Here is a 55,714-nt window from a genome sequence, read left to right as displayed (position 1 = left end):
GCCACTTGAACCCGTACACGACCGCACCGATGACGTAGGCCAGACCGCCGGCCAGCACGAGCACAGTCATCGGCACGCTCGCTGCGAAGAGCTGGGGCAGGATGCCGAGTGCCGCGCAGCCGAGCGCCAGGTACAGCGGCACGTACAGCCACCGCGGGGCGTTGATCCAGAACACGCGGAAGGCGATGCCGAGCAGCGCGCCGCCCCACATCACCCAGAGCACCACGACCATGAGCGTGTGTGGCAGAGCACAGACCGCGACGGGCGTGTACGTCCCCGCGATGAGCAGGAAGATGTTCGTGTGGTCGATGCGCTTGAGCACCCGCTTGACCGTCGGCCCCCACGGGAAGCGGTGGTACGTCGCCGAGACGCCGAACATCACGAGTGACGTCGCCATGAAGACCGCCGAACCGGCCTTCGCAGCGGGGGTGGCGGCGAGCGTGACGAGCACGATGCCCATCGCCAGCGCGAACGGGAACGTGCCGAGGTGGATCCAGCCGCGCCAGGCCGGGCGCTCGTCAACGGAGGTCGCGGCTTCTTCCGAGAACGGGACGTGGGACAGGGTCTGGGCGTCCCGGTCGTGCTGCATGCTCCGACGATATGGCCGCCGGGCGCGGCTCCGCTGGGAGTCCGCACCGAGGCTCGGTGCACTACGCTCGTCGCGTGACGGGCAGGCTGGGATGGGCGGGACGCGGGATCCTCTACCGCGCGTACCAGCAGCGCATCCGCAAGGAGATCGAGAACGCCCCGAAGCCCAAGCACGTCGCGATGATCGTGGACGGCAACCGGCGGTGGGCCAAGCAGCTCGGGCTCGAGACCGCCGCCCACGGACACCGTGCCGGCGCGGCGAAGATCCCCGAGTTCCTGGGCTGGTGCGACGACCTCGGCGTGCAGGTGGTCACGCTCTACCTGCTGTCCGCCGACAACCTCAAGGGGCGTGGCGGCGACGAGCTCGAACAGCTCCTCGACATCATCGCCACCCTGGCCGACCGGCTCTCGCACCACCGCTCGTGGCGGGTGCAGCACGTCGGGTCGAACGACGGGCTGCCACCTGCGCTGGTGACCGCGCTCGCCGATGCCGAGTCCCGCAGCGCCGACCACGCCGGGCTGCACATCAACCTGGCGGTCGGGTACGGCGGGCGGCGCGAGATCGCCGACGCCATGCGCAGCATCGTCCGTGCCCACGGCGAGGGCGGCGGCACGCTCGACACCCTGGCCGAGGTGCTGACCCCCGAGCTCATCGGCGACCACCTGTACACGCAGGGGCAGCCCGACCCGGACCTGATGATCCGGACCTCGGGCGAGCAGCGCCTGTCGGACTTCATGCTGTGGCAGAGCGCGCACAGCGAGTTCTACTTCGTCGAGGCGTTCTACCCGGACCTGCGCGAGGTCGACTTCCTGCGCGCGGTCCGCGACTTCGGGCTGCGGTCACGCCGGTTCGGCGGCTGAGTGCGTGCATCGGCCCACTGGTCGATGCGTCCGATCCGTCCCAGTAGACTCTCAGGGTTCTGTTCCGCTGAAAGGTGCACCCTGTGACCACGATCGACGAGTACGCCGCGGGCTTCTCCGAAGACCCCGGCTACCTCGACCACGCGGCGTTCGGACCGGTCCAGACCGCCGTGCTCGAGGAACAGCGCGTGCTCGGCACCATCCAGGCGCACATGCGCTTCGGCGCGATGGACACCCTCGACGAGCAGGACGCCCGCGTCCGCGCCGTCGCCGCACGGCTGGTCGGGCGACGCGAGGACCAGGTCGTCTCGCAGACCGCCACCACGCCGGGACTGCTGCACACCGCCTTCGGACTCACGGGCGGGGTGCTCGTCGCCGCGGACGACTACCCCTCGATGCCGCTCGCGCTCGCCAGCGCCGCGTCGGCCACCGGCGGCCGCGTCCGCCCCGTCGTCATCGAGTCCGGTGCCGGCTGGGTCACCCCGTCGCTCGTCCGGTCGCGCCTGCAGGACGGCGATGACGTCGCCGCTGTCGCCGTGTCGCTGGTCGACTGGCGCACCGGCTACCTGACGGACCTGGCCGCGATGCGCGATGTCATCGGCGACCGCCTGCTCATCGTCGACGCCATCCAGGGGTTCGGGGTCACCGACGCCGCGTACGAGGCCGCGGACGTCGTCGCCACCGGCGGACAGAAGTGGCTGCACGCCGGCTGGGGCACGGGCTTCGTCGCGTTCAGCGACCGCGCGCTGGACCGGCTGCGCCCCGCACTGTCCGGGCCGCACGGCACGAGCGGGTGGCCCGCCGAGGTGCCGTCGGTCAAACCGGGTGCCGCCGGGTTCACGATGACGCGGATCGACCCCGTCGCCCAGGCGCGCATGGCGGTCGCCCTCGAACGCCTGACCGCCGTCGGGGTCGCCGCCGTGCAGGAGCGGGTGTCCGACCGTGTCGAGCGGGTGTTCGCGATCGCGGACGAGTTCGGGCTCGAGGTCGAGTCCAGCCGCGACCCGGCCGAGCGCGCGGGCATCGTGGTGCTCCGACCGGCCGCGGGCAAGCTCACGGCGCTGTCGGCCGCGCTGCACAACCACGGGGTCACGACGAGCACCCGGTCGGGCAACGTCCGCGTGTCGGTGTTCGCGTCGACCACCGACGAGACGCTCGACATGTTCCGCGACGCCTGCATCTCGTACGCCACGTCCGCCTGACGCCGCGCCGCGCCGGCGCGCCGGCGCGTCCGGCGCGGCACCGAGTCTCGGCCAGGCGGACAGTTTCGCGCCGCCGGATGCCGCATTGTGTCCGCCGGGCCGAGACTCGGCGAGGCGGGTTGGTGCGGGTTGGTGCGGGGCGGACGGGAGGCGCGTGGCGGGCCCGCCACGAGCCTCCAGGCCGACAGACGCTCAGGTCCCGTTCACGCGACCGTAACCGAGGGAACCGCGTGTCGCTTCCCGCCGGTCGGTGGGTCGACGTAGCTTGACCACATCGGGCACCGCGCCCGATCGAAGCGGCCACAGTCGGTGCTTCGGGACCCGCTCCGTGGCCGTGTCGAGGACAAGGACCGGGCCCGTCGCGGCCCGGGGATGGAGTGGTCGTGACCTCTCAGAACGTCTCCCACGGAACCTCGTCAGCAGCGTCGACCTCGGCTTCGGCCGCGCGGTCGACGGACACCGCCCAGCGCACGTACGTGCTGGACACCTCGGTGCTGCTGAGCGATCCGCGGGCCCTGTTCCGCTTCGACGAACACGCGGTCGTGCTGCCCGTCGTGGTCGTCAGTGAACTCGAGTCCAAGCGCAACGACCCCGAGATCGGGTACTTCGCCCGGCAGGCCCTCCGCATCCTCGACGAGCTCCGGATCGAGCACGAACGGCTCGACTTCCCGGTCGCGGTCGGCGACGGCGGGTCGCTGCGCGTCGAGCTCAACCACTCCAACCAGTCCGTCCTGCCGTCCGGGCTGCAGCTCGGCGACAACGACTCCCGCATCCTGGCCGTCGCGATGAACCTGGCGAACGACGGGCTCGACGTGGTCGTCGTGTCGAAGGACCTCCCGCTGCGCGTCAAGGCCGCCTCGGTCGGGCTGGCCGCCGAGGAGTACCGCGCCGAACTCGCCGTCGACTCCGGGTACACGGGCATCACCGACCTGCAGGTGTCGGGCGAGCAGATGTCCGACCTGTACGAGCGCGAGGAGATCGCGTCCTCGCAGCTGGCCGGTGTCCCCGTCAACACCGGGGTCGTCATCCACTCCGAACGCGGGTCGGCGCTCGGCCGCGTGCACACCGCCGGCTCGGTGTCCCTGGTGCGCGGCGACCGCGAGGTCTTCGGCCTGCGCGGCCGGTCCGCCGAGCAGCGCCTGGCGATCGACGCGCTGCTCGACCCGGAGATCGGCATCGTGTCCCTGGGCGGCAGCGCCGGCACGGGCAAGTCGGCGCTCGCCCTGTGCGCGGGGCTCGAAGCGGTCCTGGAACGTCAGCAGCACAAGAAGATCATGGTGTTCCGCCCGCTGTACGCGGTCGGGGGCCAGGAGCTCGGCTTCCTGCCGGGTGATGCCAGCGAGAAGATGAACCCGTGGGCGCAGGCCGTCTACGACACCCTCGGCGCGCTGGTGTCGGACAACGTGCTGGACGAGGTCGTCGAGCGCGGCATGCTCGAGGTCCTGCCGCTCACCCACATCCGCGGTCGTTCGCTGCACGACGCGTTCGTGATCGTCGACGAGGCGCAGTCGCTCGAGCGCAACGTCCTGCTGACCATGCTGTCCCGCATCGGGCAGAACTCGCGCGTGGTGCTCACCCACGACGTCGCACAGCGCGACAACCTGCGGGTCGGCCGGCACGACGGGGTCGCCTCGGTGATCGAGCGGCTGAAGGGCCACCCGCTGTTCGCGCACGTCACGCTGACGCGGTCGGAGCGCTCGGCGATCGCTGCGCTGGTGACCGAGATGCTGGACTCGCCCGACCTGGTGTAGTCAGCGGGGGCCCATCGCTCGGCCGTCCTCCTTGCGAAAGCGACAGATCTCCGCGGACAGTCCGCGGAGATCTGTCGCTTTCGTGTGTGGGTCGGAGGTGGGCGTCAGTTCGGGTGCGTCATGCTCAGGACGTCGAGGGCCTGGTCGAGCTGCTGCTCGGTGACCTCGCCACGCTCGACGTGCCCGAGCGCCACGACAGCCTCGCGCACGGTGATGCCCTGGGCGACGGCGTACTTGGCGACCTTGGCGGCGGCCTCGTACCCGATCACACGGTTGAGCGGCGTCACGATCGACGGCGACGACTCCGCGAAGCCGCGCGCCCGCTCGAGGTTCGCCTGCAACCCGTCGATCGTCTTGTCGGCGAGCACCCGCGAGCTGTTCGCCAGCAGACGGATGGACTCGAGCAGGGCGGTGCCCATGACCGGGATCGCGACGTTGAGCTCGAAGGCGCCGGACGCACCGGCCCACGACACGGTGGCGTCGTTGCCGATGACCCGCGCAGCGACCATCAGGGTGGCCTCGGGGATCACCGGGTTGACCTTGCCGGGCATGATCGACGAGCCGGGCTGCAGGTCCGGGATGTGCAGTTCGCCCAGGCCGGTGTTCGGGCCGGAGCCCATCCAGCGCAGGTCGTTGTTGATCTTGGTCAGACTGACGGCGAGCACCTTGAGCGCCCCGGAGACCTCGACCAGGGCGTCGCGTGCGCCCTGGGCCTCGAAGTGGTCGAGCGCTTCGGTGATCGGCAGGTCGGTGTCGCTGGCGAGCTGGGCGATGACCTGCTGCGGGAAGCCCTTGGGTGTGTTGATCCCGGTGCCGACGGCGGTGCCGCCCAGCGGGACCTCGGCGACGCGGGGGAGTGTCGCCTCGACCCGCTCGATGCCCAGGCGGATCTGGCGCGCGTAGCCGCCGAACTCCTGCCCGAGGGTGACCGGGGTGGCGTCCATCAGGTGGGTGCGACCGGACTTGACGGCGTCGGCCCACAGTGTCGCCTTGGCCTCGAGCGACTCGGCCAGGTGCGCGAGCGAGGGCACCAGGGAGCGGATCAGGGCTTCGGTGACGGCGACGTGCACCGAGGTCGGGAAGACGTCGTTCGAGGACTGCGACGCGTTCACGTGGTCGTTCGGGTGCACCGGGCTGCCCGCGACCTCGGACGCCAGGGTCGCCAGGACCTCGTTCATGTTCATGTTCGACGAGGTGCCGCTGCCGGTCTGGTACACGTCGACGGGGAACTGGTCGTGGTGCTGACCGGCGATGATCGTGTCGGCTGCCTGCTGGATCGCGTCGGCCACGCTGTCGTCGATGATCCCGAGCTGGCCGTTGACGATGGCCGCCGCGCGCTTGATCCGCGCGAGGGCGACGATCTGCGCCGACTCGAGTCCGGTGCCGGAGATCGGGAAGTTCTCGACGGCGCGCTGGGTCTGCGCGCGGTACAACGCCGAGGCCGGCACGCGGACCTCGCCCATCGTGTCGTGTTCGATCCGGTACTCGGTCGTCGCGGGGTGCGCGGTGGTGTCGGTCACGTCGTCGTGGTCCTTCCTGGTGGTGCGCCGGTCGCGGTCGCGGCCGGGTGGTCGTCGTGGCGTGGTGGTGTGCCGTCTGCCCTCGGGCGTCCGGCGCCGGTGGTCGGCGCCGGCCGTCGGTCCCTGGGCTCAGGCGTCGCCGACGACGGTGTCGATCGAGACCTGGCCCGTGGTCAGGTCGTAGGTCGCGCCGACGACGGCCAATCTACCCTCGGCGATGGCGTCGGACACGGCGCCGGAGCGCTCGAGCACGGCACGCAGGGTCGCTTCGAGGTGGGCAGCGCCGATCGCCTCTTGCGGGATGTCGGGGTCCGTCGCGCGGACGCGTTCGACGCTCGGGGCGATGGCGTCGACCAGGGCCTGCAGGTGGGGTGCCGGCACCGGCTCGCCGGAGCGGGCGGCGGCGACGGCACCGCACTTGGTGTGCCGCAGCACCACGACGAGCGGGGTGCCGAGCGCGACGACCGCGAACTCGATGGAGCCGAGCACGACGTCGTCGACGATCTGGCCGGCGTTCCGGATGGCGAACACGTCGCCGATGCCGGCGTCGAACACGTGCTCGAACGGCACGCGGGAGTCGGAGCACCCGAGCACGGTGGCGAACGGTGCCTGCGAACCGGCGAGCTCGCTGCGGCGCTCGGGGTCGATGCGGCCGGTCCGGCGCTTGTCGGCGGCGAAGCGGGCGTTGCCGTCGACGAGCAGGCGGAGGGCGTCGGCGGGGGTGGACGCGGCGCGGTCGGTCATGGGATCGGCTCCTCGGGTGCTGCTTCGGGTGTCAGGGCGTTCGGGTGGTGCTGCGTTCCTGTCGTGCAGGAGGCTCGGGGTCGGTCAGCCGAGTTGTCGCGTCAGGGCGGTGGCGACGGTCCGGAACGACCGGTCGTCGGCGGTGCCCGCGAGCACGATCGTGTTGCGTCCGAACGTCGTCACGAGCGAGTACGCCTGGTTGCCGGCGTCCTTGCCCTGGTCGCGACGGTCGTACACGGTCCACTTCGTGCCGGCGATGGTGCGGCTGCCGGTGGCGGCGTGCTGGTCGAGCTGGTTCGCGACCCAGGTCGGGTTGGCGTCGATGCCCTGCTGCAGCCCGATGAACTGCTTGTCGGGGGTCAGCAGCCCGACGGTCCAGACGTCGACTCCGTCGGCCGCTCGGTCCTTGAAGTCGGCGCGGTTCGACGAGTACGTGTCGGGCAGGTCGGGGACGGCGAGCGTGACCCCCGGCACGGCTGCCTGGGCGGCGACCTGGCGGTAGTCGACGTCCTGGTCCACAGTGCCGTTGGGTCGGGCCACGACGGCGACCAGGAACACGACGATGCCGAGCGACGCGATGAGTGCCAGGACCAGGTTGAACGCCGTCTGGTGCTGACGACGGGCCCGTCGCGCGGTGTCCTTGCGCGCCCAGGTCTCTTCGGCCGTCTCGGGGCGACCGAGCTCGGCGACGACCGGGCGGCCGGTCTCGGGGTCGGTCATGCGCGTGCGCTCCCGCGGTCGGACGCATCGGCGGCTTCAGATCCGGCGCGGGCGGCGTCGAGCCGGGCACGGGCGCCGACCAGCCACTCTTCGCAGCGGGCCGCCAGGGCTTCGCCGCGTTCCCACAGGGTCAGCGACCGCTCGAGCGTGGCGGAGCCCTGCTCGAGCTCGGCGACGACGCGGACGAGTTCGTCGCGAGCCGCTTCGTAGCTCAGGGCGCTGACGTCGGCGGGCTCGGACGGTGCGGGCTCGGACGGCGCGGGCTGCTGCTGGGATGACACGCTCCGATCCTACCGAGCACCCACCGACCCGCTGCCGTGCGCCGTGCGCCTGTGGAGAACGCGGTTCAGCCTTCGCCGTCGGGCCCCGGGCCCTCGGGCGCGAGCGTGCCGGTCGCGGTGCCCGCACCGAGCGTGACGCGGACGTCCGCGGCAGCGCCCAGGTCCGACGCCGCCCGCACGACCGATCCGTCGGCGGTCTGCACGATCGCGTACCCACGGCGCAGGGTGTCCCGCGGTGAGAGCGCGCGGAGCCGTCCGGTCAGGTGTCCGACCTCGGCGTGTGACCGTTCGAGCCGGCGGTCCAGCAGTTCCCGGGCGCGGGAGAGGTCGCGGGCCACTTCTTCGGCGCGGGTGTCGACGAGCCAGGCGGTGGACGCCAGCGCCGGACGTGACCGCAGTGCGGCGATCCGGTCGGCCTCGACCGACAGCGTGTGCGAGAGCCGGAGTCCCAGTCGAGCCCGGGCCTGACGGACGTTGGCGAGTTCCTCGGCCACGTCGGGCACCACGCGTTTGGCGGCGTCGGTCGGGGTCGACGCACGCAGGTCGGCGACCTCGTCGAGGATCGGGCGGTCGGCCTCGTGCCCGATGGCGGACACGATCGGCGTGCTCGCCGCGGCGGCAGCCCGGACGAGTCCTTCGTCGCTGAACCCGAGCAGGTTCTGGAAGTCGCCACCGCCACGGGCGATGATGATGACGTCGACGGTCGGGTCGGCGTCGAGTTCGAGGATCGCCGCCGTGACCTCGGCCACGGCGCGCTCACCCTGCACTGCGGCGTGCACGGTGCGGAACTCGACCTGCGGCCAGCGCAGCTGTGCGTTCCGCGTGACGTCCTTCTCGGCGTCGGAGTCCTTGCCCGTGATCAGGCCGATGCGGTGCGGCAGGAACGGCAGACGCTGCTTGCGCGCCGGGTCGAACAGGCCTTCTGCTGCCAGGGTGCGACGCAGCCGTTCGAGTCGTTCGAGCAGGTCGCCCAGTCCGACGTGCTTCATCTCGACGACCTGCATCGTCAGCGAGCCGCCCTTGACCCAGTAGTTCGGCTTGACGGCCGCGACGACGCGCGCGCCCTGCTTCAGGTCGGCGGGCACCCGGGAACGCACGCTCGACCAGATCGAGAAGGACACCGTGGCGTCGACCTCGAGGTCCTTGAGCTTGCCGTAGACGTTGCCGCCGGCGACGTTCCACTGCGTGATCTCGCCTTCGATCCACGCGGTGCCGAGTCGGTCGATCCAGTCCCGCATCTTGGCGCCGAGCAGCGCGACGGGCCACGGGTCGTCTGCCGTCGGGGGTCCCTGTTCGATCGCCATGTGCTCCTCCTGGTGGTGCGGTCCCATGCTGCCGGACACCGCTGACGTCCACCGGCCGTCAGCGCCCAGGCCGTGTCGGTGCCGCTCACCTATCATCGGGGACGTGACGATCACGAACGGCCACACGGTCCCTCTCGCACCGCCGCGCAGCCCTGCGCCGCGTGGGCGGCTGCGGAACGAGCCGGTCGCGGGGCCGAAGAAGGTCCTGCTCGCCGCTCCCCGTGGCTACTGCGCCGGTGTCGACCGCGCCGTCATCGCCGTCGAGAAGGCGCTCGAGCAGTACGGCGAGCCCGTCTACGTCCGCAAGCAGATCGTCCACAACGTGCACGTCGTCTCGACACTCGAGCAGCGCGGTGCCGTCTTCGTCGACGACGTCGCCGAGGTCCCGCGCGGCTCGCACGTCGTCTTCAGCGCGCACGGCGTCTCACCCGCGGTCGTCGCCGGCGCGGCCGAACGCGAGCTGCAGGCGATCGACGCCACCTGCCCGCTGGTCACGAAGGTGCACCGCGAGGCCACCCGGTTCGCCAAGGCCGACCGCACCATCATCCTGATCGGGCACACCGGCCACGAAGAGGTCGAGGGCACGATGGGCCACGCGCCCGACCAGACGATCCTGGTCAACGGTCCGGCCGACGTCGCCGCGCTGCAGGTCGCCGACCCGGACAACCTGGTCTGGTTGTCGCAGACCACGCTGAGCGTCGACGAGACCATGGAGACCGTCCGGCTGCTGCGCGAGAAGTTCCCGACGATCCAGGACCCGCCCTCTGACGACATCTGCTACGCCACGCAGAACCGCCAGGTCGCGATCAAGAAGGTCGCTCCGCAGGCGGACCTGGTGATCGTGGTCGGCTCGGCCAACTCGTCGAACAGCGTCCGCCTGGTCGAGGTCGCGCTCGAGCACGGTGCCCGTGCGGCGCACCGCGTCGACTACGCCGAAGAGATCCAGCAGGGCTGGCTCGACGGGGTCGGCACGGTCGGGGTCACCAGTGGCGCCTCCGTGCCCGAGGAACTCGTCCACGAGGTGCTCGAGCAGCTCGCCGACGCCGGCTACGGCAGCGTCGAGGAAGTGGTGACGGCGCACGAGGACCTGATGTTCTCACTGCCCAAGGAACTCCGGACCGACGCTGACGGCAACCCGACGCGGGCGCTCGGCGGGCGTCGGGCATGAGCGACGACGACTGGTCGGCCGTCCCGTTGCGTGACGCGGGCGTGGTTCCGCACGACGCCACCGCCCAGGAGGCCCGGCACAGCTCCGTCCCGTCGGCATCGGCTCCGGCAGCGGGTCCGGTCCAGGGCCGTCCCGCACCGCAGTACGGCGAGTACGCCCCGGCGGGCTGGGTGAACCCCGTGCTCGCCGAGCAGGAGCGCTCGGATCGCGCCGCAGCGACCGCAGGCCAGGGTCGCTCCGCCGCGTCGACCACGCGCTCCGCGTCGGGCCCCCGCCCCGCTCCGGCCGCCGCCAAGCGCCTGGGTGCATCGCCCGGCGACCTGTTCCTGACGCTGATGCTGCTGGGCCTCGGGCTGTGGACGGTCGTCCGGTACTTCCGCACCGGCCTCGTGGCCACCGACGTCCGACGTGCGATCGAGCAGCAGTCCACGACGCTGTCCGACCCCTCGGCGCTGACGACCGCGGCGAACGTCAACCTGGTCGGTGCGATCGCGATCCTGGTGCTGACCCTGGTGTGGAGCGTCGCACGACTCCGAGCCGGCAAGCGGTCGGCCTGGGTCCCGGTGCTCGGCGGTGTCCTGGCCACGGTCTTCAGCACGGTCGTGTTCATGATCGTCCTGTTGCACGACCCGGCCTTCGCGGCCTGGTGGGCGCAGCGCACCGGCTGACGGTCTCCGGCGCCGTCGACCGACCGTTCGCGGTCAGCTGCCGAGCACGGCCCGCATCCGTTCGGCCGAGCGATCCAGGTGGACGCCGAAGGGCGCGTCCGTCTCGTCGGCCGACCAGGCCGTCAGTGCGGTCTGGAAGAGCTCGACGGTCATGCCGGCCAGTACCTCGGCGGTGAGCGGTTCCTCGCCCCGCCCGAGGAACCCGTCGCGGACGGCCACGCGCAGGTCGGCCTGTTTCCGCAGGTCGCGCTCGAGCAGCGCCGGTTCGCCGTCGATGATGCGCCGTGCCGCCCGGATCTCGGTGCGTCGCGGCTCGAAGCGGTGCTCGGCCAGGTCGTGCAGTCCGCGCAGCACGACCGTGAACGGCTCGAGGTCCCGCGGCGCCGCCTCCAGCATCCGGGTCGCGATCGCCGGGATCTCGTCGTCACCGAAGAAGACCTCGCGCTTGTCGCTGAAGTGCCGGAAGAACGTGCGGCGGGTCAACCCGGCGCGGTCGACGATGTCCGGCACGGTGGTCGCGGCGAAGCCCCGTTCGGCGAAGAGCTCCATCGCCGCCGCTCGCAGTCGTTCACGGGAGTCCGGTGCCCATCGCGCCATGGCTCCAGCATAGGGGTGATGGCACTCCGTGTCATCAGGGGCTACAGTGACGACACCACGTGTCATCACCCGGAGAGGTCCACCATGCCCGAGAACACCGCCGCCGTGCTCGGTGCACCGCGGACCCCGCTCGTCGTCGCGTCCGCACCGATGCCCGAGCCCCGCGCCGACGAGGTCGTCGTGCGCGTCCGAGCGGTCGCGATCAACCCGGTCGACTGGATCATCCAGGGGACCGGATCCGTCACCTACCGGTGGTTGCCGACCCCGGCGGTCCTCGGCTCGGACGTCGCGGGCGAGGTCGTCGCGGTCGGCTCCGGCGTCACGCGGTTCGCCGTCGGTGACCGGGTGTTCGGGCTGGCGACGGGCACGGACCGGGGACGGGACCCGCGACACGAGGGGGCCTTCCAGCAGTACACCGCGCTCCTCGAACGGCTGACGGCGCCGACTCCCGAGGGGATGTCCCACGAACAGGCGGCCGTCGTGCCGCTCGCCGCCTCGACCGCGGCGTGCGCGCTCTTCCAGCCGGGGCACCTCGGCCTGCCGATGCCGGGCCGGACATCGCAGGTGGACGGAGCGGATGACCGGGGCGTGGTGGTCGTGTGGGGCGGCTCGACGAGTGTCGGGATGAACGCGGTCCAGCTGGCGCGCGCTGCCGGGTACGACGTCGTCAGCACCGCGTCACCGCGGAACGCCGCCACGGTCCGCGCACTCGGCGCCGACGTGGTCGTCGACCACCACGATCCGGACGCCGTCGCGCAGCTCGTCCAGGGCATCGCCGGACGCCGTGTCCTGGGAGCAGTGGCGATCGGCACCGGGTCCGCCGATGCCTGCCTGCGGGTGCTCCGTCGGACCGGCGGCGACGTGCTGGCGATGGCGAGCACGCCGGTGTCGCTCGACGGGCTCGCCGGACGTCGTCGGCTGTTCCCGGCGATGGTCCCCGTGTTCACCCGCATCGGTCTCACCATGGCGGGCTTCACGGTCCGCGCCCGTCGAGCCGGCGTGCGCACCGGGTTCATCTGGGGGAGCAGCCTGCGCGACGACGAGGTCGGACACCGGCTGTGGGCCGAGACGCTTCCGCAGGGCCTGGCCGACGGCACCCTGCTGCCGGTCCCCGCGCCCGTCGTCGCCGGCACCGGGCTCGACGCCGTGCAGGGCGCGCTCGACCGCCAGCGCGCGGGGGTGTCGGCGCAGAAGGTCGTCGTGACGCTCTGACGGGCAGCCCGCTCAGCCCGCTCGGCCCGCTCAGTCCGCCAGGAAGGCCGCGACTGCGCCGTGCAGCGCGGCCAGGTCCTCGACGTGCACGAGTTCGCGGACCGAGTGCATCGACAGCAGCCCCACGCCGATGTCGAGGGTCGGGATGCCGAGTCGGGTCGCCGCGATCGGGCCGATGGTCGAGCCGCCCGCGATCGTGTTCACGTTGACGAACGGCTGGTACGACACGCCGGCCGCGGCGCAGGCGGCAGCGAATACCGCCTCGCCCTTGGCCTCGGTCATGTAGCGCTGGTTCGCGCTGATCTTCAGCAGCGGACCGCCGCCCGGGCGGGGCCGGTTGGTCGGGTCGTGCTTGTCCGAGTAGTTCGGGTGCACCAGGTGACCGGCGTCGCTCGACAGCAGCCACGACGCACGGAACGCCCGCGCGGCTTCGGAGCGGGTGGCGGCGAGGCCCTCCTGCACGCGGCCGAGGACGTCCGGCAGGAACGGGCCACCCGCGCCCGACGGCGTCGCGGAGCCCACCTCTTCGTGGTCGAACGCCGCGAACACCGGGATGTGGTCGCCGTCGGCGGGTGCCTCGACGATGCCGCGGAGCCCCGCGTGCACGCTCGTCAGGTTGTCCATCCGGCCGGACGCCAGGAACGAGCCGTCGATGCCGACCCGCGCGGGTGCCTGGGTGTCGGCGAGGAACAGGTCCCACGACACCGCCGTCTCCCCGACCCGGGCGCGCAGCCAGGCCAGCGCGTCGACGCCGCTGGCCTCGGAGCCGTCCGTGCCGACCACGGGGAGCGTGTGGCGCTGACGGTCGATCTCGTTGCCGGTGTTGACGCCGCGGTCCAGGTGGATCGCCAGGTTGGGGATGCGCGCCACGGCATCGGTGTCGAGCAGGGTGACCGTGCCGTCGGCGTGCACGACCCGTCCGGCGATGCGCAGGTCGCGGTCGAACCACGTCGACAGGATCGGTCCGCCGTAGACCTCGACGTTGAGCTGCTCCCATCCGCCGACCCGGACGACCGGGTTCGGCTTCAGGCGGAACCCGGGGGAGTCGGTGTGCGCGCCGAGGATCCGGAACGGCGTGGTCGCGGTCGCTCCGGCGGGCAGCCGCCACGCGATGACCGCACCGTCGCGGACCACCACGTAGGCGCCGGGCTCGGTCGGCCAGGCGTCCTGTTCGTCGAGCTCGGCGAAGCCGGCCGCGACGAGTCGGTCGCGGGCTACGGCCGCGGCGTGGAACGCCGTCGGCGACTCGGTGACGAAGTGGGCGAACTCGGAGGCGATAGCGTCGGCGGTCACCCGACCATCGTGGCACGGGCCCGGGGTGACCAGACGCAGAACGGGGCGCGTCCGTCGGACGCGCCCCGTTCCTCCTGTCCGATCTGGACGTGCCTGGGCTAGCTCTTGCTGTTGCCGGCCGAGCCGAGGACCGTCGCGGCCTGTCCCACGCGGGCGGCCATCGCCGTCTCGGCGACCTTGCCCCAGGCGCGCGGGTCGTACTGCTTCTTGTTGCCGACCTCGCCGTCGAGCTTCAGGACGCCCTCGTAGTTGCTGAACATCGACCCGGCGATCGAGCGCGTGAACGCGTACTGCGTGTCCGTGTCGATGTTCATCTTGATGACGCCGTTGCGGACCGCCTCGTGGATCTCGTCGTCGGTCGAGCCGGAGCCGCCGTGGAAGACCAGGTCGAGCGGGTTCTCGCCGGTGCCGTGCTTGGCGGCGACCGCTGCCTGGATCTCACCGAGCAGTTCCGGTCGCAGCTTGACGTTGCCGGGCTTGTAGACGCCGTGCACGTTGCCGAAGGTCAGCGCGGCGATCCAGCGGCCCTTGTCACCCAGACCGAGTGCGTCGACGACCCGCTCGACGTCGTTCGGGGTCGTGTACAGGGCGTCGTTCGTGCCCTCGTGCTCGACACCGTCCTCTTCGCCGCCGACGACGCCGATCTCGACCTCGAGGATGGCGTTGATGTTGCGGGTCTTCTCGATCATGGTGCGGGCGATCTCGATGTTCTCGTCGAGTGGCACGGCCGAGCCGTCCCACATGTGCGACTGGAAGATCGGGTTGCGGCCGTGGCGGACCTCTTCTTCGCTGGCCGCGATGAGCGGGAGCACGAAGCCGTCCAGGGCGTCCTTGGGGCAGTGGTCGGTGTGCAGGGCCACCGTGATCGGGTAGTTCTTCGCGACCTCGTGGGCGAAGGCCGCCATCGCGAGCGCACCGGCAGCGCGGTTCTTCACGGTCTGGCCGGCGAAGTAGTCGGCGCCACCCGTGGTGACCTGGATGATGCCGTCCGAGCCGGCTTCGGTCAGGCCCTGCAGGACGGCGTTGATGGTCTGTGACGAGGACACGTTGACCGCGGGGTAGGCGAACTTGCCGGCCTTCGCGCGGTCGATCATCTCGGCGTACTGTTCCGGCGTTGCGATGGGCACGTGGATCTCCTTCGACTCGGTGGCGTCCGCTCCGATCGTAGTCAGACCCACTGGAGGAGCGGTGCGGGTGCTGCGCCTGCATCGCGTCCGGCGCGTGGTCGCGCCGAGCGCCCGTGCACATCCGTGCGCGGAGGCCGGCCGGCAGGCCGTGGCTGAGTAGGCTGGCAGGCGTGACTCCCACGACTGAAACCGGCTCCTTGTTCCTCCAGCCCGACCGCAACCTGGCACTCGAACTCGTGCGTGCGACCGAGGCGGCGGCGATCCGGGCGCAGCCGTGGGTGGGTCGTGGTGAGAAGAACCTGGCCGACGGTGCCGCGGTCGACGCGATGCGCAAGTTCCTCGGCACGGTGAACTTCGACGGCGTCGTCGTGATCGGTGAGGGCGAGAAGGACAACGCCCCGATGCTGTACAACGGCGAGCACGTCGGCAACGGTCACGGCCCCGCGTGCGACATCGCGGTCGACCCGATCGACGGCACCTCGCTCACCGCCGCCGGCCGCCAGAACGCCATCTCCGTGATGGCCGTGTCGGACCGCGGCTCGATGTACGACCCGAGCGCCGTGTTCTACATGGACAAGATCGCCGCCGGACCCGAGGGGCGCGGGGTCCTCGACCTCGAGAAGCCCATCGGCGAGAACATCCGCGCACTCGCTGCGGCGAAGGGCAAGGACCTCGAGGACATGGTCGTCGCCGTGCTCGACCGCCCCCGTCACGACGAACTCATCCGCGCCATCCGCGCCACGGGTGCCGGCACGCGGCTGCTGCTCGACGGCGACGTCGCCGGTGGCATCGCCGCCGCGTTGCCCGGGTCGAACATCGACATGTGCGTCGGTGTCGGTGGCACCCCCGAGGGCATCATCACCGCGTGCGCGATCAAGGCGCTCGGTGGCGTGCTGCTCGGCAAGCTCCAGCCGAAGGACGACGAGGAGCGCGAGAAGGCCGTCGCCGCGGGACACGACCTGGACAAGGTCCTCGACCAGGACGACCTGGTGACGGGCGACAACACGTTCTTCGTCGCGACCGGTGTCACCGACGGCGTGCTCGTCGACGGCGTCCGTCGCTCGCGCGGCGTGATCCACACCGACTCGCTGGTGCTGCGGTCGCGCTCGAACACCATCCGCCGCATCCAGGCGGACCACCGCGCCGAGAAGTGGTTCTGATCCACCGCGTGTGATCCGAGTCGCACCCCCGCACGACCATCGCGCCCCGTTCCCACGGGGCGCGATGTCCGTCCGGGGGCGCGATGCGCTGATGACGGTCACCGGGGCCGCGGGGGCCATCGCTCAGTCGTCGTCGAGCGCCCCGACGAGCTCGGGCGACGTCAGCAGCCGTGGCTCGTCCTCGATCGAGGTCGGCTCGGCGATGACCTTGGACTCGTCGAGCAGCGAGAGACGCCGGGCACTCGGCAGCACCTGCCGCTCGAGCGACCCCACGAACCGGTTGTAGTCGACGACACTGCCCCGGATCGAGCGTCCGAGCTTGTCGACGTGCCCGGCCATCGTCGACAGTCGCCCGTACAGCTCGCGCGACACCCGGAAGAGCTCACGCGCCTCGGCGGTGACGACGTCCTGCTGCCACGAGAACGCCACCGTCTTCAGCACCGACCACAGCGTGACCGGCGACGCGAGTGCGACCCGCTTGCGGAACGCGTGGTCGAGCAGCCCGGGGTCGGCGGCCAGGGCGCTGGCGATCAGGGACTCGGACGGGATGAACGCGATCGTCAGCTCGGGGGAGGCGTCGTACCCGGACCAGTACTCGCGCGCTGCCAGGGCATCGACGTGCGCCCGGAGCGCCTTGACGTGCTGTGCGATCAGGGCGTCACGACGTGCTCCCTCGGCGCCGGTGGCCGTCGCGGGGATCTCTGCCGCCTGCAGGTAGGCACTGAAGGGCACCTTGGCGTCGACCGCGATGCTCTTGCCGCCGGGCAGGTGCACGATCATGTCCGGTCGCGCGGCACCCGCCGAGGTGGTGGTGGAGGACTGCACGTCGAAGTCGACCCGTTCCAGCAGGCCGGCGGCTTCCACCACGTTGCGCAGCTGGGTCTCGCCCCACACCCCGCGGGTGTTGTTCGACGACAGGGCACTCGCCAGGGTCTCCGCGGTGGCACGCAGGCGTTCCTCGGACTCGGCGGCCGAGCGCAGCTGGGTGGAGATCGCCCCGTACTGCTCGCTGCGGGCGCGTTCGAGCTCGGCGATCTTCGCGCGCATGACGTCGAGCGTGTCGGCGACCGGGCTGAGCGCGGTGAGCACCTTCGACTCGTCCTGGGCCCGGGCGGACTCGGCACCGTGCATGCGCTGCACCAGGTGCTCGAGCTCGGCGGCCCGGCGTTCGAGTGAGTCCACCTGACGCCGGTACTGGGTGTCCTGCGCGTCGAGGCGGTCCTCGGCGTCGTGGCGGACCTCGTCCAGGCGCACCCGCAGGGCATCGGCGGTCGCGGTGGCCGAGGCAGCACCGGCACCGGCGCGGGCGCGTGCGACCGCGGCGCCCGCCAGGGCGCCCACGAGCAGACCGAGCAGCAGGCCGATGAGCAGGGCGGTGAAGTCCATGCCCAGACCTTCCCAGGTCCCACCGACAGCGGCGTGGCGGAGCCGGGCGAGCCTCCAGACCGGCCCGTGCCAGCCATGTAATGACATTAGGCCAAGTGCGGTGTACAGTCGTGACCGTCCGCCGATGAAGCCGCACGGAAGGTCCCCTCGCGTCGCATGACGAACGACACCCCCCACGCCTACGACGTGATCACCATGGGACGCGTGAGCGTCGATGTCTACCCGCAACAGACGGGCCCGCTCGAGGACGTCGAGACGTTCTCGAAGTCCGTGGGCGGCAGCGCCACCAACGTCGCCATCGCCGCCGCGCGGCACGGAGCCGACGCCGCGGTCATCACCCGCACGGGCAACGACCCGTTCGGCCGGTACATCGCCCGCACCCTGCCGGAGTTCGGCGTCGCCAACACGTTCATCGAGACCGTCGACGGACTGAACACGCCCGTGGCGTTCTGTGAGATCTTCCCGCCGGACGACTTCCCGCTGTACTTCTACCGGGCGCCCAAGGCCCCGGACCTGATGATCACGACGAAGTCCCTGCCGCTGCACGAGATCGAGCGCGCGCGGGTGTTCTGGATCACGGTGACCGGGCTGAGCGAGGAGCCGAGCCGCAGCGCGCACCACGCCGCATTGCGGGCGCGGAGCGAAGCGACGCTTGCCCGAGGGATGTACACGGTGCTCGACCTGGACTACCGACCGATGTTCTGGTCGACGCCCGAGGCCGCGACGCGCGAGGTCGCCGTCGCCCTCGAGCACGCCACCGTCGCCGTCGGCAACCGCGAGGAGTGCGAGGTCGCGGTGGGCGAGACCGACCCCGTCCGCGCGGCCGACGCACTGCTCGAGCGTGGCGTCGAGATCGCGATCGTGAAGCAGGGCCCCAAGGGCGTGCTCGCGAAGACCCGCGACGAGTTCGTCGAGCTCCGCCCCCACCACATCGACGTCGTCAACGGGCTGGGGTCCGGTGACGGCTTCGGCGGTGCGCTGGTGCACGGGCTGCTGCAGGGCTGGCGCCTCGAGCGCACCCTGGCCTTCGCGAACGCCGCCGGCGCCATCGTGGCGACGCGCTTCGAGTGCTCCACGGCCATGCCGACGAGCGACGAGATCGAGCGGTTCCTGCAGGAGAACCCGACGGAGGAGGCCATCCGTGCCTGAGATCAGCCCTGCCGACTTCGCCCGGCTGCGCGACGTCCGCGCCGGTTCGCCGGAACGCGTCGCCCAGACCCTCGCCGCCCGCACCCGGCGGCCGCTGCTCGGCGACGACGGCAAGCTCTTCATCGTCGCCGCCGACCACCCTGCACGTGGTGCGCTCGCCGTCCGCGACGACGCCTCGGCGATGGCGGACCGCTACGACCTGCTCGAACGGCTCGTCGTCGCCGTCAGCCGCCCCGGGGTCGACGGGGTGCTCGGCACGCCCGACGTCCTGGAGGACCTGGCGTTGCTCGGCGCGCTCGACGGCAAGGTCGTCGTCGGCTCGATGAACCGCGGCGGGCTGCGGGGCGCGACGTTCGAGATGGACGACCGCTACACCGCCTACTCCGCCGCCGCGATCAAGCAGGCGGGGCTCGACTTCGCCAAGCTGCTGGTGCGCGTGAACCTGTCGGACGCGGGCACGGCACCGACGCTCGAGGCCACGGCCCGTGCGGTCTCCGAGGCCGCGGCCCACCAGCTGCCGATCATGCTCGAGCCGTTCATGTCGGACTGGCGTGACGGCAAGGTGGTCAACGACCTGACCGCGGACGCCGTGATCACCTCGATGGCGATCGCCGCGGGCCTCGGCGAGACCAGTGCCTACAGCTGGCTCAAGATCCCCGTGGTCGACGACATGGAGCGGGTGATGGCGGCGACGACCCTGCCGACGCTGCTGCTCGGTGGCGACCCGTCGTCCCGCCCGCTCGAGACGTACGCCCGGTGGGCGGACGCACTCGCCCTGCCGGGCGTGCGCGGTCTCGTCGTCGGACGGACCCTGCTCTACCCGCCGGACGGCGACGTGGCTGCTGCCGTCGACGTGGCCGCCGGGCTCGTCCACAGCGGTTCTGCCGACAGCGGTTCCGCCCACAGCCTGGAGGCCCGGGTCGGGTCGTCCACAGGAGCGCACGACCCAGCCGCGCGGCTCGCCGGCATCAGCACCATGGACTCGTCCATCCCGGAAGGAACCACCGCATGACGATCACCGACCAGGCCACCACCACCATCGGGCACTGGATCGACGGCGCGAACGTCGCGTCGACCTCCGGCTCGACCGCCCCCGTCTACGACCCGGCGCTCGGCGTTGCGACCAAGCAGGTCGCCCTGGCGAACCAGGACGAGATCCAGGCGGCGATCGCCAGCGCCAAGGCCGCGTTCCCGGCGTGGAGCGAACGCTCGCTCGCCAAGCGTCAGCAGATCCTCTTCGCCTTCCGCGAGATCCTGAACCGCGACAAGGCCGAGCTCGCCGAGATCATCACGAGCGAGCACGGCAAGGTGATCGACGACGCACTGGGTGAGATCGCCCGCGGGCAAGAGGTCGTCGAGCTCGCGACGAGCATCCCGCAGCTGCTCAAGGGCGAGTTCAGCGACCAGGTGTCCACCGGCATCGACGTCTACTCGATCCGCCAGCCGCTCGGTGTCGTGGGCATCATCAGCCCGTTCAACTTCCCGGCCATGGTGCCGCTGTGGTTCCTGCCGATCGCCATCGCCGCGGGCAACACCGTCGTGCTGAAGCCGAGCGAGAAGGATCCGAGCGCCGCGCTCTGGCTGGCGGCCAAGTTCAGCGAGGCCGGGCTGCCCGACGGGGTCTTCAACGTCCTGAACGGCGACAAGGCCGCGGTCGACGGGCTGCTGACCAGCCCGGACGTCGAGTCCATCTCGTTCGTCGGCTCGACCCCGATCGCGCAGTACGTCTACGAGACCGGCACCAAGCACGGCAAGCGCGTGCAGGCCCTGGGCGGGGCGAAGAACCACATGCTGGTGCTGCCCGACGCCGACCTGGACCTGGTGGCGGACAACGCCGTCAACGCGGGCTTCGGCTCAGCGGGCGAGCGCTGCATGGCGATCTCGGTCGTCGTCGCGGTCGAACCCGTCGCCGACGAGCTCATCCAGAAGATCGCCGAGCGTGCGGCCACGCTGCGCATCGGTGACGGACGCCGCGGCTGCGACATGGGCCCGCTCGTCACGAAGCAGCACCGCGACAAGGTCGCCTCGTACATCGAGGTCGCCGAGCAGGACGGTGCGGTCGTCGTCGTCGACGGTCGGACCGTGCAGCCCGACGGCGACGCGAACGGCTTCTGGCTCGGCCCGACGCTGATCGACCGGGTCCCGACGACCAGCCGCGTCTACACCGAGGAGATCTTCGGGCCGGTGCTGTCCGTCGTCCGCGTCGCCACCTACGAAGAAGGCCTCGAGCTCATCAACTCGGGCGCGTTCGGCAACGGCACCGCCATCTTCACCAACGACGGTGGCGCTGCCCGCCGGTTCCAGCGCGACGTGCAGGTCGGCATGATCGGCATCAACGTCCCGATCCCGGTGCCGGTGGCGTACTACTCGTTCGGCGGCTGGAAGAACTCGCTGTTCGGCGACCACAAGGCGTACGGCGCCGACGGCGTGAGCTTCTTCACGCGGCAGAAGGCGATCACCTCGCGGTGGCTCGACCCGTCGCACGGTGGCATCAACCTCGGCTTCCCGTCGAACGGCTGATCGCGGCATGGAGAACACCTGGTTCATCCCACGGGGCAGCCGGCCGGACGACGGCTGGACCGACGTGGTCGACGGCCGCATCGACGGCTGGGCGCACACCGGTCTGCGCACCGGCACCCTGACCGACGGCGGCGAGCTCCGCCTGCAGTCCGCGGCCGTCGAGCGCATCGTCGTGCCCCTGGCCGGCAGCTTCGACGTCGCCTTCGCCGGTGCTGCCGGCACCGGGTCGCAGGCGCTCGAGGGGCGTGCGAGCGTCTTCGACGGTCCGACCGACGTGCTCTACCTGGGCTCCGGCTCGTCGGCGACGATCACCGGCTCCGGTCGGGTCGCCGTCGCCGAGGTCCCCACCGACCAGGTGCATCCCAGCACGTACATCGCGCGCCAGGACGTGCCGGTCGAGCTCCGCGGCGCCGGGCAGTCCAGCCGGCAGGTGCACAACTTCGGCACCCCGGCCGCGCTCGACGCCGCCAAGGCCATCGTGTGCGAGGTGATCACGCCCGCGGGCAACTGGTCGTCGTACCCGCCGCACAAGCACGACACCCACCGCGACGGCGCCGAGTCGAACCTCGAGGAGATCTACTACTACGAGTCCGCCGTGGCCCGTGGCGTGGACGCCCCCGACACCGCCGAGCCGTTCGCGCTGCACCGCACGTACGCCTCGGACGACCGCCCCATCGACGAGTTCCGTCAGGTCCGCACCGGCGACATCGCCCTGGTGCCGTACGGCTGGCACGGACCCGCCGTGGCCGCCCCCGGCTACGACATGTACTACCTCAACGTGATGGCCGGGCCCGACCCGGAGCGCGTCTGGAACATCACCGACGACCCCGCGCACGGCTGGGTCCGGCAGGTGTGGGAGTCGGAAGACATCGACCCGCGTCTGCCCTACGGAAGGACGAACGCGTGACCGAGACGCGCCGCATGACCGTCGGCCAGGCCCTGGTCGAGTTCCTGGCGAACCAGTGGACCGTCGACGGGGACGTTCGCGAACGCACCATCCCCGGGATCTTCGGCATCTTCGGGCACGGCAACGTCGCGGGCGTCGGGCAGGCCATCAAGCAGCTCCACGTCGAGCAGCCCGGGCTGCTGCCCTACCACCAGGCCCGCAACGAGCAGGCGATGGTGCACCAGGCCGTCGGGTTCGCCCGGATGCACCGTCGTCGTGCGACCTTCGCGGCGACGGCGTCGGTCGGCCCCGGTGCGGCGAACATGCTGACGGCGGCGGCACTCGCCACGACGAACCGGCTGCCCGCGCTGCTGCTGCCGTCGGACACCTTCGCCACCCGCACCACCGACCCGGTGCTGCAGCAGATCGAGCTGCCGCACGACACGTCGTTGCAGGTGACCGATGCCTTCCGGCCGCTGTCGCGCTACTTCGACCGCGTCGAGCGACCCGAGCAGCTGTTCTCGATCGCGCTCGCCGCCATGCGCGTGCTGACCGACCCCGCCGAGACGGGTGCGGTGACCATCGCCCTGCCCGAGGACGTGCAGGCCGAGCAGCTCGACGTCCCCGTCGCGTTCCTGCAGCCGCGCGAGTGGCACATCCGTCGCCCGCTGCCCGAGCGCGGGCCGTTGGCGCGGGCCGTCGCTGCGATCCGCGGTGCGTCCCGCCCCGTGATCGTCGCCGGTGGTGGCGTGCTGTACTCCGACGCCGCGGCCGAGCTCGCGGCGTTCGTCGAGGCCACCGGGATCCCGGTCGGCACCTCGCAGGCCGGTGGTGGCGCGCTCGTGTGGGACCACCCGCAGTACCTGGGTGGCATCGGTGCGACCGGCACCGCGGCGGCCAACGCGGTCGCCGCACAGGCCGACGTCGTGATCGGCATCGGCACCCGGTACAGCGACTTCACGACGGCGTCGCGTACCGCGTTCCAGGACCCGGACGTCACGTTCGTCAACGTCAACGTCGCGGCCTTCGACGCCTACAAGCACGGGTCGCAGCTGCCGCTCGTGGCAGACGCGCGTGAGGCACTGGTCGCGCTGCAGGCCGAGCTCGCGGCGTACTCGGTGGATGCCGAGTACGCCGCCGAGATCGCCACGCGAAAGCGGGACTGGGACGCCGTCGTCGACGCGGCGTTCGCCCCGTCGGGCAACGCACTGCCCGGGCAGGCCGAGATCATCGGCGCGGTGCAGTCCGTGTCCGACCCGCGCGACGTCGTCATCCAGGCAGCGGGATCGCTGCCCGGCGACCTGCACAAGCTGTGGCGCGTCCGCGACGAACTCGGGTACCACGTCGAGTACGCGTTCTCGTGCATGGGGTACGAGATCGCGGGCGGCATCGGGGTGCGCCGTGCGGCTCCGGACCGCGATGCGATCGTGATGGTCGGCGACGGCTCGTACCTGATGCTGCACACCGAGCTCGTCACCGCGGTGGCCGAGGGCATCAAGATCATCGTCGTGCTCATCCAGAACCACGGGTACGCGTCGATCGGGCACCTTTCCGAGACCGTCGGCTCCGAGCGGTACGGCACCCGGTACCGCTACCTGGACGAGACGCAGTCGTTCGAGAACGGCGAGCCGCTGCCCGTCGACCTGGCGGCCAATGCCCGCTCGTACGGCGTCGACGTCATCGAGGTGCAGCCCGGCCCGGACGCGATCCAGGACCTGCGGGACGCGGTGCGCCAGGCGAAGGCGAACGACCACACCACGCTCGTCCACATCAACTCGGACCCGCTCGTGTACGCCCCGGACGGCAACGGCTGGTGGGACGTCCCCGTCGCCCAGACGTCGACGCTGCCCAGCACCCAGCAGGCCCGCGCCGCCTACGAGCAGCAGGTCGCCGCCCAGCGGCCCCTGCTCGGCTGACCCACACCACCGCACAGAAGGAAGACGACGCCGTCATGACCGACACCGCCACCGCCGCCTCGATCCGCATCGGCACCGCCCCTGACTCGTGGGGCGTCTGGTTCCCGGACGACCCGAAGCAGGTGCCGTGGCAGCGCTTCCTCGACGAAGCCGCCGCTGCCGGGTACGAGTGGATCGAGCTCGGGCCGTACGGGTACCTGCCGACCGACCCGTCCGAGCTGTCGGACGAGCTCGCATCGCGTGGGCTGAAGCTGTCGGCCGGCACGGTGTTCACGGGGTTCCACAAGGGTGACGACCAGTTCCAGCGTGCCTGGGACCAGGCCGTGGCGGTCGCCGGACTGGCGGCAGCACTCGGCGCCGAGCACCTGGTCACGATCCCCGACCTGTGGCGCTCCGACGCGACCGAAGAGGTCCTCGAGTCCCGCACGCTCGACGACGACCAGTGGCAGCGCCTGGGCAAGGGGCACGACCAGCTCGGCAAGGCCCTGCTCGAGGAGTTCGGCGTCCACCAGCAGTTCCACACCCACGCCGACAGCCACGTCGGCACGTACAAGGAGACCGTGCGCTTCCTGTCCGTCACGGACCCGCGGTACACGAACCTCTGCCTGGACACGGGGCACTTCAGCTACTACGGCGGCGACAACCTCAAGCTCATCGCCGAGCACCCCGAGCGGATCGGGTACCTGCACCTGAAGCAGGTCGACACCGACCTGCTGTTCGACGTGCTGAAGAACGACGTGCCGTTCGCCACCGCCGTGGCGCAGGGCATCATGACCGAGCCGCCGAACGGCACCCCGGAACTCGCTCCGATCATCGAGGCCGTGGCCGCGATCAACCCCGACGTCTTCGGCATCGTCGAACAGGACATGTACGGCTGCTCGGTCGACGCCCCCGGCCCCATCGCCGAGCGGACGTTCCAGCACATCTTCGGCTCGACCTCGGCCGCCCGCGCGTCCTGACGCACCGCGAACCACAACCCCACTGCAGGAGCACAGCATGAGCACCACTGACAACCTCCGCGTCGCCGTCGTCGGCGCGGGCGCCATGGGCAGCGACCACATCCGTCGCATCACGTCGACCATCGCCGGTGCGGACGTCGTCGCGATCGTCGACCCGGACACCGCCCGTGCCACCGCCGCGGCAGCGAAGGCGCCCGGAGCGATCACCGCGGCGTCGTTCGAGGACGCGCTCGACAGCACCGAGATCGACGCGGTCATCGTCGCCACGCCGGGCTTCCTGCACGAGCCGGTGCTGGTGCCGGCGATCGAGCGCGGGCTCGCCGTGCTGTGCGAGAAGCCGCTCACGACCAGCGCCGAGGACTCCCTGCGGATCGTCGAGCTCGAGCAGGCGTCGTCCGACCGTCCGAAGATCCAGGTCGGGTTCATGCGTCGCTTCGACAAGGGCTACCAGGAACTCCGCGCCCTGCGGGAGTCCGGGGCGAACGGTGCCCTGCTCGCGCTGCACCACGCACACCGCAACCCGACGACCCCGCCGAACTTCAGCGAGTCGATGCTCATCCACGACTCGGTGATCCACGAGATCGACATCATCCCGTTCATCACCGGCGAGGCGATCACGAGCGTCGAGGTGAAGAAGCCCCGCAAGAACTCGCTGGCACCGGCCGACCTGCCCGAACCGCAGTTCGTCCTGTTCACCACCGAGTCCGGCACCATGGCGATCGTCGAGATCAACGTGAACGCCCAGTTCGGCTACCAGGTCACCACCGACGCCGTGTTCGAGTCGGGCGTGGCGTACATCGGCCGCGAGACCTCGCTCAACCTCGTGTCGCAGGGCGTCTCCGGCCAGGGCGTCACACCGTCGTTCGTCGAGCGCTTCGGTGCCGCCTACGACGAAGAAGTGCAGCGCTGGGTGGACGCGGCACGCACCGGCGGCATCGACGGCCCGAGCGCCTGGGACGGCTACACCGCGTCGGTCGTGGCCGAGGTCGCGGTCCGCGCGCAGCAGTCCGGCGCCCTCGAGCGCGTCACGTACGCCACGGCGAAGCCGGCCTTCTACGACACTGCCGACACCACGGCGCTGCTGGGGGCGTAGCCCGTGCCGAAGATCGCCCTCGACCCCACGCCGTTCCACCACGACCTGTCGCTGCTCGAGTTCCCGCAGAAGGTGGCCGACCTGGGGTACGAGTACCTGCAGCTGACCCCGCACCAGGACTTCATCCCGTTCTTCCGACACCCCAAGGCCGACGACGACCTGGTCGACGCGTTCGCCGCAGCGTGCACGGACGCCGGGGTGCAGGTGGCCAGTGTGCTGCCGGTGCTGCGGTGGTCCGGCCCCGACCGCGAGACCCGCGAGACCGCCGTCAAGCAGTGGAAGCGCGTCATCGAGATCACCAAGCGCCTGGGCGTCGACACCATCAACACGGAGTTCTCGGGTCGCCCCGAGCGCGCAGAGGAGTCCGAGGCGCAGTTCTACTGGGCGATGGAGGAACTGCTGCCGATCATCGAGGACGCCGACCTTCGCGTGCTCATCGACCCGCACCCGGACGACTTCGTCGAGGACGGACTCCAGGCCCTGCGCGTGATCCGCGGCCTCAACTCGAAGCACGTCGGGTTCGTCTACGTCGCCTGCCACACGTTCCACTACGGCGGCGACATGGACGCGATCATCGACGCCGCGGGGGACTCCCTGCAGCTGGTCCACGTGGCCGATGCCTTCGACCACCACCGCTCCCACGGGTTGCGGTACATCACGAACCCACCGGGCAACGCCGTGCGCGTGCACCAGCACCTGCAGGTGGGGCAGGGCGACGTCGACTTCGACCGCTTCTGGGCGGCCCTCGACCGCGTCGGCTTCTCCGCCCGCGAGGACACGGTCGCGGTGTCGAGCGTCTTCGCCGAGGACGAGGACGCTGACCGAGTCTCGCGTGCCCAGCTCGACACGATCACGAAGGGACTGCACCGATGACGACCGCACCGACCGCATCGACGACCAGCACGCACGACGGGGCCAGCGCGCACGACGGGGCCGGCCCGCACGACGCTCCCGACACCCGTCCCGTCACCCTGCAGGCGTCGGAACAGACGATCACGGCGCTGTGGAACGACTCCGCCGACCCGCACGAGCTCGCCACCGCCATCCACGAGTACGGCGCCGTCGGGGCCACGTGCAACCCGGTCATCGCCTACACCTGCATCAAGCAGGACCCCGACACCTGGGTCCCGCGCATCCGTCAGATCGCAGCAGACCACCCGACCGCGGGGGAGTCCTGGATCGGATGGAAGGCCGTCGAAGAGCTCTCCATCGCCGCCGCCGAGCAGCTGCTGCCGGCGTTCCAGGCCTCCGGCGGGCGGAACGGACGGCTGTCGATGCAGACCGACCCGCGCCTGCACCGCGACCGCGACGCCCTGGTCGAGCAGGCCGTGCGGTTCTCCGGTCTGGCGCCGAACATCATCGTGAAGATCCCCGCGACCAGGACCGGCATCGCCGCGATCGAAGAGGCCGCGTACCGGGGTGTGTCGATCAACGCGACGGTCTCGTTCACGGTCGCCCAGGTCGTCGCCGTCGGCGAGGCGATCGAGCGTGCACTCGACCGCCGCGCCGCCGACGGCCTGCCGGACCAGGAGTTCGGCCACGTCGTCACGCTCATGGCCGGCCGGTTGGACGACTGGCTGAAGACCGTCGTCAAGCGCGATCACGTCCTGATCGACCCCGGGTACCTGGAGTGGGCCGGCGTCGCCGCGGTGAAGCACGCCCACCGGGTCTTCCGGCAGCGCGGGTTCCGCTCGCGGGTGCTCGTCGCGGCCTTCCGCAACGCGCTGCAGTGGTCGGAGTTCCAGGGTGGCGACCTGGTGATCTCCCCGCCGTTCCAGTGGGCCAAGGACATCAACGACAATGCGGTCCCGTTCCGCCCGGACGCCATCGACGACGAGGTCCCCGCGCAGGTGCTGGACGCGCTGCGTGCCGCGACGCCCGAGTTCGCCCGTGGGTACGACGTCGACGGCATGACGATCGACGAGTTCGAACGGTTCGGCGCGACGGTCACGACCCTGCGCCAGTTCCTCGACGCCGACGCCCAGCTCGACGCCCTGGTCCGCGACATCATCGTGCCCGCGGCATGAGCACGGCGAACGGCACAGCCGGGCGAGACACGATCGGCGTCGGCCTGATCTCCGTCGGCTGGATGGGACGTCTGCACTCGCGGGCCTACCGGGCGCTGCCCGACCACTTCCCCGAACTCGGTGTGCACCCTCGACTCGTCGTGGCCGCCGACCCCGTGCCCGAGGCCCGCCAGCAGGCTCTCGCCCGCCTGGGGTACGAGCGCGCCGTCGCCGACTACCACGAGGTCCTTGCTGACCCCGAGGTCGACGTCGTCTCGATCTGCTCGCCGAACTTCCTGCACCGCGAGATGGCCGTCGCCGCGGCAGCCGCCGGCAAGCCGTTCTGGATCGAGAAGCCGATGGGCCGGTACGCCAGCGACTCCCGCGACATCCACGACGCCGTCCAGCGCGCGGGCGTCATCACGAGCGTCGGCTTCAACTACCGGCATGCCCCGGCGATCGAGCGGGCGCGCGAACTCGTCCGGAGCGGTCGTCTCGGGCGGATCACGAACGTGCGCGGGTCGTTGCTCGCCGACTACTCGTCCGACCCCGATGCGCCGCTGACGTGGCGCTTCGAGCGGGAGCGCGCGGGCTCCGGGGTGCTCGGCGACCTGCTGTCGCACGGCCTCGACCTGGCGCAGTACGTCGTCGGGCGCATCGCGAGCGTCACGGCGCTCGCCGAGACGTTCATCACCGACCGGCCCCTCCCCGGCGCCGGCATCGTCGACCGGTCTGCCGCGGCGACGGGGGAGCGCAAGGCGGTCGAGAACGAGGACTACGCCGCCCTGCTGTTCCGCTTCGAGGACGGCGCGGTCGGCACGATGGACTCCAGCCGGGTGATGCGTGGCCCGCACGCCGAGTACACGATCGAGGTCTACGGCACCCGGGGATCGGTCCGCTGGGACTTCCAGCGTCTCAACGAACTCGAGGTGTTCCTCGACGGCACCGAGGTCGACGGGTACGCCACGCACCTGGTCGCACCAGGCGACGGGGACTTCGCACGGTTCCAGCCCGGCGCGGGCACGGCCATGGGCTACGACGACCTGAAGACGATCGAGGCGGCGCAGTTCATCGCGAGCGTGCAGCGTGGGCAGCAGCTCGCGCCGTCGGTCGCCGACGGCCTGGCGGCAGCGTCCATCGTCGAGGCGGCCGAGGCCTCGCTCGCCGACGGCGCCTGGCACGACGTCGCACGCGTCGACGGGCCGCTCACCTACGCGGCTCCGACCCCGGTGGTCTAGTCGCAGGACGTGTCGGACGGGAGGCGCGGTGCCAGCTGGCACCGCGCCTCCCGTCTGTCGTCAGCGGGTCGCAGACCAGCCGTGGTACTTTGTCAGGACAAAGTCCCGAACCGCAGGAGGCACCATGCCGCTCGTCCGTATCGACCTGGCCACCGGCCGCACCCCCGAGGCCGTGCGTGCCATCGCCGACGGGATCCACACGGCCATCGTCGACGTCTACGGCATCCCGCCGCGCGACCGCTTCCAGGTCATCACCGAGCACCCAGCACAGCAGATCATCGCCGAGGACGCCGGACTCGGCTTCGAGCGCACCGAGGGCGTCGTCATGATCCAGGTCTTCACGCAGCGCGGGCGCAGCGACGACGCCAAGCAGGAGCTGTACCGGGCGATCCACGACCGTCTGGCCGCGGTCGGGGTCGCGTCCGAGGACGTGTTCATCGGCTACGTCGAGAACGGTCCCCAGGACTGGTCGTTCGGCTTCGGCCGCGCGCAGTACGTCACCGGCGAGCTCGGGGTCCCCGCCTCGGCGTGACGTCGGCCCCAGCGCGCCGCAGCCGGCTCACTTGTCGACCAGCGTGACCTCGAACGAGTACCGGTCGGGGCGGTAGCAGTGCACGCCGTACTCGACCGCCCGGCCGGATGCGTCGTACGCCGTCCGGCTCATCGTCAGGACGGGGTCGCCGTCCTCGATCTCGAGCAGGCCTGCCTCCTCGTTCGTCACCGCGCGGGCACCGATCCGCTGCTTGGCGACGCGCATCGTGACCCCCCGGCCGCGCAGCAGCTGGTACAGCCCGTGCGACTGCAGGTCCTCGCCGGTGATCTCGAGGAACTCCGGCGGCAGGTAGTTCTCGAGGATCGCCATCGGCACGTCCTCGGCGAACCGCACGCGGCGGATGTGCGCGACGGTCGTGCCGGGCTCGACACCGAGTGCGACGGCGACGGCCTCGGGGGCGGGGACGTCGTCGCGCGCCAGCAGGGTCGTCGCCGGCTTCTGGGCGCCCTGGGCCAGGTCGTCGTACAGGCTCGTGAGCTCGACCTTGCGCGTCACCGGGCCGTGCACGACCTGCGTGCCGATGCCGCGGCGCCGGACCAGCAGCCCCTTGTCCACCAGGTCCTGGATCGCGCGGCGGATCGTCGGGCGTGAGAGTCCCAGGCGTTCACCGAGCGCGATCTCGTTCTCGAGCCGAGCCCCCGGGGGCATCGCACCGGAGCGGATCGACTCCTCGATGCGTGAGGCCACCTGGTGGTACAGGGGCATCGGACCCGACCGGTCCAGGTCCATGAACAGGTCGGACGGCAGCTGGCCTTCGTTGGGCATCGCGGTCCTTCGGGAAGTGCGTGTCGCAGACGGAGTGCGTCGTGCGGACGGAGTGCGTGCGGACGAACGTGCACGGCGACGGCGCCACGCACATTGTCGTGACAATACCACCGGGGATCCGCGCAGCCGGGGACCCCACCCCGTCAGTGCTCGACGGCCGCCTTGAGCTTCGCGAGGCCCTTGTCGAAGTCGCCCCCGAGCAGCTTGTCCATGCTGATGAAGACCCCCATCACCCGCGACATCAGGTTCTGCGGCGTCGTCATCGACCACACCACCCGGGTGCCGCCGTCGACCTGGTGCAGGCGGAACGCGGCCAGGCTGGTCGAACGGAACGGCGCCGTGAACTGCAGGTCGACGTCGACCTCGGTCGGTGTGGTCCGCGTGAGCTCCATCGTGCCGGCGCCGGCCTTCCGGTTGCCCTTCCACGCGTACGACGACCCGACCGCGCCGGGGGTGCCGCTGTAGGTGCGCTGCAGCGCGGGGTCCTGGCCCTCCCACGGCGACCACTCGACCCAGCGGTGGAAGTCCGCCAGGTACGGCGCGATGTCCGCCGGGCGTGCGGCGATGACGGTCTCGCGGGCGATCGTGCTGGTCTCGGCCATGCGCTGAGGGTACTGCCGGACCGAGCCGGACGGCAGGGTCAGTCCGACGGCAGCGTCAGTCCGCGAAGATCATCGGACGGTTGGACAGCCGGGGCTGGTTTGCCGGCCGGGGCTTGTCGGCGCGGACGCGAACCGGGTCGATCGAGACGCGGGTGGCCGCACCGAGCGCCTCGACCGTGTCGGCATCGTGCCGGCCCGCTGCGTGCACGACGATCGCGGCGCACGCCTCGGCGTCGGCGGCGGCGTCGTGGTGCTGGAAGTCCTCGAACCCGGCGGCCATCGCGGCGACCGGCAGCCGGTACGAGTCGAGCGTGTAGGTCTTGCGCGCCACCTGCAGCGAGCACAGGGAGTGGTGTTCGCCGAGCTCGATGCCCGTCGCCGAGCAGCCGCCCGCGATCACGCCCATGTCGAAGCGGGCGTTGTGTGCGACCAGGACGTCACCGGCGGCGAAGGCGACGATGTCCGGGTACTGCTGCTCCCACGTCTTGGCGCGGACCACGTCCTCGGCGACGATGCCGTGGATGCGGGTGTTCCACTCCAGGAACGCGTCGTGCCCGAACGGCGGTCGGATGAACCACGACGCCCGCTCGACGACCTTGCCCGACCGGACCTTGACCAGGCCGACGGAGCAGGCACTTGCCGGCGAGCTGTTGGCGGTCTCGAAGTCGATCGCGGTGAAGTCCAGTGACACGGTCCGATGGTCGCACGGGGTTCCGACATCCCTCGAACCGACCACGGCGTTGCGTCAGCGTGGGACGCAGCCCGTCAGCGCCGCCGCGTCCGCCGCACGCCGCGTCGCCGCCGGGCTGTCGTCCGCCAGGTCGCGGTCCGACGTGCCCGCTCCGCAGCCCACCACGGGTCCAGGATCGTGCCGACCAGCTCGAAGGCCACCGCGGCCGCATCCAGGCGCCAGCGCGGGTCGAGCTGCTGCACGTGCTCCGTGAACGCCCGCGCGAAGTCGTCCGTCACCGCGGGGAACGCCATCTCGGCCGGCGGGGTCGCCGCACGCCAGCGGTCCTCGGCCGCGTGGTCGATCGCCGCGTCGTCGGGGTCGTACTCCACCAGGACGTCGGCCTCGAGCTCCGCCAGCGCGTCGTGCAGCGCCTCGAGCTCGCGGGGCGGCATCGACTCCAGTGCCGCCACCGTCTCCGGCGCGAAGTACCGCCGTTGCTCGCGTGCGTCGAGTCCCACCGAGTGGACCCCCAGCCCGTCGCGTTCGAACCACATGCTCGTCCTCCGTCTGTTCGTCCCCAGAACCAGGCTGGCACGACGCGGGCGGCGGCGTCGGTCGAAGCGCGGATGGCGCCGGACTGGAGGCCCGAGTCGGCCCCGGCGGGCCGCCGCCGGTAGGCTCTTCTACCGTGGCTCTCACCATCGGAATCGTCGGTCTCCCGAACGTCGGCAAGTCGACCCTGTTCAACGCGCTCACCAAGAACCAGGTGCTGGCGGCGAACTACCCGTTCGCCACCATCGAGCCGAACGTCGGCGTGGTGAACCTGCCGGACTCGCGGCTCGACCGCCTGGCCGAACTGTTCCACTCCGACAAGACCGTGCCCGCACCGGTGTCGTTCGTCGACATCGCCGGCATCGTCAAGGGCGCGAGCGAGGGCGAGGGGCTCGGCAACAAGTTCCTGGCGAACATCCGCGAAGCCGACGCCATCGCGCAGGTCGTCCGCGGGTTCGCCGACGACGACGTCGTCCACGTCGCCAACAAGGTCTCGCCGAAGGACGACCTCGAGGTCATCAACACCGAGCTGATCCTGGCCGACATGGAGACCATCGACAAGGCGCTCCCGCGCTACGAGAAGATGCTCAAGCTCAAGCAGGCCGAGCCGATCGTGCTCGAGACGGCGAAGGAAGCCCGCGCCGCGCTCGAGCAGGGCACGCTGCTGTCCGCCACCACGATCGACCTCGATCCGATCAAGGAGCTCGGGCTGCTGACGGCCAAGCCCTTCATCTTCGTGTTCAACGTGGACGAAGCGATCCTGACCGACCCGGCCCGCAAGGACGAGCTCGCTGCCCTGGTCGCCCCGGCGCAGGCCGTGTTCCTGGACGCGCAGGTCGAGTCCGAGCTCATCGACCTGGACCCGGCGGACGCCGCCGAACTGCTGGAGTCCACCGGCCAGACCGAGTCCGGGCTCGACCAGCTCGCCCGCATCGGCTTCGACACCCTCGGGCTGCAGACGTACCTGACCGCCGGACCCAAGGAGTCGCGGGCGTGGACGATCGGCAAGGGCTGGAAGGCGCCCCAGGCGGCCGGCGTGATCCACACCGACTTCGAGAAGGGCTTCATCAAGGCCGAGGTCATCTCGTACGACGACCTGATCGAGACCGGTTCGATCGCCGAGGCCCGGTCGGCCGGCAAGGCCCGCATCGAGGGCAAGGACTACGTCATGCAGGACGGCGACGTGGTGGAGTTCCGCTTCAACAACTGAGCGACCGGGGGCAGCCATGCACGCGGGTGGGGTAGACAGGCCGATCGGCGCCCTCCCGCAGGTCCACTCCGGCGTCTACGGCGCTTGGCTGCAGGACGGCCGCCTCGTCACGGTCGTGAAAGCGCGTGGTCCGTACACCGGATGGCTCGATCTGCCCGGCGGGAGCCCGGAGCCCGGCGAGACCGCGGAGCAGACGCTCCGGCGCGAGCTCGACGAGGAGTGCGGCGTTGCGCTCGTGGGCATCCGGTCCTGGCACGGTGCGGTGTTCCAGGTCGACCGAGCCAGCGACGGCACTGAGATCGACTTCCGTCACCACGCCCGCATCGCCGTCGTCGAGGTCGACGACGAGGTCCTTCCGGTGCGGAACGTCGAGGACGTGGCCCGCGTCGTCCTGCTCTCGCCAGACGCACCTGTGTCCGTGACGCCCGCCGTCCACGTGGCGTGGCAGTTGCTCGGACACCTTCCTCCGGCGACGTGACCGATCCGGTGCACGGAACCCGAAGCCGGCGGACCACATCGGCCATCCGGGGAAACGGAAGCACCCTCGCCCTCACCGCGGACGAGGGCCTGTCGAGACCGCGTGCTACTTGGCGGTACCCGAGCAGGTCGCGACGGCGTAGGGACCGGTCGACGTCGCCTCCTGGATCGTCTTGCCGTCAGCGGTGATCTTGCAGGTGATCGTCGTGGCGTTCGCGCCGGCCTGCGCGACCAACGAGAACATGCTCGTCTGGAACAGCCCGTCGTCCTTGATGGCGATGTCCTTGCTCCACGGGGCTGCGGTGGCGTTGTCCTGCTGCATCGAGCTGGCACCGTCGTTGAACGTCAGGTAGGTCACGTTGGTCAGGCTCGCGTCGTCGCTGGTCACCTCGTAGCGGACCGTGCGCGGAGTGGCATCGTCCGACGTCGTGTCGGAAGCATCAGCGGAGGCCTCGTCCGATGGGGCAGCAGCGGCCTCGGAGGACAACGGGGACGAGCTCTCGATCGCCTTCGAGATGCTGTCGGCGGCGGTCGCGTAGAAGCTCGCCGTCACGATGCCGATGATCAGCGCGAGCCCGCCGAGGATCGTGCCGGCGATCGCGAGCCCGCGGCGTCGGCCCTTCAGCACGAGGCCGATGATGCCGAGCACCAGCGCGATCACGCCGAGGAAGATCGACACGAAGTTCACGATCGGAATGGCCGACCCGACGATCGCGACGATGCCGACGATCAGGGACGCCAGGCCGAGGCCGTTCGATCGCCCCTCCTGCGGGGGTTGGACGGGTGCGGGGGCGGGGGCTGACGTGAAGTCGCTCATGGTGTGTCTCCTTGGTGCGGGCTGTGAGGAACCCTGTGAGCGTACAGAGCGAGCAATCGTCACAGTATCCGCAGCGCGCGACTCCAGCAGGTCGTGCGGGATGCCGCTCCAGAGATGCGAACCGTGACCAGGTCGTGACGTGCAGCGGTACGGTTCGTCCATGACGTACACGGTCGACTTCGTCGATGTCTCCACCACGGGCCTCGAGACCTCGCCGGTCGCCGACGCCCTCGCCGGCCTCCGCGCGAACGAGGCCCGGTACTACAAGAACAAGTACGACCACGTGTTCGTCACGAGCACGGCAGACGAAGCGCCCGAGGTGTTGGCGTACATCGAGAAGGTGCTGAAGGACGAGCGGGACATCGTGATCGCATCGCCCGCGCTCGAGGTGTCCGCCTTCGAGGTCGACGGCCTGCGCATGGCGTACGTGTTCTACGAGTCCGGCCTGGCGATCAACGTGATGTACGCGATCGAGGACGGCGGCAAGCGCGCGGTCGGCTTCAAGCTGTCGATGGGCATGGACGTCCCCGACGAGGTCGGGTCGTTCAAGTTCGCCCGGCAGCGGTCGAAGCTTGCGGGGGAGATCCGCGGCTCGTACTTCGTGGTCAAGGGCCAGTACTAGCCCCGCAGCGTCAGGACCTCGGCGCCGTCCTCGGTGACCGCGATCGTGTGCTCGCTGTGCGCGGTGCGTGCACCCGTGGCGCTCCGCAGCGTCCATCCGTCATCGTCGGTGACGAGCTGGTCGGTGTCCGCCATCACCCACGGCTCGAGCGCGAGCAGCAGGCCGGGGCGCAGGGTGTAGCCGCGGCCGGCGCGACCGTCGTTCGCGATGTGCGGGTCGCCGTGCATGGTCGAGCCGACGCCGTGCCCGCCGAAGTCCAGGTTCACGCTGTAGCCGGCCGACCGCAGCACGCTGCCGATCGCGTGCGACAGGTCGCCGATCTTCGCGCCGGGGACCGCGGCGTCGATGCCGGCGGCCAACGCCCGCTCGGTCGTCTCGATCATCGCCAGGTCTGCCGAGTCCGCCGTGGTACCGACGATGAAGCTGACCGCGGAGTCCGCGACGACGCCGTCGAGCGACACCGCCAGGTCGAGCGTCAGCAGGTCACCGTCGCGCAGGACCTGGTCGCGGGGGAGCCCGTGCAGCACCGCGTCGTTGACCGAGGTGCAGATGTAGTGGCCGAAGGGGCCGCGCCCGAACGACGGGGCGTAGCCGACGTAGCAGGACTCGGCCCCGGCGTCGAGGATCATCGTCTTCGTCCACGCGTCGATCTCGAGCAGGTTCGTCCCGACACGGACGCGCTGCTGCAACGCGTGCAGGATGTGCCCGACCAGCGCTCCGGCCGCGCGGGCACGGGGGAGTTCCGGCGGCGTGAAGATCTCGATCATGCCCACAACTGTACCGGTATTAGTATTGGCCGCATGGTCCGCCTCCCGCTCACGCCCGCCGACATCGCCCGCGGCCAGCGACTCGGCGATCTCCTGCGACGGGCTCGCGGCGACCGCGCGATGCTGCGGGTGGCGCTCGACGCGGGTGTGTCGCCCGAGACCCTGCGCAAGATCGAGACCGGCCGTGTGGCAACGCCCGCGTTCCCCACGATCGCGGCCCTCGCCGACGTCCTCGGGCTGTCGCTGGATGCCGTCTGGGCCGAGATCACTGACACATCAGCCAGCGAACGCGCCTGCTGAACCCCCACACACCCTGCGCTCCCTATGGTGCACGTGGAGGTGGAACGTGAAGTACATCAACTACGACGGCAGCGTCATCATGACGGGTGACCGCATCGCCGAGGCGCTCGCTGACTACGCGGCGGTACTCGGGGCGAACGGGCGGACGGACACGGTCCACGTCCCCACGGTCGGCGCGGACGGGTCGATCGAGACCACGACGGTGCTGGTGGGTCCGGCGAGTGAACTCGTGCTGACCGCAGCGCCCGACGACGAGCTCGACATCGAGGACCGCGACTTCATCCGTCGCCTGCGGGACGCTGCCGCGACGGCTGGCCCGGACGGTCCGCTCAACGCCGACGGCCGCACACCGTTCGAGGGTGCCGACGGCCCCTGAGCCGCCCACCGGGCACCGGACAGACGACGGAACGCCGCCCCGAAGGACGGCGTTCCGGATGGTGCGAGGTGTCTGGTGCTCAGGCTGCGAGTGCGAGCTCCGAGCGGCTGATCGTGACCGCCTGCAGCAGCGTTCGGCTCGACTCGCCGAGCCAGGGCCGCCCGGGGACGGTCCAGCCGGCTTCGCCGTCCACCGCGACACGGGTGCCGGAGGTGACGAAGACGTCGAGCGTGTCGACGGGCACACGCACGAGGAACTCGCGCTGGGTGCGGTCGTCGCGGACGGGGAACTCCGCGATGCGGTCGGGGGTGATGATGGGAGCCGACGTGGCGGCCCCGGAGATGGTGATGCGTTCGTTGCTGGTCATGGTGCTGTTCTTCCTGGTCTGCTGTCCTGCCCGCGGTGCGGTCCGGTGGACGTCTCAGTCGCATCGGTCGCTGGTGCGGGCGGTGTGCACGTCGGAGATCGACGTGCTGCTCGGCCTGGCCCAACGAGTGGACGTGCGGCGGAGCGGTGGTCCCGTGGGAATGCGACTCGGGTGAGTCGGTTCGGGACGGTTCGGTGTGCGCGAGTCAGATGGGTTCGCTGCAATGCACCAATGAAGGACCATACACGACGAACGCGGCGGCGTCCAGTCTCGACCCCGGAACAGACTGGCGCGGACCGCTCTGCGGCGACGCGAAGCGTTGCGCGGGCCGCGCCGACCGAGCCTGCGAGGGAGGGTTGGCGGCGTCGCCACGGGCCTCCAGTCCGTCTCGGGTCAGTTCAGGGCCGGGGTGTCCTCCGGCACGACGCCCCCGCCGTACAGGTCGGTCGCCAGGTCACGCAGCGCGCGGAGCGCGACGCGCTGCGTGAGTGGTCCGTACGAGATCCGGGCGACGCCGAGTTCCTGGTACTCGGCGGCGGGCAGGGCTCCGGGCAGGCCGATCACGCTGAGCTTGCCGCGGCCCAGGCCCTCGACGAGCCGCTCGACCACGTCACGCTGGACGGCGCCGGGGACGAACACGATCGGGGCACCCGCGTCGAGGAACGCCTTGCCGCGGGCGATGGCGTCCGCGATGCTCTCGTCGAGGGGGCGGTCGCCACCCCGTGCGATGGCGTCGGTGCGGGCGTTGAGCTGGAACGCGACGCCCTCGTGTTCGGCGGCCTTCGTGATCGCGGCCACGCGGGCGACGGCTTCGTCGAACGGACGAAGGCGGTCCTCGACGTTCGCGCCGACGATGCCGAACCCGATCGCACGGCGGACGGTCTCGGCTGGGTCCTCGTAGCCGTCGTCCAGGTCTGCGGTGACGGGCAGGTCGACGGCCTCGGCGACGATGCGCGCGCCCTGCAGTGCCAGGTCGAGGGGCATGCCGCCGTCCTCGTACCCGTACGAGGCGGCGATGGAGTGTCCGGCGGTGGCGATCGCGCGGGTCTCGGGCAGGGCTGCGACGGTCTTGGCACTGATCGCGTCCCAGACGTTCACGACGCGCAGGATCTCGGGGGCTTGGTGCAGGGCGGCGAGGGACGATGCCTTGTCGGCGGTGCTGGTGCTCATGGCACCGACATTAGGCCGGGGCCCGGGCGCCCGCCCCAGCCGACCCGGAGACGACGCGGGATGACGTGCGGACTCGCACCGGGCCTGTAGTCCGGTGCATCCTGGGACGCATGGCGCACGACGAGCAGGACCCGGTCGGCACGCTGCGCGGGGTCCGCACCAGCATCAAGTGGACGCGCTACGCGCCGGACGTGCTGCCCCTGTTCGTCGCCGAGATGGACCACGAGGTCGCGCCGGAGATCCGCCAGGCACTCGTCGACCGTGTGCAGCAGTCCGACCTGGGGTACCTGGACGGGCCCGGCCCCCTCGCGCCGGCCTTCGCTCGGTTCGCCGCTGATCGGTGGGGCTGGGAGCTCGACCCCGCGCGGGTGCACCTGGCGACCGACGTCAGCGTGGGGATCGTCGAGACCCTGCGGCTCGCGCTGCCGGACGGCGGCCGCGTCGCGATCACCCCGCCGGTGTACCCGCCGTTCTTCGAGCTGATCGACGAGGCACGATGTCAGGTCGAGGCCGTGCCGCTCGCCGAGCAGTGGGGGGTGTACCGACTCGACCTGGCAGCCCTCGAGCGTGCCTTCGCCGACGGTGTGCGCGTGTTCCTGCTCTGCAACCCGCACAACCCGATCGGCCTGGTGCACGACCGCGCCGACCTGCTCGCGCTGGCGGAGCTCGCGGCACGGTACGACGTCCTGGTGGTCTCGGACGAGATCCATGCACCGCTGACCCACCCGGGCGTGCAGTTCACCCCGTTCGCGTCGATCGCCGAGCAGGTCGGTGCGCGGAGCGTCTGCGTGACGTCGGCCAGCAAGGGCTGGAACCTGGCCGGCGTGAAGTGCTCGGTCATCGTCGCGGGGGACGACCGGACCGCCGCGATGCTCGACACCCTGTGGGAAGAGGTCGCCTGCCGGACGAGCATCCTCGGGTTGCACGCCAACCTGGCCGCCTTCTCGCTGGCGGTGGGGTGGCTCGACGACGTCATCGACCGGATCGTGGCGAACGACCGTCTGCTCGCGAAGCTGCTGGCCGAGCACCTGCCCGGGGTGGTCTACTCACGGCCGCGTGCCGGCTACCTGGCGTGGCTGGACTTCCGTGGGCTCGGGCTGGGGGACGACCCGGCCGTGCCGCTGCTCGAGCACGCGTTCGTCGCCCTGAACTCGGGCGTGCCGTTCGGCGCCGAGGGGCGTGGCTTCGCACGGATCAACCTGGCGTGCTCGCCGGACACCCTGCGCGAGGCGGTGCTGCGGATCGCTGCCGCGTACCCGTCGGGCGCGCAGGAAGCGGTGGTCTGGCACACCGCCTGACGCGTCAGGCGTCGAGGTAGTGGTTCCTGCCGACGACGCGGACGTGCACGTGGACCTCGCTCGAGGGCAGTTCCTCGGTCATCGCGACCCACTCGCGGGCGACGAACCCGACGGAGGACCACCGTGGGACCTCGGTCACCAGGAACCCGTCGATGAACACCTGCCACATGCCCTGTTCGCGGACGGCCTGGACCTCGTGCGTCGCCATGCCGCGATCGTAGCGGGATCGCCCGGGTCAGAGGTCCAGCACCATCGCCACGTCGGCGCGCACGTACGGACTGGCGTGCCGTTCCTCGGGCGCCAGGTGCCGGAAGCCGGACGTCTCGTACAGGTGCACGGCGCTGGCCAGGGTGGCGTTCGTCTCGAGCGTGACGCGCCGCGCGCCGAGCTCGCGGGCGCGATCGAGGGCTGCCTGGATGAGCCGGCGTCCGGTGCCGTGTCCCTGGTGGTCCGCCGTAACGGCCATCTTCACGAGCTCGAACACACCGTCGCCCTCGGGGGCGATGCCGACGCAGCCCACGACGGCGTCTCCGAGCCGGGCGACGAACACCGCACCGCCGGGCTCGATGATCCGCCCGGCGGGGTCGCCGAGGATCGCGACGTCCTCGTCCTCGAGCGTGAAGAAGCGGGTGATCCACGCCTCGTTGAGCGTGCGGAAGGCCTCGGCGTCGGCGGGCGAGGCAAGGTCGGCGATGGTGACGGACGCGGTGTCGGGCATGGGTCCATCCTGCGGCCGTGACGAAGTCGCGTCCAATACTCGTTTGCGCAGATCGATACGCTGCATGCATGGATCACCGCGACGTCGACCTGCGGCACCTGCGCGCGTTCCTGGCCGTCGCGGACGCGCTGCACTTCGGGCGAGCGGCCGAGCAGCTGCACACGGCCCAGCCGGCACTGTCGCAACAGATCCGCCGCACCGAGCGGGCACTCGGTGTCGACCTGTTCGTCCGGACCTCGCGCAGTGTCGCGCTGACGCCCGCCGGGCGGGTGCTGCAGGGGCGCGCCCGGTCGCTGCTGTCCCAGGCGGAACGCGACCTGGACGAAGCCGTGCGGGTCGGCCGCGGCGAGGTCGGACGGCTCGACGTCGGGTTCGTCGTGTCGGCGCTGCCGCTCGGCCCGATCGAGCGCGTGCAGCGGTTCCGCGAGCGCCACCCCGGCGTCCGGATCGAGCTGACCGAGGGCTACACCTCGCGGCTGCTCGCCCGGGTCGTCCGCGGCGAACTCGACCTGGCCGTCGTGCGCGACCCGGACCCGACCGAGGGTGTGCGGCTCACCCTGTTCCGCACCGAGCGGTTCGTCGCGGCGGTCCCGCGCGGGCACCGGTTCGCCGACCGGGCGTCGATCGCGGGGAGCGAGCTGGTCGACGACCCGTTCGTGTTCTTCCCCGCCGAGGCCGGCTCGCTCGCCACGGAACGCAACCTGGCCCCGGTGCTGTCGGCGGGCCGGCGTCCGGTCGTCGTGCAGGAGGCGACGACCTGGGCCACGGTGCTGCACCTGGTCGGGGTGGGGCTCGGGGTCACGGTGGCGCCGGCGAGTGCGACCCTGGCTGCCCCGGACACGGTCGTGCTGCTGCCGCTGACGGGCACGCACGCCAGCGAGCTGTGCTGGGCGACCCGGGCGGACGACGACCGGCAGGTCCTGCAGGCGTTCATCGCCGCGGTCGACTGATCCTCGACATCGCAGGCGCCCACCGAACGGCTCAGGCGACCGGCAGCACCGGCGCCCGGTACGCGCCCAGCTCGTCCTGTCGCCACGGCCGCGACCCGTGCAGCGCGAGCCCGACCTGCGTCAACACGAACGCCACGTGCGGCTCGACGTCCGGGTCCCAGGGGCCCTCGACTCCCAGACCGAACGACCCGAGTTCGTCATCGGCTTCGTCGGTGACGGCCAGACGCCAGCGCCCCTCGCCCAGGTCCTCGACCACGACCCACCGCGCTGTCGCGAACCGCGACGACGCCGGCTGGCCCGTCACACCGACCCCATGATGTCGGCCGTGAAGTTCTGCACGCGCGACAGCAGGGCCTCGCCGCGCATGGCGATCGTCGCCGGCGGGTTCAGGTGCGGCGGCGCGGTGCGGATGAGCAGCGGGCAGCCCAGGTCTTCGCAGATGTACGTGCCGATGGTGTTGCCGTTCCGTCCGGCCTCGCCACCGCGGGCCGCCGAGAACAACCGCACCTGGGTCGCGGGCTGGGGGGAGTGGCAGAACGAGCACATCGCGGCGATGCCCGGACGCAGGGACCCGCCGGCCGAGCGGACGACGATGCCCACGGCCCGGTCGTCCATCCACGACACGATGTAGCCACGGCGGGCGGCCTGCGGGTCGCGCCAGCCCAGGAACTCGCGGTCGTCCCAGAGCATCTCGTGCAGTCCGGGGATGGGGAGCTGGGCCAGTTCGTCCGGGGTGGCGTTGACGAACGACGAACGGATGTCTGCTTCGGTCAGTGGCTTCACGGTGCCTGCAAGCCTATGCCTCGGCCCCGACAGGCGTCCTTCAGTCCCGGTCCGACAGTCGGGAGGCCCGGATCACCGCGAGCGCGCTGGTCGCGTCCGCCACCAGGACGGCCCGCCGCACCGCGTCGCGTCCGATGCGGCGCGCTGCCGCGTCGTCGGCCGCGAACTCGACCAGCACGCGCGTCGAGCGCGCCATGGCGCGCGCCCCGGGGATCCACGGGACCGCACGTTCGATCGACTCGGCGACCGCGACGACGGCCGCGTGGTGCTGCTGCAGGTGGGCGCGTTCGTGGGCGACCACGGCCTCCAGTTCGTCGGTGCGCAACCGGTCTGCCAGACCGGAGCTGACGAGCACCCCGCCACTCCGCCCCGGGACGGCGCAGGCCAGCGCGTGGTCGGCCTCGACGACGGCGACGATCGTGCCGTCGATCTCGCGGTGCGGGGCGGCGCCGAAGCGCATGGCCTCGCGGACCGCGCGGTGCTCGGAGCCCGGCCGGACCCGGACGGCGATGACGAAGGCGATGACGGCGAGCACCGCGACGCCGACGTTCAGGCCGTGCGTGGGGGAGTCGCCGATCGCGAACGGGTCGGTCAGCGGGCGGTCGGCGAGCACGACGAGGGCGATCCCGAAGACGAAGCCGACCGCGCCCAGCAGCACGGCGAGCGACCAGGCGACCAGTGCCGTGCGGGGCCGGTCGATCGTCCACGCCGAGCGGGTCAGGACGCGCGGGGCGACCACGACGACGACCAGGGCCAGGACGACCAGGACGATGCCGGTGACGACCACGCTGCCTGCTCCCGCCGTCGGACCGTCAGGAGCGGGCGCGAGCGTCGAGGGCGCGGCGCAGTGCCTGCAGGTCGTCGGACGCCAGCGAACCGGTGAACTGCAGGAGCGCGGCCTCTCTGTCCGAGGCGGCGGCGAGGGCGCTCGACATGAGCGACGCGGTCTGTTCCTCGCGCGAGTGCGTGGCACGGAAGGTCAGCGGCGCCTCGGCGTGCTGCTGACGTTCGACGGTGCCCTTGCGGCCGAGGCGGTCGAGCACCGTGAGCACCGTGGTCAGCGCCGGACGGGGTTCGGGGAACGCGTCGAGCACCTGGCGTGCCGTCAGTCCGCTGTCGGCCGACCAGAGCGCGTCGAGCACCGCCTGCTCGAGCTGCCCGCGCGGGCGCTGCCGTTGTCCTGCCACGACGGCCACTCTACGAGATGTCGAAGGCCCGCAGCCGCTCGCCGCGTCGATCCAGATCCGTCACATGCCGGAAACGCGACCTCGGTAGACTGCCACCACAACTGCACACCAGGCCGATCACCCGCCGCGGGAGACGCCGTCCGCCACCGTTCGTCGGTGCGTCCGGCACCGAAGGAGCAACCTCCCCGTCAATCTCTCAGGTCCAACACCGCAGCGGACAGGCCACTCTGAAAAGCAGACACGGTGCCCCGCCGGGCGCTCCGGAGTCTCGCCCACGGTGAAAGCCGCCGGACCTCACGGGCCGCGGTGAAACTCTCAGGCCCATGACAGAGGGGGAGTTCGTGTCCGACGACCCTCGTCGGACACCGCCCGGCGTCGTCGGGCAGCCCACCACGGGAGAACTCCGCATGTCCCCTGACCAGTCCGCGCTCCGCTCGTCACCGCTCGAAGCGGCACACGAAGCCGCCGGTGCCGCGTTCACCGACTTCGCCGGCTACCGCATGCCCGTGCGGTACTCCTCGGACCTCGCCGAGCACCACGCGGTGCGCCAGGCGGCCGGGGTGTTCGACCTGTCGCACATGGCCGAGATCGGCGTGACCGGTCCCCAGGCCGTGGCGTTCCTCGACCACGCGCTCGCCGGGTCCTTCGCCGCGATGACGGTCGGCCGCGCCAAGTACTCGCTGCTGCTCGGCGAGGACGGCGGCATCCTCGACGACCTGGTGGTGTACCGGATCGACGACGACTCGTACCTGGTGGTCGCGAACGCCGCCAACCGGCAGGTCGCCGTCGACGCACTGCAGGCCCGGGCCGCGGACTTCGACGTGACGGTGACGGACGACTCGGACACGACGGCCCTGGTCGCGATCCAGGGGCCGGCGGCCGCGGGCACGCTCGACGAGCTCGTCGTCGAGGACCGTCTGCAGCCCGAGACCCCGCTCGACGAACTCCGCTACTACCGGGTGCTGCACGCCGAGTTCGACGGGTCCGAGGTGCTCATCGCCCGCACCGGGTACACCGGCGAGGACGGCTTCGAGATCTACAGCGCCCCCGACGTCGCCCCGGTGATCTGGGACGCCCTGCTCGAGGCCGGTGCAGCGCGCGGGGTCGTGCCCGCCGGACTGGCGGCGCGCGACACCCTGCGCCTCGAAGCCGGCATGCCGCTCTACGGCCACGAACTCACCGCGTCGACCCGTCCCGCCCAGGCCGGACTCGGCCGGGTCGTCGCGACGTCCGGCTCGTTCGTCGGCGACGCCGGTGTCGTGCCGGCCGACGACGCACCCGTGCTCGTCGGCCTGGTGATGGAGGGCCGTCGCGCCGCCCGAGCCGGCTACCCGGTCCTGCATGACGGCACCGTCGTCGGCACCGTCACATCGGGCGCCCTGTCCCCGACCCTGGGCCACCCGGTCGCGATGGCGTTCGTCGCGCCGTCCGCCGCCACCGAGGGACAACTCCTGCACATCGACGTCCGCGGTACGGCCATCCCCGCAACCGTCTCCGCGTTCCCCTTCTACCGCCGCGCATCGAAAGGCTGAGGTCATGACCGACCAGACCGCACTGCAGTACACCAAGGACCACGAGTGGCTGCTCGTCGACGGCGACGTCGTCACGGTCGGCATCACCGACCACGCCGCCGAGCAGCTCGGTGACGTCGTCTACGTCGAGCTCCCCGCCGTCGGCACCACCGCGACCGCGGGCGACCAGCTCGGCGAGATCGAGTCCACCAAGAGCGTCGGCGAGCTCTTCGCGCCGATCGAGGGCGAAGTCGTCGAGATCAACGACGCCGTCGTCGACGCGCCCGACACCGTCAACCAGGACCCGTTCGGCGCCGGCTGGCTCGTCAAGATCAAGGTCGAGGGCACCGACTTCCCCGGCGACCTGATGGACCACGACGCCTACCGGGCCTTCGTCGCATGACCGACCTGCGGAGCACCCACACGGACACGGACCACGACGTGAACCTGCAGACCACGTTCGCCGACCGGCACATCGGCACCACCCCGGCCGACCAGCGCACCATGCTCGAGACCGTCGGGCGGTCGTCGCTCGACGAACTCGTCCGTGCGGCGATCCCGGCGTCGATCCACGCCGAGCCGGTCGCGTCCTCGTCGATCCCCGCCGCGGTCGGCGAGACCGAGGCGCTCGCCGAACTGCGCGCGATGGCGTCGCAGAACACCGTGCGCCGGGCGATGATCGGCCTGGGCTACCACGGCACGCACACGCCCGCCGTGATCCAGCGCAACGTGCTCGAGAACCCCAGCTGGTACACGGCCTACACGCCGTACCAGCCCGAGATCTCGCAGGGGCGCCTCGAAGCGCTCATCAACTTCCAGACGATGGTCGCCGACCTGACCGGCATGGCCACCGCGGGTGCGTCCATGCTCGACGAGGGCACCGCCGTGGTCGAGGGCATGCTGCTCGCCCGTCGCGCGTCCAAGGTCAAGGGCGACGCGTTCCTGGTCGACGCCGACCTGCTGCCGCAGACCCGCGCGCTGCTCGACCACCGTGCCGACGCCGTGGGGATCACCCTGCGTGCGTTCGACGCCGCGTCCGGCCCGAGCGACGACCAGCTCGACGGCGCCTTCGGCGTGATCGTGCAGTACCCGGGCTCGTCCGGGCGCATCGTCGACCCGTCGTCCGTGATCGAGCGCGTGCACGCCGGGGGTGGCATCGCCGTCGTGGCGGCCGACCTGCTCGCGATGACGCTGCTCGCCTCGCCCGGCGACCTCGGTGCCGACGTCGCCGTGGGCACGTCCCAGCGCTTCGGCGTCCCGCTCGGCTTCGGTGGCCCGCACGCCGGCTACCTCGCCGTCCGCGCGGGGCTCGAGCGACAGCTGCCCGGCCGCCTGGTCGGGGTGTCCTTCGACGCCGACGGCGGGATGGCCTACCGCCTCAGCCTGCAGACGCGCGAGCAGCACATCCGGCGCGAGAAGGCGACCAGCAACATCTGCACCGCGCAGGTCCTGCTGGCTGTCATGGCCTCGATGTACGCGGTCTACCACGGGCCCGAGGGGCTGCGCTTCATCGCCTCCCGCGTCGCGCGGACCACCACGGCGCTCGCCGAGGCCGTCACGAGCGCTGGGCTCACCGTCGTGCACGAGCACCACTTCGACACGCTGACCGTGCGGGCCGAGGGGCGGGCGGGTCGCATCGTCGACGACGCCCGCGCTGCCGGCTACCTGCTGCACCTGGTCGACACGGACACGTTCCAGCTGTCCGTCGACGAGACGACCACGCCCGACGACCTCCGCGTGCTGGCCGGCGTGTTCGGCGGGGGCAGTGGACCCGACCAGCGCGCGGTCGAGACCGCCGTGGCGGACGCGGCCCCGAGCCTCCCGTCCGCGCTGCTGCGGCAGAGCGAGTACCTGACGCATCCGGTCTTCAGCGCGCACCGCAGTGAGACCCGGATGATGCGGTACCTGAAGCACCTGTCCGACAAGGACTACGCGCTCGACCGCGGCATGATCCCGCTCGGCAGCTGCACGATGAAGCTCAACGCGGCGACCGAGATGGCGGCGGTCACGTGGCCGGAGTTCGCGAACGTGCACCCGTTCGCTCCGGCTGACGACGTCACCGGCTACCTCGGCATGATCGGCGACCTCGAGACCTGGCTGGCCGAGGTCACCGGCTACGACACCGTGTCGCTGCAGCCGAACGCGGGCAGCCAGGGCGAGCTCGCCGGACTGCTGGCGATCCGCGGCTACCACCGGTCCCGTGGCGACGACCAGCGCACCGTGTGCCTGATCCCGTCGAGCGCCCACGGCACCAACGCCGCGTCGGCCGTGCTGGCGGGGATGCGCGTCGTCGTGGTGGCGTGTGACGAGAACGGCAACGTCGACCTCGCCGACCTCAGCGCGAAGACGACCGAGCACGCCGACACCCTCGCGGCGCTGATGATCACGTACCCGTCGACCCACGGGGTGTACGAGCACGACATCCGCGCGATCTGCGACGCCGTGCACGACGCCGGCGGACAGGTCTACGTCGACGGAGCGAACCTCAACGCGCTGCTCGGCCACGCGCGGTTCGGCGACTTCGGGGGCGACGTGTCGCACCTGAACCTGCACAAGACGTTCTGCATCCCGCACGGTGGCGGCGGACCGGGTGTGGGGCCGGTCGCTGCGAAGGCGCACCTGGCCGCGTTCCTGCCCGCGCACCCGATGGCGCAGCAGGCCGACCGCCGGCCGGGTTCGACGTCGTCCGACGTCGGCGTCGACGGTCGGCTGGCGCACGCCGGTGGCCCGGTCAGCGCAGCGCCCTACGGCAGCCCGAGCATCCTGCCGATCACGTGGACCTACGTCCGCATGATGGGGCTCGAGGGCCTGACCCGGGCGACCGAGGCAGCGGTGCTCGGGGCGAACTACATCGCGGCACGACTCCGCGACGCGTTCCCCGTCCTGTACACGGGCGAGTCCGGGCTCGTCGCGCACGAGTGCATCCTCGACCTGCGGCCGCTCCGCGACACCACCGGCATCACGGTGGACGACGTCGCGAAGCGGCTGGTCGACTACGGGTTCCACGCGCCCACGATGTCGTTCCCGGTGGCCGGCACGCTCATGGTCGAACCGACCGAGAGCGAAGACCTGGCCGAGATCGACCGGTTCGTCGACGCCATGCTCGCCATCCGCGCCGAGGCCGCTGCGGTCGAACGTGGGGAGTGGCCGGCGGACGACAACCCGCTCGTGGGGGCGCCGCACACCGCTGCCTCCGCGATCACGGGGGAGTGGACGCACGCCTACACGCGCGAACAGGCGGTGTACCCACTGCCGGGCATCGCCGAGCGCAAGTACTGGCCGCCGGTCCGCCGCATCGACCAGGCGTACGGCGACCGCAACCTGGTGTGCGCCTGCCCGCCGGTCGAGGCCTTCGCCTAGGTCGGAGCACGCGCACCGCAGCGCGCGCGGTACGACACGGCCCGGAGCCCTCGGCTCCGGGCCGTCGTCGTGCCCGGTGCGTCCGCGGTGCGTCCGCGGCGCGTCCGCGGCGCGTCCGCGGCGCGTCCGCGGCGCGTCCGGCGCGTCCGGTGCGTCCTGAACCCCTACACCATCGGCGTGGCCGGGTGGAGCGGTCCCACGTGGACATGAGGTGGATTCTTGCATCGAGCCACCACCCAGCCACCTCATGGGGCGATCAGGGCGAACCGCAGAACGCTGCGGGCATCCTGGTGCGTGACAGCACCCCTGGACGGGTGGCACACTGCGAGCATCTGTTCGGAACTGCAACGAAGATGATGCGGATGCAACAAACCCGCTTGTTGCGCCCGGGAACGCGGGCATCTTGCACCGTCCCGCAAGGATCGTGCAAGTTGGTTACCAGTGTGTAACCGATCACGTCAGGGTTTGGCTGGCACTGGTCGCGCTGCCTACAGTGCAAGGGTCAAACGTGCCGGGCGACACCTCTGTGCCCGGCACGTCCCATGCACCAGGAGGAACACTTGATCAAGAAGCGCGCTGGGCTCGCAGCCCTCGCCGTGCTCGGGGCCACAGCAATCGCCCTGGCCGGCTGCTCCAGCAACGGAAGCAGCAGCGGGAAGGACTCGAGCTCCGGTTCGACGAACGCCTCCGGCATCGTCACCACCAACGGCAGCGAGCCCCAGAACCCGCTCATCCCGTCGAACACCACCGAGACCGGTGGCGGCAAGATCATCAACTCGATCTTCGAGGGTCTCCGCTCGTACGACGCCAAGGGCAAGCCGGTCAACGAGGTCGCGAAGAGCATCACCACCGATGACTCCAAGGTCTTCGACATCACGCTGAACTCGGGCTGGACCTTCACCAACGGTGAGAAGATCACCGCCGAGTCCTTCACGAAGGCGTGGAACTGGGCGGCACAGAAGTCGAACGCCCAGGGCGCGAGCTACTACTTCGCGAACATCGAGGGCTACGACGCCGACAAGGACTCCGAGCTCACCGGCCTCAAGGTCAAGAGCGACACCGAGTTCACCGTGACGCTCAAGGCGGCGCAGTCGGACTTCCCGCTCTCGCTCGGCTACTCGGCCTTCGTCCCGCTGCCGTCGTCGTTCTACGACGACCCCAAGGCCTTCGGTGAAGACCCGATCGGCAACGGTCCGTACAAGCTCGCCAGCAAGGACGCCTGGACGCACAACACGGACATCAAGCTCGTCACCAACAAGGACTACGAGGGCAAGCGCAAGCCGAAGAACGGTGGTCTGACGATCACGTTCTACACCTCGCAGGACACCGCGTACTCGGACGCGCAGGGTGGCAACCTCGACATCCTCGACGCCGTGCCGGACAGCGCGTTCGCGAACTACAAGTCGGACTTCCCCGACTCGAACGTGAACCAGCCCGCCGCGATCTTCCAGGGGATCTACCTGCCCTACTACCTCGACCACTGGAAGGGTGAAGAGGGCAAGCTCCGTCGCGAGGCGGTCTCGATGTCGATCAACCGCAAGCAGATCACCTCGAAGATCTTCGACGGCACCCGCACGCCGGCCAGCGACTTCACCTCGCCGGTCATCGACGGGTGGTCGAAGGACCTCAAGGGCTCCGACGTCCTGGACTACAACAAGTCCGAGGCGAAGAAGCTGTGGGCCGAGGCCGACAAGATCTCGCCGTACAACGACACCCTCACCATCTCGTACAACGCCGACGGCGGACACGAGGCGTGGGTGACCGCGGTCTCGAACAGCATCTCGAACACGCTGGGCATCAAGGCCGAGGGCAAGGCGTACCCGACGTTCCAGGAAGCGCTGGACGTCCAGACCAGCGACAAGCTCACGGGCGGCAGCCGCACCGGTTGGCAGGCCGACTACCCGTCGCTGTACAACTTCCTCGGCCCGACCATGGGCGAGGGCTCGTCGAACAACTACTCGCGCTACGACTCGACCGAGTACAACGACCTGCTCAAGCAGGGTCAGTCGGCCGACAGCGTCGAGGCGGGCAACAAGTACTTCGACCAGGCCCAGGAGCTCCTGCTCAAGGACCTGCCGGAGATCCCGCTCTGGTACTCGAACGTGACCGGTGTCTGGTCCGCCGACAACGTGTCGAACGTCAAGTTCGGCTGGGACTCGGTGCCGCTGTACTACGACGTCGAGGTCAAGAAGTAACCCACTGAGTGCAGGTATCCTGCCTCAGCAGCACCACCGGACGGGGGTTCGGGAGCCATCGGTTCCCGGGCCCCCGTACCGCGGCGGAACCACCACCCCCACAACCGACAGCGGGAGCCGCCACCCGCGCCGGGCAACCGTGCCACCGCACGGCAGGCCCACCCTGACGAAATGACTGTGATCCACATGCTCGCTCCGAACCAGGCGGAGATCTGATGCTCTGGTACCTCGGGAAGCGCCTCCTGCAGCTGATCCCCGTGTTCTTCGGTGCCACGTTCCTGATCTACTACATGGTGTTCTCCCTACCGGGCGACCCCATCGCCGCGCTCTTCGGTGACCACCAGCCGTCACCGCAGGTGATCGAACAGATCCGTGCGCAGTACAACCTCGACAAGCCGTTCATCGTCCAGTACCTGCTCTGGGTCGGCGGCCTGTTCCAGGGCAACCTCGGCCAGACCTACTCGGGCATCCCGGTGACCGAGCAGCTCGCCCAGGCGTTCCCGATCACCGCGCGCCTGGCGATCCTCGCCCTGGTGTTCGAGTCGGTCGCCGGCATCGTCGTCGGTGTCATCGCGGGTCTGCGCAAGGGCAAGCTGTTCGACGCCACCGCGCTGGTCGTGAGCCTGCTGCTCATCTCGATCCCGGTGTTCGTGACCGGCTTCATCCTGCAGTACGGGCTCGGCATCAAGCTGGCGCTGTTCCGCGCGACGGTCTCCGGCGAAGCACCGTGGTCCGAGCTCGTGCTCCCCGCGATCGTGCTCGCCACGGGGTCGTTCGCGTACATCGTGCGTCTGACCCGTGCCAGCGTCGCCGAGAACATGAGCGCCGACTTCGTGCGCACCGCGACCGCGAAGGGCCTGCCGCGCCGTCGCGTGATCGGGGTGCACATCTTCCGCAACTCGCTCATCCCCGTGGTGACGTACCTCGGCATCGACATCGGCAACCTGATGGTCGGCGCGATCGTCACCGAGGGCATCTTCAACATCCACGGTGTGGGTGGAACCGTCTACCAGGCCATCAAGCTCGGGCAGGGACCCACCGTCGTGTCCTTCGTGGCCGTGATGGTCATCATCTTCATGCTCGCCAACCTCCTGGTCGACCTGCTGTACGCCGTCCTGGACCCGAGGATCCGTTATGCCAAGTAACACCGAATCGCGGTCGGCCACGCACTACGTCGCGCCGATCGAGGAGACGCCGCTGCAGGCGATCGACACCGTCAACGAGGACGAGAAGACCCGTTCCCTGTGGACGGACGCGTGGGACTCCATGCGCGTCCGGCCGATCTTCTGGGTGTCGAGCGTCCTGATCGTCCTGATCATCGCCGTCGCGCTGATGCCCGGTGTGTTCGCGCACGCCGATCCGCGCGCCTGCAACCTCGCCAACTCCGGCGAAGGGGGCCGAGCCGGCCACATCCTGGGCTACACACGCCAGGGCTGTGACGTCTACTCCCGTGTCATCTACGGCACGCAGAACTCGCTGCTCGTGGGCCTCGTCGCGACGATCCTGGTGGTCGTCGTCGGCGTGGTCATCGGCTCGCTGGCGGGCTTCTACGGCGGGGCGCTCGACTCGATCGTGTCCCGCATCGGCGACATCTTCTTCTCGATCCCGACGGTGCTCGGCGCGATCGTGATCATGTCGAGCATCCCGCAGCGCAGCCCCTGGACGGTGGCACTCGTGCTGGCGGCCTTCGCCTGGCCGCAGATCGCCCGCATCATGCGCGGCGCGGTGCTCTCGGCGAAGAACGCCGACTACGTGACGGCCTCGGCGGCGCTCGGCGTCAGCCGGTTCCGCACGCTGGTGCGCCACGTGATCCCGAACTCGATCGCTCCGGTGATCGTCGTCGCGACCGTCTCGCTCGGCACGTTCATCGTCGCCGAGTCGACCCTGTCGTTCCTGGGCATCGGTCTGCCGCCGTCGTCCCTCAGCTGGGGCTACGACATCAACGCGGCGCAGTCCTCGCTCCGCACGAACCCGTCGACCATCTTCTGGCCGTCGCTCGCCCTGTCCATCACCGTGCTCGCGTTCCTCCTCCTCGGTGACGTGGTCCGCGACGCACTCGACCCGAAGGCGAGGGCCCGCCGATGAGCGAGACCCTGACCGAACCGACGGCCCGTCGCGCGGGCGGCGCCGGCGCACCCCTGCTCGAGGTCTCCGGACTCGAGATCGGCTTCCAGACCCAGAACGGTTTCGTGCAGGCCGTCCGTGGCGTCGACTTCACGCTCGAGCAGGGTGAACGTCTGGCGATCGTGGGCGAGTCCGGCTCGGGCAAGTCCACCAGCGCGCAGGCGATCATCAAGCTGCTCCCCGGCGCCGGCAAGGTGACGGCCGGGTCGATCAAGTTCAACGGGCGCGAGCTCGTCGGGCTCTCCGACAAGGAGATGTCCGAGATCCGCGGCAGCGAGATCGGCTACGTGCCGCAGGACCCGATGTCGAACCTCAACCCCCTGTGGACCATCGGGTTCCAGGTCGAAGAGGCGATCCGCGCGAACAACATGGCGACCGGCAAGAAGGCCGTCCGCGAGCGTGCGATCGAGGTGCTCAAGGAAGCGGGGCTCGGCGACGCCGCGAACCGCCTGAAGCAGTACCCGCACGAGTTCTCCGGTGGCATGCGGCAGCGCGTGCTCATCGGCATCGGGCTGTCGAGCCACCCGAAGCTGCTCATCGCCGACGAGCCGACCAGCGCCCTCGACGTCACCGTGCAGCGCGTCATCCTCGACCACCTCGAGACCCTGACCCGCGACTACGGCACGAGCGTGCTGTTCATCACGCACGACCTGGGTCTGGCGGCCGAGCGCGCCGAGAAGCTCGTGGTCATGTACAAGGGGCAGGTCGTCGAGGCGGGTCCGTCGAAGGAGATCCTCGGCAACCCGCAGCACCCGTACACGCAGCGTCTGGTCGCCGCGGCGCCGTCGCTCGCAAGCCGCCGCATCCAGTCGAAGGTCCAGCACGCCAGCATCGACATCGCCGACGCTGGCAGTGACGACGCCGAGCTGATCGCCCGCGCCCAGCAGCGCGAGAGCCAGCCGGCCGAGGACCTGATCGTCGTCAAGGACCTGCAGAAGGTCTACAAGCTGCGCGGCAAGAACCTGGCCACGCGCGAGCTCAAGGCGGTCGACGACGTCTCGTTCTCGATCCCGAAGGGCACCACGATGGCGCTCGTGGGCGAGTCCGGGTCGGGCAAGTCCACGGTCGCCAAGCTCGTGCTGCAGCTCGAGTCGATCACCAGCGGCACCGTGCAGTTCGACGGCACCGACATCGGCGCGCTGAAGGGCAAGGAGCTCTTCGACTTCCGCCGTCGTGTGCAGCCCGTGTTCCAGGACCCCTACGGGTCGCTCGACCCGATGTACAACGTCGGGAACACGATCGCCGAGCCGCTCATCACCCACGGTGTGGGCGACAAGGGGTCGCGTCGTGACCGTGTCCGCGAGCTCCTGGACCAGGTGGCGCTGCCGTCGTCGATGGTGAACCGCTACCCGAACGAGCTGTCCGGTGGGCAGCGGCAGCGCATCGCCGTCGCTCGTGCGCTGGCGCTCAAGCCCGAGGTCATCGTGCTCGACGAGGCGGTCTCCGCCCTCGACGTGCTCGTGCAGGGCCAGATCCTCGACCTGCTCACCGAGCTGCAGTCGGAGCTCGGCCTGACCTACCTGTTCATCACCCACGACCTGGCGGTCGTCCGCCTGGTCGCGGACAACGTGTGCGTGATGCGCAAGGGCCAGATCGTCGAGAAGGCGACGACCGACGAGGTCTTCGCCAACCCGCAGCAGGAGTACACGCGGGACCTGCTCGCCGCCATCCCCGGCGCGAACTTCGAGTTCGGGCGCTGAGCGACCTGCCACAGGACCAGGCCGGACGACCGATCGTCCTCCGCGGTGGACGCGGAGGGCTCGTGTCGTCCGGCCTCGTCGTCGTCCTGGGCCTCGCGCTCCTGGTGGACGCCGCGGTCCGGGGCAGCTGGGACGTCGTCCTGCAGGCGCTGGGACCGATCGCGGTGGTCGTGTGGGGTGTCTGGGTGCTCATGGTCCGTCCGACGGTCGTCGTGACGCCGGATCAGTTGACCGTGACGAACCCCCTGCGCGTCGTCGAGCTGCCCTGGGGGAGCGTCGCGGACGTGCGGATGCGCTACCAGATCGTCATCGAGACCACGGAACCGCGGCGGCTGACGTGCTGGGGCGGTCCCACCCTGCCGCGCCCCAAGCCCGCCCGCCGGGGCGAGCGACCGGTCATGCCGACCTCGGGTGAGCTCACCGTGGTCCTGGACGCCTGGGCCGTCGCCCGTGACCGTGGCGTCGACGGCGAGGCCGCCGTCGTGCGGCGCTGGGACGGGCCCGCGCTCGTCGCCGGCGCGGTGGCCCTGGCGCTGCTGGTGGTCTCGCTGCTGGTCTGAACGGTTCGTCCCGGACCACACGACAGACGGGAGGCCCCCCACCGGACCGGCGGGGGGCCTCCTGTCTGTCGTCTGGTCGCGTTCCGGCTACCGGACCGCTGCCACGGCGCGTTGCGTCAGCAGGTCGTTCTGGTCGGTCTGGATGCACGCGACCCCGCGACCGTGGACGTCCTGCAGCGCCGGGTCCACCGTGCGGCACTGCTCCTTGCGGGTGTCGTCGAGCAGCTGGTACAGCGGGCACCGGGTGCGGAACCGGCAGCCGTCCACGCGCTCGGTGGGCGAGGGGAGGTCTCCGTCGAGCAGGATCCGGCCCCGCGCTGCCTCGGCCGACGGGTCCGGCACCGGCACGGCGGACAGCAGCGCCCGGGTGTACGGGTGCTGCGGGTCCTCGAACACCGCGTCGCCGCTGCCGTACTCGACGATCCGGCCGAGGTACATCACGGCGACGTCGTCGGCGATGTGCCGGACGACGGACAGGTCGTGTGCGACGAACAGGTACGACAGCCCCAGCCGGTGCTTCAGGTCCTCGAGCAGGTTGATCACGCCGGCCTGCACCGAGACGTCGAGGGCCGAGACCGGTTCGTCGAGCACCAGGATCTTCGGCTCGACGATCAGGGCCCGGGCGATGCCGATGCGCTGCCGCTGGCCGCCGGAGAACTCGTGCGGGTACCGGTCGATGTAGCTCGGCTCCAGTCCCACGAGTGCCAGCGACTCCTGCACGCGGCGGC

At 70.8% G+C, this 55,714-nt stretch carries 58 protein-coding genes and 1 riboswitch (2 of these 59 cut by a window edge); of the genes, 33 read left to right on the top strand and 25 right to left on the bottom strand.

Annotated features, from left to right (window positions below; translation table 11 throughout):
- On the bottom strand, positions 1-589 hold the 5' portion of the coding sequence (gene trhA / locus ACLBWP_RS13180) for a PAQR family membrane homeostasis protein TrhA (protein ID WP_447655504.1). It extends 116 nt beyond the left edge of the window; only the first 589 of its 705 coding nucleotides appear in the window; the start codon lies at positions 587-589; its stop codon lies off the left edge, out of view.
- Between the two features lie 74 nt (positions 590-663).
- Between trhA and ACLBWP_RS13175 the strand changes: the two genes are divergently transcribed.
- From ACLBWP_RS13175 to ACLBWP_RS13165, 3 genes are all read left to right on the top strand, one after another.
- Positions 664-1,449, top strand: coding sequence for an isoprenyl transferase (locus ACLBWP_RS13175; protein WP_447655503.1), 786 nt, complete (start codon positions 664-666; stop codon positions 1,447-1,449).
- 83 nt (positions 1,450-1,532) lie between these two features.
- Entirely contained in the window at positions 1,533-2,651 is a 1,119-nt protein-coding gene (locus tag ACLBWP_RS13170) for an aminotransferase class V-fold PLP-dependent enzyme (RefSeq protein WP_447655502.1), read from the top strand.
- A gap of 377 nt (positions 2,652-3,028) precedes the next feature.
- Positions 3,029-4,402: a PhoH family protein gene (locus ACLBWP_RS13165; protein WP_243561394.1), complete on the top strand. Its 1,374-nt coding sequence runs from the start codon at positions 3,029-3,031 to the stop codon at positions 4,400-4,402.
- Positions 4,403-4,506: 104 nt separating this feature from the next.
- Here ACLBWP_RS13165 and ACLBWP_RS13160 read toward each other — a convergent pair whose 3' ends face one another.
- The 5 genes from ACLBWP_RS13160 to xseA all read right to left on the bottom strand — a co-directional run bounded on the left by ACLBWP_RS13160 (position 4,507) and on the right by xseA (position 8,971).
- A complete protein-coding gene (locus ACLBWP_RS13160) occupies positions 4,507-5,922 on the bottom strand; it encodes a class II fumarate hydratase (RefSeq protein ID WP_447655501.1) in 1,416 nt (471 codons plus the stop codon).
- A 129-nt stretch (positions 5,923-6,051) separates the two neighbouring features.
- A complete protein-coding gene (locus ACLBWP_RS13155; protein ID WP_243561393.1) occupies positions 6,052-6,666 on the bottom strand; it encodes a carbonic anhydrase in 615 nt (204 codons plus the stop codon).
- Between the two features lie 84 nt (positions 6,667-6,750).
- On the bottom strand, positions 6,751-7,386 hold the full coding sequence (locus tag ACLBWP_RS13150; RefSeq protein WP_243561392.1) for a DUF4245 domain-containing protein: 636 nt from the start codon (positions 7,384-7,386) through the stop codon (positions 6,751-6,753).
- A complete protein-coding gene (locus ACLBWP_RS13145; protein ID WP_243561391.1) occupies positions 7,383-7,667 on the bottom strand; it encodes an exodeoxyribonuclease VII small subunit in 285 nt (94 codons plus the stop codon). Before ACLBWP_RS13145 ends, ACLBWP_RS13150 begins: the two co-directional genes overlap by 4 nt.
- Positions 7,668-7,732: 65 nt before the next feature.
- Positions 7,733-8,971, bottom strand: a complete 1,239-nt coding sequence (gene xseA, locus ACLBWP_RS13140; protein WP_243561390.1) for an exodeoxyribonuclease VII large subunit — start codon at positions 8,969-8,971, stop codon at positions 7,733-7,735.
- Positions 8,972-9,074: 103 nt separating this feature from the next.
- Here xseA and ACLBWP_RS13135 point away from each other — a divergent pair, with 103 nt between their 5' ends.
- Positions 9,075-10,139, top strand: a complete 1,065-nt coding sequence (locus tag ACLBWP_RS13135) for a 4-hydroxy-3-methylbut-2-enyl diphosphate reductase (RefSeq protein ID WP_447655500.1) — start codon at positions 9,075-9,077, stop codon at positions 10,137-10,139.
- Positions 10,136-10,807, top strand: a complete 672-nt coding sequence (locus ACLBWP_RS13130) for a DUF6264 family protein (protein ID WP_447655499.1) — start codon at positions 10,136-10,138, stop codon at positions 10,805-10,807. The genes ACLBWP_RS13135 and ACLBWP_RS13130 overlap by 4 nt, the downstream gene beginning before the upstream one ends.
- A gap of 33 nt (positions 10,808-10,840) precedes the next feature.
- Here the strand turns inward: ACLBWP_RS13130 and ACLBWP_RS13125 are convergent, their stop codons facing one another.
- Positions 10,841-11,404: a TetR family transcriptional regulator gene (locus ACLBWP_RS13125; RefSeq protein WP_447655498.1), complete on the bottom strand. Its 564-nt coding sequence runs from the start codon at positions 11,402-11,404 to the stop codon at positions 10,841-10,843.
- Positions 11,405-11,488: 84 nt separating this feature from the next.
- Between ACLBWP_RS13125 and ACLBWP_RS13120 the strand changes: the two genes are divergently transcribed.
- Complete coding sequence (locus ACLBWP_RS13120; protein WP_447655497.1) at positions 11,489-12,616, top strand: zinc-binding alcohol dehydrogenase family protein; 1,128 nt, start codon at positions 11,489-11,491, stop codon at positions 12,614-12,616.
- Positions 12,617-12,646: 30 nt separating this feature from the next.
- Here the strand turns inward: ACLBWP_RS13120 and ACLBWP_RS13115 are convergent, their stop codons facing one another.
- Together ACLBWP_RS13115 and fbaA are read right to left on the bottom strand one after the other, a co-directional pair.
- Positions 12,647-13,909 carry a M18 family aminopeptidase gene (locus tag ACLBWP_RS13115; protein ID WP_447655496.1) on the bottom strand — a complete coding sequence of 421 codons (1,263 nt, stop codon included), beginning with the start codon at positions 13,907-13,909 and terminating at the stop codon, positions 12,647-12,649.
- A 98-nt stretch (positions 13,910-14,007) separates the two neighbouring features.
- Positions 14,008-15,036, bottom strand: coding sequence for a class II fructose-bisphosphate aldolase (fbaA, locus tag ACLBWP_RS13110; RefSeq protein ID WP_447655495.1), 1,029 nt, complete (start codon positions 15,034-15,036; stop codon positions 14,008-14,010).
- A gap of 170 nt (positions 15,037-15,206) precedes the next feature.
- Between fbaA and glpX the strand changes: the two genes are divergently transcribed.
- Positions 15,207-16,196: a class II fructose-bisphosphatase gene (gene glpX / locus ACLBWP_RS13105; RefSeq protein ID WP_447655494.1), complete on the top strand. Its 990-nt coding sequence runs from the start codon at positions 15,207-15,209 to the stop codon at positions 16,194-16,196.
- A gap of 123 nt (positions 16,197-16,319) precedes the next feature.
- Here glpX and ACLBWP_RS13100 read toward each other — a convergent pair whose 3' ends face one another.
- Complete coding sequence (locus ACLBWP_RS13100) at positions 16,320-17,582, bottom strand: DNA recombination protein RmuC (protein WP_447655493.1); 1,263 nt, start codon at positions 17,580-17,582, stop codon at positions 16,320-16,322.
- Between the two features lie 156 nt (positions 17,583-17,738).
- Between ACLBWP_RS13100 and iolC the strand changes: the two genes are divergently transcribed.
- The 11 genes from iolC to ACLBWP_RS13045 all read left to right on the top strand — a co-directional run bounded on the left by iolC (position 17,739) and on the right by ACLBWP_RS13045 (position 29,881).
- Complete coding sequence (gene iolC, locus ACLBWP_RS13095) at positions 17,739-18,731, top strand: 5-dehydro-2-deoxygluconokinase (protein WP_447655492.1); 993 nt, start codon at positions 17,739-17,741, stop codon at positions 18,729-18,731.
- Positions 18,724-19,743 carry a class I fructose-bisphosphate aldolase gene (locus tag ACLBWP_RS13090; protein ID WP_447655491.1) on the top strand — a complete coding sequence of 340 codons (1,020 nt, stop codon included), beginning with the start codon at positions 18,724-18,726 and terminating at the stop codon, positions 19,741-19,743. The genes iolC and ACLBWP_RS13090 overlap by 8 nt, the downstream gene beginning before the upstream one ends.
- Positions 19,740-21,251 carry a CoA-acylating methylmalonate-semialdehyde dehydrogenase gene (locus tag ACLBWP_RS13085; RefSeq protein WP_447655490.1) on the top strand — a complete coding sequence of 504 codons (1,512 nt, stop codon included), beginning with the start codon at positions 19,740-19,742 and terminating at the stop codon, positions 21,249-21,251. Before ACLBWP_RS13090 ends, ACLBWP_RS13085 begins: the two co-directional genes overlap by 4 nt.
- 7 nt (positions 21,252-21,258) lie before the next feature.
- The gene (iolB, locus tag ACLBWP_RS13080) at positions 21,259-22,158 is read left to right on the top strand and encodes a 5-deoxy-glucuronate isomerase (RefSeq protein WP_447655489.1); all 900 of its coding nucleotides are present in this window, start codon (positions 21,259-21,261) and stop codon (positions 22,156-22,158) included.
- A gap of 14 nt (positions 22,159-22,172) precedes the next feature.
- On the top strand, positions 22,173-24,053 hold the full coding sequence (gene iolD, locus ACLBWP_RS13075) for a 3D-(3,5/4)-trihydroxycyclohexane-1,2-dione acylhydrolase (decyclizing) (protein WP_447655633.1): 1,881 nt from the start codon (positions 22,173-22,175) through the stop codon (positions 24,051-24,053).
- Between the two features lie 35 nt (positions 24,054-24,088).
- Complete coding sequence (locus ACLBWP_RS13070) at positions 24,089-25,012, top strand: sugar phosphate isomerase/epimerase family protein (RefSeq protein ID WP_447655488.1); 924 nt, start codon at positions 24,089-24,091, stop codon at positions 25,010-25,012.
- Positions 25,013-25,049: 37 nt separating this feature from the next.
- Positions 25,050-26,105 (top strand): Gfo/Idh/MocA family protein, encoded by a 1,056-nt coding sequence (locus ACLBWP_RS13065; protein WP_447655487.1) that lies wholly within the window; start codon positions 25,050-25,052, stop codon positions 26,103-26,105.
- A 3-nt stretch (positions 26,106-26,108) separates the two neighbouring features.
- Complete coding sequence (locus ACLBWP_RS13060; RefSeq protein ID WP_447655486.1) at positions 26,109-26,978, top strand: sugar phosphate isomerase/epimerase family protein; 870 nt, start codon at positions 26,109-26,111, stop codon at positions 26,976-26,978.
- The gene (locus tag ACLBWP_RS13055) at positions 26,975-28,132 is read left to right on the top strand and encodes a transaldolase family protein (protein WP_447655485.1); all 1,158 of its coding nucleotides are present in this window, start codon (positions 26,975-26,977) and stop codon (positions 28,130-28,132) included. The genes ACLBWP_RS13060 and ACLBWP_RS13055 overlap by 4 nt, the downstream gene beginning before the upstream one ends.
- Positions 28,129-29,349 (top strand): Gfo/Idh/MocA family protein, encoded by a 1,221-nt coding sequence (locus ACLBWP_RS13050; RefSeq protein ID WP_447655484.1) that lies wholly within the window; start codon positions 28,129-28,131, stop codon positions 29,347-29,349. The genes ACLBWP_RS13055 and ACLBWP_RS13050 overlap by 4 nt, the downstream gene beginning before the upstream one ends.
- Before the next feature lie 124 nt (positions 29,350-29,473).
- The gene (locus ACLBWP_RS13045) at positions 29,474-29,881 is read left to right on the top strand and encodes a tautomerase family protein (RefSeq protein ID WP_447655483.1); all 408 of its coding nucleotides are present in this window, start codon (positions 29,474-29,476) and stop codon (positions 29,879-29,881) included.
- Between the two features lie 27 nt (positions 29,882-29,908).
- Here the strand turns inward: ACLBWP_RS13045 and ACLBWP_RS13040 are convergent, their stop codons facing one another.
- The 4 genes from ACLBWP_RS13040 to ACLBWP_RS13025 all read right to left on the bottom strand — a co-directional run bounded on the left by ACLBWP_RS13040 (position 29,909) and on the right by ACLBWP_RS13025 (position 32,496).
- Entirely contained in the window at positions 29,909-30,667 is a 759-nt protein-coding gene (locus tag ACLBWP_RS13040; RefSeq protein ID WP_243561365.1) for a GntR family transcriptional regulator, read from the bottom strand.
- A gap of 143 nt (positions 30,668-30,810) precedes the next feature.
- Positions 30,811-31,269 carry an SRPBCC family protein gene (locus ACLBWP_RS13035; RefSeq protein ID WP_447655482.1) on the bottom strand — a complete coding sequence of 153 codons (459 nt, stop codon included), beginning with the start codon at positions 31,267-31,269 and terminating at the stop codon, positions 30,811-30,813.
- A 55-nt stretch (positions 31,270-31,324) separates the two neighbouring features.
- The gene (locus tag ACLBWP_RS13030) at positions 31,325-31,960 is read right to left on the bottom strand and encodes an exonuclease domain-containing protein (RefSeq protein ID WP_243561363.1); all 636 of its coding nucleotides are present in this window, start codon (positions 31,958-31,960) and stop codon (positions 31,325-31,327) included.
- Positions 31,961-32,034: 74 nt separating this feature from the next.
- Complete coding sequence (locus ACLBWP_RS13025) at positions 32,035-32,496, bottom strand: hypothetical protein (RefSeq protein ID WP_243561362.1); 462 nt, start codon at positions 32,494-32,496, stop codon at positions 32,035-32,037.
- Between the two features lie 134 nt (positions 32,497-32,630).
- Here ACLBWP_RS13025 and ychF point away from each other — a divergent pair, with 134 nt between their 5' ends.
- Both ychF and ACLBWP_RS13015 read left to right on the top strand, forming a co-directional pair.
- Positions 32,631-33,704: a redox-regulated ATPase YchF gene (gene ychF, locus ACLBWP_RS13020; RefSeq protein WP_447655481.1), complete on the top strand. Its 1,074-nt coding sequence runs from the start codon at positions 32,631-32,633 to the stop codon at positions 33,702-33,704.
- A 16-nt stretch (positions 33,705-33,720) separates the two neighbouring features.
- On the top strand, positions 33,721-34,182 hold the full coding sequence (locus ACLBWP_RS13015; RefSeq protein WP_447655480.1) for an NUDIX domain-containing protein: 462 nt from the start codon (positions 33,721-33,723) through the stop codon (positions 34,180-34,182).
- 105 nt (positions 34,183-34,287) lie between these two features.
- Here ACLBWP_RS13015 and ACLBWP_RS13010 read toward each other — a convergent pair whose 3' ends face one another.
- A complete protein-coding gene (locus tag ACLBWP_RS13010) occupies positions 34,288-34,998 on the bottom strand; it encodes an MmpS family transport accessory protein (RefSeq protein WP_447655479.1) in 711 nt (236 codons plus the stop codon).
- Between the two features lie 160 nt (positions 34,999-35,158).
- Here ACLBWP_RS13010 and ACLBWP_RS13005 point away from each other — a divergent pair, with 160 nt between their 5' ends.
- Positions 35,159-35,620, top strand: coding sequence for a phage tail protein (locus tag ACLBWP_RS13005; protein ID WP_447655478.1), 462 nt, complete (start codon positions 35,159-35,161; stop codon positions 35,618-35,620).
- Here ACLBWP_RS13005 and map read toward each other — a convergent pair.
- Positions 35,617-36,387: a type I methionyl aminopeptidase gene (map, locus tag ACLBWP_RS13000; protein WP_447655477.1), complete on the bottom strand. Its 771-nt coding sequence runs from the start codon at positions 36,385-36,387 to the stop codon at positions 35,617-35,619. The genes ACLBWP_RS13005 and map overlap by 4 nt on opposite strands.
- 33 nt (positions 36,388-36,420) lie before the next feature.
- On the opposite strand from map, the gene ACLBWP_RS12995 reads away from it, so the two are divergent.
- Both ACLBWP_RS12995 and ACLBWP_RS12990 read left to right on the top strand, forming a co-directional pair.
- On the top strand, positions 36,421-36,687 hold the full coding sequence (locus ACLBWP_RS12995; RefSeq protein ID WP_447655476.1) for a helix-turn-helix domain-containing protein: 267 nt from the start codon (positions 36,421-36,423) through the stop codon (positions 36,685-36,687).
- A 46-nt stretch (positions 36,688-36,733) separates the two neighbouring features.
- Positions 36,734-37,063 (top strand): hypothetical protein, encoded by a 330-nt coding sequence (locus ACLBWP_RS12990; RefSeq protein ID WP_243561355.1) that lies wholly within the window; start codon positions 36,734-36,736, stop codon positions 37,061-37,063.
- Positions 37,064-37,142: 79 nt separating this feature from the next.
- On the opposite strand, the gene ACLBWP_RS12985 is transcribed toward ACLBWP_RS12990, so the two are convergent.
- Positions 37,143-37,430 (bottom strand): hypothetical protein, encoded by a 288-nt coding sequence (locus ACLBWP_RS12985; protein WP_447655475.1) that lies wholly within the window; start codon positions 37,428-37,430, stop codon positions 37,143-37,145.
- Positions 37,431-37,823: 393 nt separating this feature from the next.
- Positions 37,824-38,600 (bottom strand): isocitrate lyase/PEP mutase family protein, encoded by a 777-nt coding sequence (locus ACLBWP_RS12980; protein ID WP_447655474.1) that lies wholly within the window; start codon positions 38,598-38,600, stop codon positions 37,824-37,826.
- A 110-nt stretch (positions 38,601-38,710) separates the two neighbouring features.
- Between ACLBWP_RS12980 and ACLBWP_RS12975 the strand changes: the two genes are divergently transcribed.
- Positions 38,711-39,898, top strand: a complete 1,188-nt coding sequence (locus tag ACLBWP_RS12975; RefSeq protein WP_447655473.1) for a MalY/PatB family protein — start codon at positions 38,711-38,713, stop codon at positions 39,896-39,898.
- 4 nt (positions 39,899-39,902) lie between these two features.
- On the opposite strand, the gene ACLBWP_RS12970 is transcribed toward ACLBWP_RS12975, so the two are convergent.
- Both ACLBWP_RS12970 and ACLBWP_RS12965 read right to left on the bottom strand, forming a co-directional pair.
- Complete coding sequence (locus ACLBWP_RS12970) at positions 39,903-40,106, bottom strand: hypothetical protein (RefSeq protein WP_243561351.1); 204 nt, start codon at positions 40,104-40,106, stop codon at positions 39,903-39,905.
- 27 nt (positions 40,107-40,133) lie between these two features.
- On the bottom strand, positions 40,134-40,616 hold the full coding sequence (locus ACLBWP_RS12965; protein ID WP_447655472.1) for a GNAT family N-acetyltransferase: 483 nt from the start codon (positions 40,614-40,616) through the stop codon (positions 40,134-40,136).
- Positions 40,617-40,684: 68 nt separating this feature from the next.
- Between ACLBWP_RS12965 and ACLBWP_RS12960 the strand changes: the two genes are divergently transcribed.
- Entirely contained in the window at positions 40,685-41,566 is an 882-nt protein-coding gene (locus ACLBWP_RS12960; RefSeq protein WP_447655471.1) for a LysR substrate-binding domain-containing protein, read from the top strand.
- A 31-nt stretch (positions 41,567-41,597) separates the two neighbouring features.
- Here ACLBWP_RS12960 and ACLBWP_RS12955 read toward each other — a convergent pair whose 3' ends face one another.
- The 4 genes from ACLBWP_RS12955 to ACLBWP_RS12940 are packed head-to-tail and all read right to left on the bottom strand — an operon-like array spanning position 41,598 to position 43,536.
- A complete protein-coding gene (locus ACLBWP_RS12955; RefSeq protein ID WP_447655470.1) occupies positions 41,598-41,870 on the bottom strand; it encodes a hypothetical protein in 273 nt (90 codons plus the stop codon).
- Positions 41,867-42,349, bottom strand: coding sequence for an FBP domain-containing protein (locus tag ACLBWP_RS12950; RefSeq protein ID WP_243561347.1), 483 nt, complete (start codon positions 42,347-42,349; stop codon positions 41,867-41,869). The genes ACLBWP_RS12955 and ACLBWP_RS12950 overlap by 4 nt, the downstream gene beginning before the upstream one ends.
- Positions 42,350-42,389: 40 nt before the next feature.
- Positions 42,390-43,136: a M56 family metallopeptidase gene (locus ACLBWP_RS12945; RefSeq protein WP_447655469.1), complete on the bottom strand. Its 747-nt coding sequence runs from the start codon at positions 43,134-43,136 to the stop codon at positions 42,390-42,392.
- A 25-nt stretch (positions 43,137-43,161) separates the two neighbouring features.
- Complete coding sequence (locus ACLBWP_RS12940; RefSeq protein ID WP_447655468.1) at positions 43,162-43,536, bottom strand: BlaI/MecI/CopY family transcriptional regulator; 375 nt, start codon at positions 43,534-43,536, stop codon at positions 43,162-43,164.
- Positions 43,537-43,653: 117 nt separating this feature from the next.
- A riboswitch (glycine riboswitch) is annotated at positions 43,654-43,757 on the top strand.
- Between the two features lie 186 nt (positions 43,758-43,943).
- On the opposite strand from ACLBWP_RS12940, the gene gcvT reads away from it, so the two are divergent.
- The 8 genes from gcvT (at position 43,944) to ACLBWP_RS12900 (ending at position 54,986) form a co-directional block, all read left to right on the top strand.
- Entirely contained in the window at positions 43,944-45,068 is a 1,125-nt protein-coding gene (gene gcvT, locus ACLBWP_RS12935; RefSeq protein ID WP_447655632.1) for a glycine cleavage system aminomethyltransferase GcvT, read from the top strand.
- A 4-nt stretch (positions 45,069-45,072) separates the two neighbouring features.
- A complete protein-coding gene (gcvH, locus tag ACLBWP_RS12930) occupies positions 45,073-45,450 on the top strand; it encodes a glycine cleavage system protein GcvH (protein ID WP_243561344.1) in 378 nt (125 codons plus the stop codon).
- Positions 45,447-48,407 carry an aminomethyl-transferring glycine dehydrogenase gene (gene gcvP / locus ACLBWP_RS12925; protein ID WP_447655467.1) on the top strand — a complete coding sequence of 987 codons (2,961 nt, stop codon included), beginning with the start codon at positions 45,447-45,449 and terminating at the stop codon, positions 48,405-48,407. Before gcvH ends, gcvP begins: the two co-directional genes overlap by 4 nt.
- A gap of 560 nt (positions 48,408-48,967) precedes the next feature.
- Positions 48,968-50,602 (top strand): peptide ABC transporter substrate-binding protein, encoded by a 1,635-nt coding sequence (locus ACLBWP_RS12920; RefSeq protein WP_243561342.1) that lies wholly within the window; start codon positions 48,968-48,970, stop codon positions 50,600-50,602.
- 215 nt (positions 50,603-50,817) lie between these two features.
- Positions 50,818-51,747 (top strand): ABC transporter permease, encoded by a 930-nt coding sequence (locus ACLBWP_RS12915; protein WP_243561341.1) that lies wholly within the window; start codon positions 50,818-50,820, stop codon positions 51,745-51,747.
- Positions 51,737-52,687 carry an ABC transporter permease gene (locus ACLBWP_RS12910; protein ID WP_243561340.1) on the top strand — a complete coding sequence of 317 codons (951 nt, stop codon included), beginning with the start codon at positions 51,737-51,739 and terminating at the stop codon, positions 52,685-52,687. Before ACLBWP_RS12915 ends, ACLBWP_RS12910 begins: the two co-directional genes overlap by 11 nt.
- Positions 52,684-54,426, top strand: coding sequence for a dipeptide ABC transporter ATP-binding protein (locus ACLBWP_RS12905; RefSeq protein WP_447655466.1), 1,743 nt, complete (start codon positions 52,684-52,686; stop codon positions 54,424-54,426). Before ACLBWP_RS12910 ends, ACLBWP_RS12905 begins: the two co-directional genes overlap by 4 nt.
- 62 nt (positions 54,427-54,488) lie before the next feature.
- The gene (locus ACLBWP_RS12900) at positions 54,489-54,986 is read left to right on the top strand and encodes a PH domain-containing protein (protein WP_447655465.1); all 498 of its coding nucleotides are present in this window, start codon (positions 54,489-54,491) and stop codon (positions 54,984-54,986) included.
- 87 nt (positions 54,987-55,073) lie between these two features.
- Here ACLBWP_RS12900 and ACLBWP_RS12895 read toward each other — a convergent pair whose 3' ends face one another.
- Positions 55,074-55,714, bottom strand: the 3' portion of a protein-coding gene (locus tag ACLBWP_RS12895; protein WP_447655464.1) for an ABC transporter ATP-binding protein. 1,510 nt of this gene lie beyond the right edge of the window; 641 of the gene's 2,151 nt are visible here — the last part of the coding sequence; its start codon lies beyond the right edge, outside the window; its stop codon occupies positions 55,074-55,076.

The sequence above is a fragment of the Microbacterium sp. M1A1_1b genome (assembly GCF_053345565.1).
Note: the sequence above shows the minus strand (reverse complement) of the source record. Positions and strands in the feature narration are given on the sequence as shown.

Excerpts from the sequence above, each read along its gene's own strand:
- ACLBWP_RS13155 (WP_243561393.1), bottom strand. The coding sequence starts at position 6,666 with ATGACCGACCGCGCCGCGTCCACCCCCGCCGACGCCCTCCGCCTGCTC.
- ACLBWP_RS13150 (WP_243561392.1), bottom strand. The coding sequence starts at position 7,386 with ATGACCGACCCCGAGACCGGCCGCCCGGTCGTCGCCGAGCTCGGTCGC.
- xseA (WP_243561390.1), bottom strand. The coding sequence starts at position 8,971 with ATGGCGATCGAACAGGGACCCCCGACGGCAGACGACCCGTGGCCCGTC.
- ACLBWP_RS13130 (WP_447655499.1), top strand. The coding sequence starts at position 10,136 with ATGAGCGACGACGACTGGTCGGCCGTCCCGTTGCGTGACGCGGGCGTG.
- ACLBWP_RS13125 (WP_447655498.1), bottom strand. The coding sequence starts at position 11,404 with ATGGCGCGATGGGCACCGGACTCCCGTGAACGACTGCGAGCGGCGGCG.
- ACLBWP_RS13120 (WP_447655497.1), top strand. The coding sequence starts at position 11,489 with ATGCCCGAGAACACCGCCGCCGTGCTCGGTGCACCGCGGACCCCGCTC.
- ACLBWP_RS13100 (WP_447655493.1), bottom strand. The coding sequence starts at position 17,582 with ATGGACTTCACCGCCCTGCTCATCGGCCTGCTGCTCGGTCTGCTCGTG.
- iolC (WP_447655492.1), top strand. The coding sequence starts at position 17,739 with ATGACGAACGACACCCCCCACGCCTACGACGTGATCACCATGGGACGC.
- ACLBWP_RS13085 (WP_447655490.1), top strand. The coding sequence starts at position 19,740 with ATGACGATCACCGACCAGGCCACCACCACCATCGGGCACTGGATCGAC.
- iolB (WP_447655489.1), top strand. The coding sequence starts at position 21,259 with ATGGAGAACACCTGGTTCATCCCACGGGGCAGCCGGCCGGACGACGGC.
- iolD (WP_447655633.1), top strand. The coding sequence starts at position 22,173 with ATGACCGTCGGCCAGGCCCTGGTCGAGTTCCTGGCGAACCAGTGGACC.
- ACLBWP_RS13070 (WP_447655488.1), top strand. The coding sequence starts at position 24,089 with ATGACCGACACCGCCACCGCCGCCTCGATCCGCATCGGCACCGCCCCT.
- ACLBWP_RS13065 (WP_447655487.1), top strand. The coding sequence starts at position 25,050 with ATGAGCACCACTGACAACCTCCGCGTCGCCGTCGTCGGCGCGGGCGCC.
- ACLBWP_RS13055 (WP_447655485.1), top strand. The coding sequence starts at position 26,975 with ATGACGACCGCACCGACCGCATCGACGACCAGCACGCACGACGGGGCC.
- ACLBWP_RS13050 (WP_447655484.1), top strand. The coding sequence starts at position 28,129 with ATGAGCACGGCGAACGGCACAGCCGGGCGAGACACGATCGGCGTCGGC.
- ACLBWP_RS13045 (WP_447655483.1), top strand. The coding sequence starts at position 29,474 with ATGCCGCTCGTCCGTATCGACCTGGCCACCGGCCGCACCCCCGAGGCC.
- ACLBWP_RS13040 (WP_243561365.1), bottom strand. The coding sequence starts at position 30,667 with ATGCCCAACGAAGGCCAGCTGCCGTCCGACCTGTTCATGGACCTGGAC.
- ACLBWP_RS13035 (WP_447655482.1), bottom strand. The coding sequence starts at position 31,269 with ATGGCCGAGACCAGCACGATCGCCCGCGAGACCGTCATCGCCGCACGC.
- ACLBWP_RS13025 (WP_243561362.1), bottom strand. The coding sequence starts at position 32,496 with ATGTGGTTCGAACGCGACGGGCTGGGGGTCCACTCGGTGGGACTCGAC.
- ACLBWP_RS13015 (WP_447655480.1), top strand. The coding sequence starts at position 33,721 with ATGCACGCGGGTGGGGTAGACAGGCCGATCGGCGCCCTCCCGCAGGTC.
- ACLBWP_RS13010 (WP_447655479.1), bottom strand. The coding sequence starts at position 34,998 with ATGAGCGACTTCACGTCAGCCCCCGCCCCCGCACCCGTCCAACCCCCG.
- ACLBWP_RS13005 (WP_447655478.1), top strand. The coding sequence starts at position 35,159 with ATGACGTACACGGTCGACTTCGTCGATGTCTCCACCACGGGCCTCGAG.
- map (WP_447655477.1), bottom strand. The coding sequence starts at position 36,387 with ATGATCGAGATCTTCACGCCGCCGGAACTCCCCCGTGCCCGCGCGGCC.
- ACLBWP_RS12995 (WP_447655476.1), top strand. The coding sequence starts at position 36,421 with ATGGTCCGCCTCCCGCTCACGCCCGCCGACATCGCCCGCGGCCAGCGA.
- ACLBWP_RS12985 (WP_447655475.1), bottom strand. The coding sequence starts at position 37,430 with ATGACCAGCAACGAACGCATCACCATCTCCGGGGCCGCCACGTCGGCT.
- ACLBWP_RS12980 (WP_447655474.1), bottom strand. The coding sequence starts at position 38,600 with ATGAGCACCAGCACCGCCGACAAGGCATCGTCCCTCGCCGCCCTGCAC.
- ACLBWP_RS12975 (WP_447655473.1), top strand. The coding sequence starts at position 38,711 with ATGGCGCACGACGAGCAGGACCCGGTCGGCACGCTGCGCGGGGTCCGC.
- ACLBWP_RS12970 (WP_243561351.1), bottom strand. The coding sequence starts at position 40,106 with ATGGCGACGCACGAGGTCCAGGCCGTCCGCGAACAGGGCATGTGGCAG.
- ACLBWP_RS12965 (WP_447655472.1), bottom strand. The coding sequence starts at position 40,616 with ATGCCCGACACCGCGTCCGTCACCATCGCCGACCTTGCCTCGCCCGCC.
- ACLBWP_RS12960 (WP_447655471.1), top strand. The coding sequence starts at position 40,685 with ATGGATCACCGCGACGTCGACCTGCGGCACCTGCGCGCGTTCCTGGCC.
- gcvT (WP_447655632.1), top strand. The coding sequence starts at position 43,944 with ATGTCCCCTGACCAGTCCGCGCTCCGCTCGTCACCGCTCGAAGCGGCA.
- gcvH (WP_243561344.1), top strand. The coding sequence starts at position 45,073 with ATGACCGACCAGACCGCACTGCAGTACACCAAGGACCACGAGTGGCTG.
- gcvP (WP_447655467.1), top strand. The coding sequence starts at position 45,447 with ATGACCGACCTGCGGAGCACCCACACGGACACGGACCACGACGTGAAC.
- ACLBWP_RS12915 (WP_243561341.1), top strand. The coding sequence starts at position 50,818 with ATGCTCTGGTACCTCGGGAAGCGCCTCCTGCAGCTGATCCCCGTGTTC.
- ACLBWP_RS12910 (WP_243561340.1), top strand. The coding sequence starts at position 51,737 with ATGCCAAGTAACACCGAATCGCGGTCGGCCACGCACTACGTCGCGCCG.
- ACLBWP_RS12905 (WP_447655466.1), top strand. The coding sequence starts at position 52,684 with ATGAGCGAGACCCTGACCGAACCGACGGCCCGTCGCGCGGGCGGCGCC.